The 52933-nt window shown below is 65.0% G+C and carries 65 protein-coding genes (1 of these 65 only partly in view); 18 read left to right on the top strand and 47 right to left on the bottom strand.

Going from position 1 to position 52933, the window contains the following annotated elements:
• Window positions 1-524: the 3' portion of an adenine phosphoribosyltransferase gene (locus tag ASC68_RS15045; RefSeq protein ID WP_055880773.1), read on the top strand. Its footprint begins 7 nt before the window's first position; the window shows 524 of its 531 coding nt (coding positions 8-531); the start codon falls outside the window, past its left edge; it ends in the stop codon at window positions 522-524.
• A gap of 73 nt (window positions 525-597) precedes the next feature.
• Here ASC68_RS15045 and ASC68_RS15040 read toward each other — a convergent pair whose 3' ends face one another.
• From ASC68_RS15040 to lgt, 18 genes are all read right to left on the bottom strand, one after another.
• On the bottom strand, window positions 598-2502 hold the full coding sequence (locus ASC68_RS15040; protein WP_055880769.1) for a diguanylate cyclase: 1905 nt from the start codon (window positions 2500-2502) through the stop codon (window positions 598-600).
• Between the two features lie 199 nt (window positions 2503-2701).
• Window positions 2702-2872, bottom strand: a complete 171-nt coding sequence (locus ASC68_RS28690; protein WP_156387343.1) for a hypothetical protein — start codon at window positions 2870-2872, stop codon at window positions 2702-2704.
• Between the two features lie 525 nt (window positions 2873-3397).
• Window positions 3398-3760: a hypothetical protein gene (locus tag ASC68_RS15035; RefSeq protein WP_055880766.1), complete on the bottom strand. Its 363-nt coding sequence runs from the start codon at window positions 3758-3760 to the stop codon at window positions 3398-3400.
• Between the two features lie 8 nt (window positions 3761-3768).
• Entirely contained in the window at window positions 3769-4326 is a 558-nt protein-coding gene (locus ASC68_RS15030; RefSeq protein ID WP_055880762.1) for a MaoC family dehydratase, read from the bottom strand.
• Complete coding sequence (locus ASC68_RS15025) at window positions 4323-4937, bottom strand: MaoC family dehydratase (protein ID WP_082528190.1); 615 nt, start codon at window positions 4935-4937, stop codon at window positions 4323-4325. Before ASC68_RS15025 ends, ASC68_RS15030 begins: the two co-directional genes overlap by 4 nt.
• Window positions 4938-5088: 151 nt before the next feature.
• Window positions 5089-5511 carry a hypothetical protein gene (locus ASC68_RS15020; protein WP_055880759.1) on the bottom strand — a complete coding sequence of 141 codons (423 nt, stop codon included), beginning with the start codon at window positions 5509-5511 and terminating at the stop codon, window positions 5089-5091.
• Between the two features lie 122 nt (window positions 5512-5633).
• Complete coding sequence (gene ychF / locus ASC68_RS15015; protein ID WP_055880756.1) at window positions 5634-6734, bottom strand: redox-regulated ATPase YchF; 1101 nt, start codon at window positions 6732-6734, stop codon at window positions 5634-5636.
• A gap of 268 nt (window positions 6735-7002) precedes the next feature.
• Complete coding sequence (pth, locus tag ASC68_RS15010) at window positions 7003-7737, bottom strand: aminoacyl-tRNA hydrolase (protein ID WP_055880754.1); 735 nt, start codon at window positions 7735-7737, stop codon at window positions 7003-7005.
• A 62-nt stretch (window positions 7738-7799) separates the two neighbouring features.
• Window positions 7800-8438 (bottom strand): 50S ribosomal protein L25/general stress protein Ctc, encoded by a 639-nt coding sequence (locus ASC68_RS15005; RefSeq protein ID WP_055880751.1) that lies wholly within the window; start codon window positions 8436-8438, stop codon window positions 7800-7802.
• Window positions 8439-8727: 289 nt separating this feature from the next.
• Window positions 8728-9996, bottom strand: a complete 1269-nt coding sequence (locus ASC68_RS15000; protein ID WP_248310547.1) for a DUF6596 domain-containing protein — start codon at window positions 9994-9996, stop codon at window positions 8728-8730.
• A gap of 18 nt (window positions 9997-10014) precedes the next feature.
• Complete coding sequence (locus tag ASC68_RS14995) at window positions 10015-10395, bottom strand: YciI family protein (RefSeq protein ID WP_055880748.1); 381 nt, start codon at window positions 10393-10395, stop codon at window positions 10015-10017.
• 13 nt (window positions 10396-10408) lie between these two features.
• Window positions 10409-10858, bottom strand: coding sequence for a DUF1801 domain-containing protein (locus ASC68_RS14990; RefSeq protein ID WP_055880746.1), 450 nt, complete (start codon window positions 10856-10858; stop codon window positions 10409-10411).
• A 25-nt stretch (window positions 10859-10883) separates the two neighbouring features.
• Window positions 10884-11273 (bottom strand): VOC family protein, encoded by a 390-nt coding sequence (locus tag ASC68_RS14985; protein WP_055880743.1) that lies wholly within the window; start codon window positions 11271-11273, stop codon window positions 10884-10886.
• A 136-nt stretch (window positions 11274-11409) separates the two neighbouring features.
• Entirely contained in the window at window positions 11410-11817 is a 408-nt protein-coding gene (locus ASC68_RS14980) for a YciI family protein (protein WP_055880740.1), read from the bottom strand.
• A gap of 183 nt (window positions 11818-12000) precedes the next feature.
• Window positions 12001-12936, bottom strand: a complete 936-nt coding sequence (locus ASC68_RS14975; protein ID WP_055880738.1) for a ribose-phosphate pyrophosphokinase — start codon at window positions 12934-12936, stop codon at window positions 12001-12003.
• Between the two features lie 230 nt (window positions 12937-13166).
• Entirely contained in the window at window positions 13167-13937 is a 771-nt protein-coding gene (pgeF, locus tag ASC68_RS14970; RefSeq protein ID WP_055880735.1) for a peptidoglycan editing factor PgeF, read from the bottom strand.
• Between the two features lie 2 nt (window positions 13938-13939).
• Window positions 13940-15019, bottom strand: coding sequence for an SAM-dependent methyltransferase (locus tag ASC68_RS14965; RefSeq protein WP_197421231.1), 1080 nt, complete (start codon window positions 15017-15019; stop codon window positions 13940-13942).
• On the bottom strand, window positions 15012-15824 hold the full coding sequence (lgt, locus tag ASC68_RS14960; protein WP_055880730.1) for a prolipoprotein diacylglyceryl transferase: 813 nt from the start codon (window positions 15822-15824) through the stop codon (window positions 15012-15014). Before lgt ends, ASC68_RS14965 begins: the two co-directional genes overlap by 8 nt.
• 164 nt (window positions 15825-15988) lie before the next feature.
• Between lgt and ASC68_RS14955 the strand changes: the two genes are divergently transcribed.
• The 8 genes from ASC68_RS14955 to ASC68_RS14920 all read left to right on the top strand — a co-directional run bounded on the left by ASC68_RS14955 (window position 15989) and on the right by ASC68_RS14920 (window position 20635).
• Window positions 15989-16228, top strand: a complete 240-nt coding sequence (locus ASC68_RS14955; protein WP_055880728.1) for an accessory factor UbiK family protein — start codon at window positions 15989-15991, stop codon at window positions 16226-16228.
• Window positions 16225-16938: a metallophosphoesterase family protein gene (locus ASC68_RS14950; RefSeq protein ID WP_055880725.1), complete on the top strand. Its 714-nt coding sequence runs from the start codon at window positions 16225-16227 to the stop codon at window positions 16936-16938. Before ASC68_RS14955 ends, ASC68_RS14950 begins: the two co-directional genes overlap by 4 nt.
• Before the next feature lie 50 nt (window positions 16939-16988).
• Window positions 16989-17711, top strand: coding sequence for a metallophosphoesterase family protein (locus tag ASC68_RS14945; protein WP_055880722.1), 723 nt, complete (start codon window positions 16989-16991; stop codon window positions 17709-17711).
• 466 nt (window positions 17712-18177) lie between these two features.
• Window positions 18178-18681, top strand: coding sequence for a YbjN domain-containing protein (locus tag ASC68_RS14940; protein WP_055880720.1), 504 nt, complete (start codon window positions 18178-18180; stop codon window positions 18679-18681).
• The gene (proC, locus tag ASC68_RS14935; RefSeq protein WP_082528189.1) at window positions 18678-19493 is read left to right on the top strand and encodes a pyrroline-5-carboxylate reductase; all 816 of its coding nucleotides are present in this window, start codon (window positions 18678-18680) and stop codon (window positions 19491-19493) included. Before ASC68_RS14940 ends, proC begins: the two co-directional genes overlap by 4 nt.
• A 13-nt stretch (window positions 19494-19506) precedes the next feature.
• Window positions 19507-19848 carry a tRNA-binding protein gene (locus ASC68_RS14930; RefSeq protein WP_156387342.1) on the top strand — a complete coding sequence of 114 codons (342 nt, stop codon included), beginning with the start codon at window positions 19507-19509 and terminating at the stop codon, window positions 19846-19848.
• A 72-nt stretch (window positions 19849-19920) separates the two neighbouring features.
• Complete coding sequence (locus ASC68_RS14925; protein WP_162247970.1) at window positions 19921-20187, top strand: YARHG domain-containing protein; 267 nt, start codon at window positions 19921-19923, stop codon at window positions 20185-20187.
• Window positions 20188-20308: 121 nt separating this feature from the next.
• The gene (locus tag ASC68_RS14920; RefSeq protein ID WP_055880711.1) at window positions 20309-20635 is read left to right on the top strand and encodes a GYD domain-containing protein; all 327 of its coding nucleotides are present in this window, start codon (window positions 20309-20311) and stop codon (window positions 20633-20635) included.
• 18 nt (window positions 20636-20653) lie between these two features.
• Here ASC68_RS14920 and ASC68_RS14915 read toward each other — a convergent pair whose 3' ends face one another.
• Entirely contained in the window at window positions 20654-21106 is a 453-nt protein-coding gene (locus ASC68_RS14915) for a MarR family transcriptional regulator (protein ID WP_055881282.1), read from the bottom strand.
• 203 nt (window positions 21107-21309) lie between these two features.
• Between ASC68_RS14915 and ASC68_RS14910 the strand changes: the two genes are divergently transcribed.
• A complete protein-coding gene (locus ASC68_RS14910) occupies window positions 21310-22200 on the top strand; it encodes a branched-chain amino acid aminotransferase (protein WP_055880708.1) in 891 nt (296 codons plus the stop codon).
• A 239-nt stretch (window positions 22201-22439) separates the two neighbouring features.
• Here the strand turns inward: ASC68_RS14910 and ASC68_RS14905 are convergent, their stop codons facing one another.
• Both ASC68_RS14905 and ASC68_RS14900 read right to left on the bottom strand, forming a co-directional pair.
• Window positions 22440-23474 (bottom strand): aldo/keto reductase, encoded by a 1035-nt coding sequence (locus tag ASC68_RS14905; RefSeq protein WP_055880705.1) that lies wholly within the window; start codon window positions 23472-23474, stop codon window positions 22440-22442.
• 11 nt (window positions 23475-23485) lie between these two features.
• Entirely contained in the window at window positions 23486-24652 is a 1167-nt protein-coding gene (locus ASC68_RS14900; protein ID WP_055880702.1) for an MFS transporter, read from the bottom strand.
• Window positions 24653-24747: 95 nt separating this feature from the next.
• Between ASC68_RS14900 and ASC68_RS14895 the strand changes: the two genes are divergently transcribed.
• Window positions 24748-25653, top strand: coding sequence for a LysR substrate-binding domain-containing protein (locus ASC68_RS14895; RefSeq protein WP_055880699.1), 906 nt, complete (start codon window positions 24748-24750; stop codon window positions 25651-25653).
• Window positions 25654-25827: 174 nt separating this feature from the next.
• Here the strand turns inward: ASC68_RS14895 and ASC68_RS14890 are convergent, their stop codons facing one another.
• The 8 genes from ASC68_RS14890 to ASC68_RS14855 form a co-directional block, all read right to left on the bottom strand.
• Window positions 25828-26313: a nucleoside deaminase gene (locus ASC68_RS14890; protein ID WP_055880696.1), complete on the bottom strand. Its 486-nt coding sequence runs from the start codon at window positions 26311-26313 to the stop codon at window positions 25828-25830.
• 2 nt (window positions 26314-26315) lie between these two features.
• Complete coding sequence (locus tag ASC68_RS14885; protein WP_055880694.1) at window positions 26316-27236, bottom strand: aminoglycoside phosphotransferase family protein; 921 nt, start codon at window positions 27234-27236, stop codon at window positions 26316-26318.
• The gene (locus ASC68_RS14880; RefSeq protein ID WP_055880691.1) at window positions 27233-27667 is read right to left on the bottom strand and encodes a VOC family protein; all 435 of its coding nucleotides are present in this window, start codon (window positions 27665-27667) and stop codon (window positions 27233-27235) included. The genes ASC68_RS14885 and ASC68_RS14880 overlap by 4 nt, the downstream gene beginning before the upstream one ends.
• Window positions 27667-28116 carry a molybdenum cofactor biosynthesis protein MoaE gene (locus tag ASC68_RS14875; protein ID WP_055880689.1) on the bottom strand — a complete coding sequence of 150 codons (450 nt, stop codon included), beginning with the start codon at window positions 28114-28116 and terminating at the stop codon, window positions 27667-27669. The genes ASC68_RS14880 and ASC68_RS14875 overlap by 1 nt, the downstream gene beginning before the upstream one ends.
• A gap of 3 nt (window positions 28117-28119) precedes the next feature.
• Window positions 28120-28371, bottom strand: coding sequence for a MoaD/ThiS family protein (locus ASC68_RS14870; protein ID WP_055880686.1), 252 nt, complete (start codon window positions 28369-28371; stop codon window positions 28120-28122).
• Window positions 28368-28916 (bottom strand): CDP-diacylglycerol--glycerol-3-phosphate 3-phosphatidyltransferase, encoded by a 549-nt coding sequence (pgsA, locus tag ASC68_RS14865; protein WP_055881279.1) that lies wholly within the window; start codon window positions 28914-28916, stop codon window positions 28368-28370. Before pgsA ends, ASC68_RS14870 begins: the two co-directional genes overlap by 4 nt.
• A gap of 257 nt (window positions 28917-29173) precedes the next feature.
• Entirely contained in the window at window positions 29174-30250 is a 1077-nt protein-coding gene (locus ASC68_RS14860) for a 3-deoxy-7-phosphoheptulonate synthase (RefSeq protein ID WP_055880683.1), read from the bottom strand.
• A gap of 232 nt (window positions 30251-30482) precedes the next feature.
• Window positions 30483-30914, bottom strand: a complete 432-nt coding sequence (locus ASC68_RS14855; RefSeq protein ID WP_244488506.1) for a MarR family transcriptional regulator — start codon at window positions 30912-30914, stop codon at window positions 30483-30485.
• 376 nt (window positions 30915-31290) lie between these two features.
• Here ASC68_RS14855 and ASC68_RS14850 point away from each other — a divergent pair, with 376 nt between their 5' ends.
• The 3 genes from ASC68_RS14850 (at window position 31291) to ASC68_RS28345 (ending at window position 33312) form a co-directional block, all read left to right on the top strand.
• A complete protein-coding gene (locus ASC68_RS14850) occupies window positions 31291-32142 on the top strand; it encodes a sugar ABC transporter permease (RefSeq protein ID WP_055881276.1) in 852 nt (283 codons plus the stop codon).
• Window positions 32142-32936 carry a carbohydrate ABC transporter permease gene (locus ASC68_RS14845; protein ID WP_197421244.1) on the top strand — a complete coding sequence of 265 codons (795 nt, stop codon included), beginning with the start codon at window positions 32142-32144 and terminating at the stop codon, window positions 32934-32936. Before ASC68_RS14850 ends, ASC68_RS14845 begins: the two co-directional genes overlap by 1 nt.
• Before the next feature lie 232 nt (window positions 32937-33168).
• A complete protein-coding gene (locus ASC68_RS28345) occupies window positions 33169-33312 on the top strand; it encodes a DUF1127 domain-containing protein (RefSeq protein ID WP_082434123.1) in 144 nt (47 codons plus the stop codon).
• A 123-nt stretch (window positions 33313-33435) separates the two neighbouring features.
• Here the strand turns inward: ASC68_RS28345 and ASC68_RS14840 are convergent, their stop codons facing one another.
• Genes ASC68_RS14840 through ASC68_RS14830 form a run of 3 tightly spaced genes read right to left on the bottom strand, consistent with a single transcriptional unit; the run spans window position 33436 to window position 36891 of the window.
• Window positions 33436-34173 (bottom strand): carbon-nitrogen hydrolase family protein, encoded by a 738-nt coding sequence (locus tag ASC68_RS14840; protein ID WP_055880675.1) that lies wholly within the window; start codon window positions 34171-34173, stop codon window positions 33436-33438.
• Between the two features lie 7 nt (window positions 34174-34180).
• Complete coding sequence (gene uvrC, locus ASC68_RS14835; RefSeq protein ID WP_055881274.1) at window positions 34181-36088, bottom strand: excinuclease ABC subunit UvrC; 1908 nt, start codon at window positions 36086-36088, stop codon at window positions 34181-34183.
• On the bottom strand, window positions 36085-36891 hold the full coding sequence (locus ASC68_RS14830; RefSeq protein WP_055880672.1) for an SDR family oxidoreductase: 807 nt from the start codon (window positions 36889-36891) through the stop codon (window positions 36085-36087). Before ASC68_RS14830 ends, uvrC begins: the two co-directional genes overlap by 4 nt.
• A 271-nt stretch (window positions 36892-37162) precedes the next feature.
• On the opposite strand from ASC68_RS14830, the gene ASC68_RS14825 reads away from it, so the two are divergent.
• From ASC68_RS14825 to ASC68_RS14815, 3 genes are all read left to right on the top strand, one after another.
• Window positions 37163-37486, top strand: a complete 324-nt coding sequence (locus ASC68_RS14825; protein ID WP_055880671.1) for a hypothetical protein — start codon at window positions 37163-37165, stop codon at window positions 37484-37486.
• 70 nt (window positions 37487-37556) lie between these two features.
• Window positions 37557-38504 (top strand): DMT family transporter, encoded by a 948-nt coding sequence (locus tag ASC68_RS14820; protein WP_055880669.1) that lies wholly within the window; start codon window positions 37557-37559, stop codon window positions 38502-38504.
• Between the two features lie 282 nt (window positions 38505-38786).
• A complete protein-coding gene (locus ASC68_RS14815) occupies window positions 38787-39227 on the top strand; it encodes a hypothetical protein (protein ID WP_055880666.1) in 441 nt (146 codons plus the stop codon).
• 129 nt (window positions 39228-39356) lie between these two features.
• On the opposite strand, the gene ASC68_RS14810 is transcribed toward ASC68_RS14815, so the two are convergent.
• The 10 genes from ASC68_RS14810 to ASC68_RS14765 all read right to left on the bottom strand — a co-directional run bounded on the left by ASC68_RS14810 (window position 39357) and on the right by ASC68_RS14765 (window position 44563).
• On the bottom strand, window positions 39357-39578 hold the full coding sequence (locus ASC68_RS14810; protein WP_055880664.1) for a hypothetical protein: 222 nt from the start codon (window positions 39576-39578) through the stop codon (window positions 39357-39359).
• 62 nt (window positions 39579-39640) lie between these two features.
• On the bottom strand, window positions 39641-40063 hold the full coding sequence (locus ASC68_RS14805; RefSeq protein WP_055880662.1) for an SH3 domain-containing protein: 423 nt from the start codon (window positions 40061-40063) through the stop codon (window positions 39641-39643).
• A gap of 108 nt (window positions 40064-40171) precedes the next feature.
• Complete coding sequence (locus ASC68_RS14800) at window positions 40172-40630, bottom strand: SH3 domain-containing protein (RefSeq protein ID WP_055880659.1); 459 nt, start codon at window positions 40628-40630, stop codon at window positions 40172-40174.
• A gap of 231 nt (window positions 40631-40861) precedes the next feature.
• Window positions 40862-41233, bottom strand: coding sequence for an SH3 domain-containing protein (locus tag ASC68_RS14795; RefSeq protein WP_055880656.1), 372 nt, complete (start codon window positions 41231-41233; stop codon window positions 40862-40864).
• 196 nt (window positions 41234-41429) lie between these two features.
• Window positions 41430-41783, bottom strand: coding sequence for an SH3 domain-containing protein (locus ASC68_RS14790; protein ID WP_055880654.1), 354 nt, complete (start codon window positions 41781-41783; stop codon window positions 41430-41432).
• Between the two features lie 167 nt (window positions 41784-41950).
• The gene (locus tag ASC68_RS14785) at window positions 41951-42319 is read right to left on the bottom strand and encodes an SH3 domain-containing protein (protein WP_156387341.1); all 369 of its coding nucleotides are present in this window, start codon (window positions 42317-42319) and stop codon (window positions 41951-41953) included.
• Window positions 42320-42672: 353 nt separating this feature from the next.
• Complete coding sequence (locus ASC68_RS14780; RefSeq protein WP_055880649.1) at window positions 42673-43212, bottom strand: pyridoxamine 5'-phosphate oxidase family protein; 540 nt, start codon at window positions 43210-43212, stop codon at window positions 42673-42675.
• A gap of 75 nt (window positions 43213-43287) precedes the next feature.
• Window positions 43288-43632, bottom strand: coding sequence for a hypothetical protein (locus ASC68_RS14775; RefSeq protein WP_248310546.1), 345 nt, complete (start codon window positions 43630-43632; stop codon window positions 43288-43290).
• Between the two features lie 75 nt (window positions 43633-43707).
• The gene (locus ASC68_RS14770; RefSeq protein ID WP_055880647.1) at window positions 43708-44151 is read right to left on the bottom strand and encodes a cyclic nucleotide-binding domain-containing protein; all 444 of its coding nucleotides are present in this window, start codon (window positions 44149-44151) and stop codon (window positions 43708-43710) included.
• Between the two features lie 79 nt (window positions 44152-44230).
• Window positions 44231-44563, bottom strand: a complete 333-nt coding sequence (locus ASC68_RS14765; RefSeq protein WP_055880643.1) for a cupredoxin family copper-binding protein — start codon at window positions 44561-44563, stop codon at window positions 44231-44233.
• A 425-nt stretch (window positions 44564-44988) separates the two neighbouring features.
• On the opposite strand from ASC68_RS14765, the gene ASC68_RS14760 reads away from it, so the two are divergent.
• Window positions 44989-45186, top strand: coding sequence for a hypothetical protein (locus ASC68_RS14760; RefSeq protein WP_055880640.1), 198 nt, complete (start codon window positions 44989-44991; stop codon window positions 45184-45186).
• Between the two features lie 5 nt (window positions 45187-45191).
• On the opposite strand, the gene ASC68_RS14755 is transcribed toward ASC68_RS14760, so the two are convergent.
• From ASC68_RS14755 to uvrB, 5 genes are all read right to left on the bottom strand, one after another.
• Window positions 45192-45470, bottom strand: coding sequence for a DUF1905 domain-containing protein (locus ASC68_RS14755; RefSeq protein ID WP_055880637.1), 279 nt, complete (start codon window positions 45468-45470; stop codon window positions 45192-45194).
• Window positions 45471-45760: 290 nt separating this feature from the next.
• Window positions 45761-46111: a hypothetical protein gene (locus ASC68_RS14750; RefSeq protein WP_156387340.1), complete on the bottom strand. Its 351-nt coding sequence runs from the start codon at window positions 46109-46111 to the stop codon at window positions 45761-45763.
• Between the two features lie 389 nt (window positions 46112-46500).
• Window positions 46501-46791: a hypothetical protein gene (locus ASC68_RS14745; RefSeq protein WP_055880632.1), complete on the bottom strand. Its 291-nt coding sequence runs from the start codon at window positions 46789-46791 to the stop codon at window positions 46501-46503.
• Between the two features lie 299 nt (window positions 46792-47090).
• A complete protein-coding gene (locus ASC68_RS14740; RefSeq protein WP_055880629.1) occupies window positions 47091-49853 on the bottom strand; it encodes a hypothetical protein in 2763 nt (920 codons plus the stop codon).
• 170 nt (window positions 49854-50023) lie between these two features.
• Window positions 50024-52405, bottom strand: a complete 2382-nt coding sequence (gene uvrB / locus ASC68_RS14735) for an excinuclease ABC subunit UvrB (protein ID WP_082528216.1) — start codon at window positions 52403-52405, stop codon at window positions 50024-50026.
• Between the last annotated feature and the right edge of the window lie 528 nt (window positions 52406-52933).

Raw genomic sequence — 52933 nt, 5'->3', positions numbered from 1 at the left:
ACCTCAAGTCGCTCGTCCGCACGATCCCCGACTACCCCAAAAAGGGCATCCTGTTCCGTGACATCACCACGCTGATCGAGGATCCCGCCGGGTTTCGCGAAAGCGTCGACCGGCTGGCCGGATTGCATCGTGACCTGGGGATCACACACGTGGCGGGCATCGAGGCACGGGGCTTCATCTTCGGCGCCGGCGTCGCCATTGCGCTCGGCGTCGGGTTCATCCCGGTGCGGAAGAAAGGCAAGCTCCCCGGCGAGACGATCGGCCAGAATTACGCGCTCGAATACGGTGTCGACACGATCGAGATCCATGCCGATGTGATCGGGGCAGACGACAAGGTGCTGCTGGTCGACGACCTGATCGCCACCGGCGGTACGGCAGTGGCGGCAGTATCGCTGCTGCGGCGGACCGGCGCGGAAGTGTCGCATTCCGGCTTCGTCATCGACCTGTTCGACCTGGGCGGGGCGGAGAAGCTCCGGGCCGCCGGGGTGAAGGTCGAGGCGCTGATCCCGTTCGAGGGGCATTGAGGGGCAGCAGGCGCTGAGGCCTGCAGTCGGCGCACCCTCCCCCGCAAGCGGGGTACCCGACTGCCAGTATCTGCTAATGCACGACGCGCAAACTGCGGGGCAGCACGTCGAAGCGGCGGCGCCAGCCGCTGACCTGGTCGCGGCCGCCGCTTTTGGCGGCATAGAGCGCCTCGTCGGCGCGGCCGACGAGGTCGGCGGCGTTGCGGTCGGTCTGGCCCGGGGCATAGGCTGCGATGCCGAGGCTGACGGTGACGCGGCCGAACTCGCTGGCCTGGTGCGGTAGCGCCAGCGCCGCCAGCAGCTCGCGATAGTCGTTGGCCAGGCGGTAGGCGGCTTCGGCATCCGCCTCGGGCAGCACTACGAGGAACTCCTCGCCGCCATAGCGGGCGATGAGATCGGCCGGGCGGCGGAACACCTGGCTCAGGCACTGGCTCACCGCCTTCAGGCAGGCGTCGCCGGCGAGGTGACCGTAGCTGTCGTTGTAGGCCTTGAAGTGATCGATATCGAGCAGGATGACGCTCAGCGCCGTGTCGGAGCGGAGGCTGCGGGCAATCTCGATCTCGAGCCGCTGGTCGAGCGCCCGACGGTTGACGAGGCCGGTCAGCGCGTCGGTCGTCGCTTCCTCGCGCAGACGTTCGGCGACATCGAGCAGTTCGAGCTCGGTGCGCTTGAGCCGGGTGATGTCGGAGACCACCACCATCGAGACGCCGTCGGGCGAGGGGCGAGTGGAGACGCGCAACCAGGTGCCGTCGTACAGGTGCACCTCTTCCTCGGCGTCGTGGTGCAGCGACTCGGTGATCTCGTCGATCCACTCGGCGACATCGGCAGGCGACGAGCCGACCTGCTGCTCGCGCCGTTCGGCCGCGGCTGCGAGAATGTCGCGGATGTTGGCGCCAGGGACGCGGACGTCCGAGGTCAGCGGGAAAAGCTTCTGGTAACGGGCGTTGCAGAACAGCAGCTTGCCGGCGTGGTCGAACATGGCGACGCCATCGGTCATCTGCGCCATGGCGAAGGCGAGGACGCGCTGGCGCTCGTCGAGCTCCAGCTCCAGGTGCTTCTGGTCGGTAATGTCGCGGTTGTGGGTGATGAGCCCCATGGCGCGGCCGCTTGGGTCATTGAGTTGTACCTCGAGCGTCTGCAGCCAGCTGGTGCCACCGTCCGGGCGCTCTACCGGCTGCTGGAAACTCCAATGCGTCTCGCGGGTATGGGGTGGCGAGGCAGGGCGAGCGACGCCGAGCTCGTCGCCGGGGCGTCCGATCAGTGCTTTCGACGAGCTCACCCCGAGTAACGTCGCGGTCGCCGGATTGGCGATGACGAAACGGCCCTCGGTATCCCTCACACTGATGCTGTCGGGCAGCTCGTCGATCACCTGGCGATAGATCTGGTTCTCGCGCCGTGCCGTGCGCAACTCCTCGTCATGGGTGAGCGCGAGGCCCGAGAGCATCACCGCGAGGAACAGCAGGGCGGTGCGCGCGGCAAGCAGCGGCACCCAATCGCTCATGCCGGGATCGATCGGAACGAAGGCGATGGTCAACAGGCCGATGGCGCAGGTGGCGAGCGCCAGCGCCGGCGAGTGCCAGCGGGCGATCGACAATCCGCGGCGGCGCAGCAGCAGGTGGCCGAACGAGGCAGCAAGGGTGACCAGGGTCATCGACACCATGCCAGCGGGCGCCCCGACGCCACCGACCCAGAGGCGATAGGTGATGGCCGGGATAAGCGCCGCCAGCGCCGCCAGCGGGCCGCCGAAAAAGGCGGCAAGGGCGAGGAGGCAGGTGCGCAGGTCGAAGAAGACGCCAGGCGCGAACTGCACAGGGAACAGCATGGCAGCGATGGCGCCGAGCCCCATCATCGCACCGAACCCGGTCTCTACCGCCCGCGGCCCGAAGCGCTCGAACACGTCGCGCAGCTGGGTCCAGACGGTGACGACGAACGCGACGACCGAGACGTTGGTCATCAGGCTGTACCAAGGCGACTCCATGACCGGGGGACCTCGTGGCGCGGGTAGGCAATAGTGTCGTCGCATGATTGTGCGCCGGTGCGCATAACGAAGCGCTAAATCGTTGAATAGAAAGCATTCGGGTCGGTAAGTGTTTGTTGGCGCTACTGGCCGCCCCCTGCTCGGGGGCGGGTTTTCCCCGTGATTGGGCGCCCCGGCGGTGTTGCCGGGGCGCCTTGGCTCATCGCGATTTAGGCCCACCTAGCAATGGTGGCAGGGCCAGCTTCTGCGGCTCGGGCACGGGGTGCCCGGCCGTCCGGCGCACCGGCTGATAGGGGTTGGCGCCAGGGCGGCCGCTCCAGCTTTGCTTGTTGACCGGGGTAGGGCGCTGGTAGGTCATGAATTTGGGCATAAGCAATCTCCTTGCCCGCCGCGGCGCAGTAACGCCAGAAACGAGCTCAAGTAGCGGCGCGACGCAAAGCAGTGCTGTGCGCGAGCCGCGGTTGGCGATGAAGTGCAGGGGGAGATTGGACGCCCGAGGCGCCGGACAGAGTCAGCCCGTCATCTGGAGCATTGCTGTGGTCGGCATCCGCGCATCAGCTGCCACTCGCAAGGCGAGGGAAGCAATGGCTCGGGCGTCCGCAACAGTGCTCAGATCATTTTCGGGCGATACTCCTCTGGAAGGCGCGTTGTTTAGCGCTGGAGGGCGGGGAGGTCAAGATGGATGTGGCGCAGTATCGACACATCCCGAGGTTGTCGACGGACTTCCCACGCCCACCGGATGTCATCCCAGCGAAAGCTGGGACCCAATTATCGGCTGGTGCGGGCGGCGAAATGGGTCCCAGCTTTCGCTGGGATGACATCGAGTTTGGGGATAGCTGCGGTGGTTCACTGACACATCGGTTGCCCTGTTGCAGCGCCCCTAGGCCCGCAATGCCTACCCCCGCGGGGTGCAGGTGAGGACGTTCTTTTCTGCGGTGTAGAGCTGCAGCACGTCGCGGCCGGCATCGTCGAAGCCGAGGATGGCGTTGGTGATGCCGGCCCCGGCGACGAGGTTGCCATCGAGGAAGGTGACGCCGTTGGAGGCCATCTCGACGGTGCCGCTGCCCGATGCGGTGCTGCCGAAATTGGCCGAGGCGTAGCCGTAGGAGCCGGCATAGATGGTGAGGAGCCCGGCGCGGGCGCCGTCGACATTGGCGCGGCAGCCCCAGTTGCCCTCGACGCCGACGCCGGTGAGCGACTGCGCAGTGGCGGGCGCGGCTGCCAGCAGCAGGGCAGCGAAAGCAAGGGCAAGGCGCATGGCGTGACTCAACTCCGTTGGGTCAGCAACTTCCCTAATCCGGGGATTTTGGTCAACGCCTCAAGAACCCGTAAGTGCGGTGGCATCCGATAGTCGCGCAGCTTCGAGAAGCCGACCAGTTCGGCATGGTAGACTTTTTCGCCGTGCTGGTTCACCGCATCGAGGCTGTTGAACAACAGGCCCCAGCCGGGAATCGAGTTGGACGGGCGCTTGCCGGTGACGGTGAGCGTATAGGTGACGGTGTCGCCGGGCCGCACCGGCGCCTTGAATTCCATCTTGTTGACGCCGGGGGAGGGGCCGGAAACGCCTGGCTCCTGGCCGAGGTCGCGCAGCCGCACTTCCTCGGCGTCGAGCGCGTCGACCATCTTCCTATGCCCCATCAGCACGGTGTGCCAGCCCGAGGCAATAACGCCGCCGAAGTGGCTTTGGGCCGCCGCAGCGGGGTCGAGATGGAAATATTGCGGGTCGTATTCCCGGCCGAACGCGAGAATCTCTTGTTCGCTGAAGGTGTGGCTGCCGAGCGGGAACGGCTCGTCGATGGCGATGTCCTCGAACCAGCGGGTCATGCGGCACCGCCCTGTTCGACGTCATAGGGCTGCTCGGGCTGCGCCTGCATGCCGGCTTCGGGCTCGCGGCTCTCAACCAGGTTGGCGAGCCGCATGCTCATCACCGGCTGGCCCTTCTGGTTCTTCACGTCGAGATCGATGCTGACAATGCCCCATTGAGGATGGTGGCGAGAGCGACGCAACTCGGCAATGGTGGCGGTGGCCCAGATGGTGTCGCCCTTCATCACCGGCTTCTTCCACTTCAAGTCGGAAAAGCCGAGCCCACCGGCCGAAGCGATCTTCGACAGGAAGCTATCGCCGAGCAGGCGCAAGGTCAGCGCCGCGGTCTGCCAGCCGGAGGAGGCAAGCCCGCCGAGCAGCGAGCGCTTGGCGGCGGTTTCATCGAGGTGGAAGGGCAGGGGATCGAACTCGCGGGCAAAGGAGAGGATCATCTCCTTGGTCACGAGGGTCGAGCCGAGGTTGACGGTCTCGCCGACGACGAGATCCTCGAAATGGCGGTTGACGTATACGTCAACGGGGAGGGGGGAGGCAAGGTGGTGGGTGGGTCCTGCGCTATGCGGAGCGGGACCTTCCAGACTTACCTGGATGTTGCCCCACCCACCGGCGGTCATCCCAGCGAAAGCTGGGACCCATCTATCGGCTGGTGCGGGAGGTGAGCGGACGAGGGCAAGAGCCCTCGCCGCGGGGTCCCAGCTTTCGCTGGGATGACATCGAGGTTGGGGAAGCGCTGGTGCCCTCCGGAGCAGAGGGTCCACCTTCGGACTACGCCAATCCCCAGATGATCGCGATGCTGCGAGCGGTGCAGTAGACGACGAAGTTCACCGCGAACAGGCCGAGCAGCCAGACCGGCAGGCGGCGGGCGGCGTCGCCGGAGATGATACCGGTCCAGAGCAACAGGCCCACCGCCCCGATGACCAGCGCGAACATCACCACGAACCAGCCGCCGAGGATATTGCCGATGGCGAGGATCACCGGGGTAAGCGCCGCGGCGACGATCGGACCGATCACCCATAGCGCCTGCTTCTCGCGCCACAGGATGGCGGCGAGGATGCCGAGCAGCAGCAGGGCGAAGCCCACCGTCGGAATGACGGTAAAGGGGGTTACGGTGCCCCCGATCAGCGCCGGTGGTCCGGCGAGGTAGGACGATATCGTCGGCCACCAGGAGCCGAAGAGCTGGTCGAGCATGACGGGGCTCAGGGGTTATGAGTTAGGAGGTCAAAAACGTATTTGGTTTGTTGCGCTTTCGAACCGGAAAAGTCTGCAATCCCCGCCTTCGCGGGGACAGGTTTTTTCCTGAAAACGCTCCCTTAGGTATTGAACTTGAACAACATCACGTCGCCGTCCTTGACGACGTATTCCTTGCCTTCGTCGCGGGCCTTGCCGGCTTCCTTGGCGGGGACTTCGCCGCCCAGGGTGACGAAATCGTCGTAGCCGATGGTCTGGGCGCGGATGAAGCCGCGCTCGAAATCGGTGTGGATCACGCCGGCCGCCTGCGGGGCGCGGTCACCCTTGTGGATGGTCCAGGCGCGGGTCTCCTTGGGGCCGACGGTGAAATAGGTCTGCAGGCCCAGCAACTGGTAGGCCTCGCGGATCAGGCGGTTGAGGCCCGGCTCATGCAGTCCGAGGCTTTCGAGATACTCGGCCTGCTCCTCGTCGGGCAGTTGCGCCAACTGGCTCTCGATCTCGGCGGAGATGACGATCACCGCGGCGTTGTGCTGCTTGGCATACTCCTCGACCTGCTTGGTCATGGCGTTGCCCGACGCGGCCGAGGCCTCGTCGACGTTGCAGACATAGAGCGCCGGCTTCGAGGTCAAGAGCTGCAGCTCGACAAAGGCCTTTTCTTCCTCGGCCGAGCGCTGCACCAGGCGCGCCGACTTGCCATCGCGCAGCAGCAGCAGCGAGCGATCGATCAGCTCGAGGGTCAGCTTGGCTTCCTTATCGCCACCGGTCTTGGCCTTCTTCTCGACGCCGTTGCGGCGCTTCTCGAGGCTTTCGAGGTCGGCGAGCATCAGCTCGGTCTCGACCACTTCGGCATCGGCAAGCGGATCGACCTTGTTGGCGACGTGGATGATGTTGCCGTCTTCGAAGCAGCGCAGCACATAGGCGATGGCGTCGCATTCGCGGATATTGGCAAGGAACTGGTTGCCGAGGCCTTCGCCCTTCGACGCGCCTTTCACGAGGCCCGCGATATCGACGAAGCTCATCTTGGCCGGCAGGATCTGTGCCGATTTGCCGATAGTGGCGAGCTTATCGAGGCGCGCATCGGGGACGGCGACTTCGCCGGTATTGGGCTCGATCGTGCAGAACGGGAAGTTGGCGGCCTGCGCGTTGGCAGTGCGGGTCAGCGCATTGAAAAGCGTCGACTTGCCCACGTTGGGCAGGCCGACGATGCCCATCTTGAAACCCATGACAGTCTCCGGAAATCGTCGTTGGCGGCGCGAAGAAAGCCGCGCCAATCGTTGCGCTTCACATCGGGTGATCGGGCGCGGAAGTCAATTGGTTTGGTGAGGGATCGCGCGGCCGGTGCGACGCCTCCAACAAGCTCGATTGTCATCCCAGCGAAGGCTGGGACCCAACTCACAGTCTGCGCAGGGGGAGGCTTGGGTCCCAGCTTTCGCTGGGATGACAGCCGGTGGTTGAGGGAGCGTCGAGCACACCGCAGCCACAGGCCCACGCTCAGTCCTTCTTGAACAGCTTCTTCAGCATGTCCGCCATCGGACCGGTCTCAGGCAGTTTGGCCTGCGGCGCAGTTGGCCGAGCGGCGCGGATGTGACTTTGCGCTGGGGCCTTCTTGCGGGTCGGGTCGGCGGTTTCCGGGCGCTGGCTGCGCTCGGCGCCGTCACCCTGCACGGCGATGGCGAGCTTGTTCATCAACCCGTTATCGTCGCCCTTGACGATCATCACCGCATTGTCGGCGATAGCATCGAGCAGCGGGATCAGCCAGGCCTGCTGTTCGGCCTTCGAAAAATCGCCGAGCACATGCGGCATCACCAGGTCTTTGTGACCGGGGTGGCCGACGCCGAGGCGGACGCGGCGATAGCCAAGCCCGATCTGCGGATCGATGGAGCGCAGCCCATTGTGCCCGCCATTGCCGCCGCCGACCTTGACCCGGGTCTTGCCCGGGGCGAGGTCGATCTCGTCATAGAGGACGGAAACGTCGGCGGGGCCGAGCTTGTAGAACGTCGTGACCTTCTGGACGCTGTCGCCGGAGGAATTCATGTAGGTCTGCGGCTTCAGCAGCAGCACCTTTTCGCCGTCGATGCTGCCTTCGGCGATCAGCCCCTGGAACTTCTCGCGGAACGCGGGAAAGTTGTGGCGGCGCGCGATGGCGTCGACGGCGAGGAAGCCGATATTGTGGCGATTGTTGCGGTATTTGTCCCCGGGATTGCCGAGGCCGACGATGAGATGCATCGGCTAACTTCCAGGCAGGGGAGGGTGGGAGCGGACCCGAGGCCCGCTCCCGTATAGACAGCTTATTCCTTGGGGGCGTCGGCAGCCGGAGCGGCCTCGGCAGCGCCTTCCTCGGCTTCTTCGGCGCGCAGGCCCGACGGAGCAACGATGGTGGCGATGGTGAGGTCAGCTTCGTGGCTGTGGTCGGACGCGCCGGCCGGCAGCTTGATCGACGAGATGTGGACGCTGTCGCCAACATCGAGACCGGTGAGATCGACGACGACCTCCTCGGGGATGTGGTCGGCATCGACGGTCAGGTCGAGCGTGTGGTGGACGATGTTCAGCACACCGCCGCGCTTGATGCCCGGGGAAGCGTCATCGTTGATGAACTTCACGTGCACCTGGACATTGAGCTTGGTGCCCTTGCCGACGCGCAGGAAGTCGACGTGCAGCGCCTTGTCCTTGACGGGATCGAGCTGGTAGTCGCGCGGAATGACGCGGTGCTTTTCGCCATCAACGTCAACAGTGACGATGTGGGAGAGGAAACCACCGGCGTAGATCGACTTCATCGCCTCGTTGTACGAGATCGAGATCGGCAGGGGAGCCTTCTTGTCACCATAGATGACGGCAGGAATGAGCCCCTCACGACGCAGTGCACGAGCGGCCCCCTTGCCCACCCCGCTCCGCGCCTGAGCCTTGAGCTCTTTAGCAGCAGTAGCCATTGAATGATCCATTCATGGGTTGGTGTGAACTCTGACACATCAAAGCTCACGCACCCGTCCTCCAGGGGTGACGGGCGCTTCATGGCGTGGGGCTATAGTGGAAGATGCCCCGGCGAGCAAGGGGAGTCGATGGTGCCTCGGCTAACCGCCGGCGGCTGTGGACCCCCACCCCTGTCCCCTCCCCGCAAGGGGGAGGGAGACCCTCACACCACTATCTCAGTCTGCGTCTCCCTCCCCCTTGCGGGGAGGGATCAAGGGTGGGGGGCGGCTCGCGCCGGCCCCGGTGGCGTCATCCATCCGCCAGCGCCGCGATCTGGCTGCGCAGATAGTGCCGCACCGCCGCGTCGGTGGCGAGGCCGCTGGCGAGGGTGAGGGCTTCGTGTGCCTCGCCCTTCAACCCGGCCCGCGCCATCAGGTGCCCGCGCGCCGCCCAATAGGGCTGGTAGTCGGCCATGCGCCGGTCGTCGCCGAGCGGCGCGATGGCGGCGAGCGCCGCCTCGGGACCCTCGAGTTCGGCCAATGCCATGGCGCGGTTCAGCGCGACGACCGGCGAGGCGCTGAGCGCCAGGAGGTGATCGTAGAGGGCGAGGATCGCCGGCCAGGTGTTGGCGCCGAGCGTACGGCGGGCGACATGGGCGGACTGGATCGCCGCCTCGATCTGGTAGCGGCCGGAGGGACCAGCGGCGTTGGCGGCTTTCAGCAGCGCCTCGGCGAGGCCGATCTGCGAGTCGTCCCAGAGGCTTGTATCCTGCTGTTCGAGCGGCACATACGCCCCGTCAGCCGAGCGGCGGGCAGCGCGGCGCGCTTCGGTATAGAGCATCAGCGCCAGCATGCCCTTGGCCTCTGGCTCATCGGGCAGGAGGCCGACGACGAGACGGCCGAGCCAGATGGCTTCCTCAGCCAGTTCGATCGAGGCGGCATCGCCGATCTCGGCCCAGCCCTTGGTGTAGGCAGCGTAGATCGCCTCGAGTACGGCATCGAGCCGCTCGGGCAGCAGCTCCTTGTCAGGGATGCCGAACGGAATGCCGGCATCCTTGATGCGGCCCTTGGCGCGCACCAGGCGCTGGCCCATGGTCGCCGGCGGGATCAGGAAGGCTGCGGCGATATCGATGGCGGTGAGCCCGAGAATGGTCTGCAGGATCAGCGGCGCGCGCATGCCGCGCTCGATCGCCGGGTGGGCGCAGGCGAACATCAGCGCCAGGCGCCGGTCGGGGATTTCCTCGGGGGCGTCGGCCGCGGCTTCGATTTCATCGGCGATCATTTTGAGATGCTCCTCGCCCGCCTGCCTAGTGGTGCGGCGGCGCAGCGCGTCGGTCTGCCGCCGGCGGGCGACCGTCAGCAGCCAGGCATCGGGATTGTGCGGCACGCCCTCGCTCGGCCAGCTGTGGAGAGCCGCCGCAAAGGCTTCGGCCAATGCATCCTCGGCGCCAGCGACATCGCGGGTGCGGGCGGCGAGGAAGGCAACGAGGCGGCCATAGCTTTCGCGCGCCACGCGCTCGGCGACGCCAGAGGCGCGCTCGGCGGCCCGGGCGGCCTCGTTGCCTTCGCTTTGCATCATAAGCCGTAGCTCCGCATGTCAGGAGTCTTTGCGCCTGAGGCTGAGGTCGGGCCGGGGGTAGTTCTCGGCCAAGGGACGGATCTCGATCGAGCCGTAGCGCGAGCTCGGGCAGCGCTTGGCCCAGGCGATCGCCTCGTCGAGATTATCGACCTCGATCATGAAGTAGCCCGCGAGCTGCTCCCTGGTATCGGCGTAGGGGCCGTCGAGCACCTCGGTTCGACTGTCGCCGAAGCGAACAGTGGTCGCCGCCGAGGCCGGCTGCAGGCGTTCGCCCGCCGCCATGCCGCCGCCCGCTTTGGCTAGTGCCTCGTTGAACGCGGCGTAATCGGCCCAGAGCTCCTTCTGCGGCGCATTGGCAAGGGCGACTTCGTCGTGATGGATCAGCATCATGTAGCGCATGGTGGAGCGATCCTCAGCGGGTGGCTTGCTTGACGAGCTCGGTGATGCGCTTCTCGTCAGCGGGGGTGAGCTTGAGCAGGGCGAAGCTCGACGGCCACATGTTGCCATCGTCGAGCCGTGCCGCTTCGTTGAAGCCGAAGGTGGCGTAGCGCGCCTTGAACTTCGCCGCATCCTGGAAAAAGCAGATGCTCTTGCCGTCCTTGTAATAGGCCGGCATGCCGTACCAGAGCTTGCTGGTCAGCTCGGGCGCCGCAGCCTTGACGAGGGTGTGGATGCGCTCGGCAAGGCGGCGGTCGGCCTCCGGCATGGCGGCGATCTTGTCGAGCACGGCCTGCTCTTCCTCGGCGGCGCTGGCGTTGCGCTTCAGCTCCTTGGCGCGCTCCTTCATCGCGGCCTTTTCTTCGGCGGTGAAACTATCTGCGGCAGCGTCGGTGCGCTTCGCGGTGCTTTTTGCGGTGGCCATTTTCGGTTCTCCTTTTGCTCTGCGCTTACCAGTTCAGCTGCACGAACTGAATGATGTTGCCGCAGGTATCGTCCACCTGGGCGATGATCGAGGCGGTGACGTCGGTCGGCGGCATGATGAACGCGCCGCCTTTGGCCTTGATCCGCTCATAGTCGGCCTTCACGTCCTTGGTGTGGAGCAGCAGCGCGGGCTGGCCCTCGGCGAACATCGCCTGCTGGTAAGCCTTGGCGGCCGGGTTGCTGTTCAGCTCGAGCTGCAGCTCGGCGCCATCCGGATCGTCGGGCGAGGTGACGGTCAGCCAGCGATAGCCGTGATTGCCGAAGTCGGCCTTCTTCTGGAGGCCCAGCACCTCGGTATAGAATTTCAGCGCCTTGTCGTGCTCGTCGACATACACCTTGGTCAGCTTGATCTGCATCGGTCTTTTCCCTGTCATTGGGCTGGCGGCGATGGCCGCGTCAGCGTCAGGACACCGTGCCCTGATACGACAATGACGGGGGTGCTCAGACCATTTCGACTCCCGGGCAAAAAAACTTCAGAAAAATCTGTGGCGCTCAGAATCCGGAGATCAGGGCGCGGACTTCCACCGGTCCCCACTGCGCCGCGGGGCACTTTTTCGCCCAGGCAAGCGCCTCGTCCATGTCGGCCGCTTCGATGATGTAGAAGCCGCCGAACTGCTCGCGGGTCTCGGCATAGGGGCCGTCATGCACCTTGAGCTCGCCGGCATCGTTGACGAAGGCAGCACCGCCCTTGTTGTCTTCGCGATAGCTGGCGTCGCCGCCTTCCATGACCAGGGTCTTGGCGTCATGGGTGCGGGCGAGGGGGGCGGTCATCACGAAGGCGCCGGCCTTGGTCAGCGCCTCCTGGTAGGCATAGAGCGCTTCCATCGCCTTCTGCATCTGGTCGGGCGGGATCTGGGCTCCGGCTTTCTCGTCGGCATAGAGCATCAGCATAAAGCGCATCGGTGTCTCCTCTCCTGGGCACGATAGCCCCTCAGGGCAATGTCGGGCGAGAGGAGGCGATTTCGACAGGGGGATGAGGATTTTGGTGTCCTCGAGGATTCGCCGCCGGTGGGCGGGATGGCGATGGGTGCGTAAGGTGACGGCCGGTGAGTGGGGTGACCGGCAGGCCCCCACGAGGCTACCTCAGTCCAGCAAACTCGAGACGCTCTGTTCGCTGGCGGTGCGGGCGATGGCTTCGCCCATCAGCGGGGCGATCGAGATGATGCGGATGTTCTTAGCGGCCTTGGCGGCATCGGTGGCGATGATCGAGTCGGTGATCACCAGTTCCTTCAGCTTCGATGCAGCGATGCGCTCGGCTGCGCCCTCGGAGAGCACGCCGTGAGTGATGTAGGCCGAGACTTCGGTGGCCCCGGCCTTGAGCAGGGCTTCGGCGGCGTTGACCAGCGTCCCGCCGGAATCGACGATGTCATCGATCAGGATGCAGGCGTGGCCGGAGACGTCGCCGATGATGTTCATCACTTCGGAGACACCGGCCTTGGGGCGGCGCTTGTCGACGATGGCGAGGTCGGCGCCGATGCGCTGCGCGGTGGCGCGGGCGCGGGCCACACCGCCGACGTCGGGCGAGACGATCATGACGTTGCCGTTGGGCGAGTAGTGCTCCTGGATATCGCGAACCATCACCGGCGCGCCATAGAGGTTGTCGGTCGGGATATCGAAGAAGCCCTGGATCTGCGCGGCGTGGAGATCCAGCGTCACCACGCGGTTGACGCCGGCCTCGGTGATCAGGTTGGCGACGAGCTTGGCTGAAATCGGGGTGCGCGAGGCCGACTTACGATCCTGCCGGGCATAGCCGAAATAGGGAATCACCGCGGTGATGCGACGGGCCGAGGAGCGGCGCAGCGCATCGGACAGGATCAGCAGCTCCATCAGGTTGTCATTGGCCGGATAGGAGGTCGACTGCAGGATGAACACATCCTCGCCGCGGACGTTCTCGTGGATTTCGACGAAGATTTCTTTGTCGTTGAAGCGCTTGACCGTGCAGTCGGTCAGCGGGACTTCGAGGTAGCTCGCGACGGCTTCGGCGAGCGCGCGGTTGGAATTGCCGGTGACAAGTTTCACGAGCGCGCTCCGCTATCGGGCCGGTCCGGGGAGTTGCCGGCTCCTGATGGGCGGGTCTTTAGCTTGGGGCGCAGCGGGGCGCAATGCGCCTTGTGACGGATCGGTGAAGGAATCTGGGCGGTGTGACCGCAATCCATCCGGTGACCGCAATCATGGGGGCAGGTACGGAGTCATTCCCGCGAAAGCGGGGACCCTGTTTTCTGAGTGTGCCGCGAACTCCGGGCGAGGAACTACAACCCACCCAACCCGATCACGCTCAGTTGCCGACCGGTGGTGATCGCCTTGTGCGTGGCATAGCGGTGCGAGAAGTACTTCTTGGGCTCGGCATAGGTGCAGATGCCCAGGTCGTCGACGAGGCCGACGCCGGCAGCGATCAGGTGGTCGAACACGAAGCCGGGCAAGTCGAAATGCTCGCGCCCACCATTCGGCTTGGTGATGCGGTTCTCGGCGTCGCGGTGCTCGCGGATCAGGTCGGCGGCGAAGTCGGGGCCGACTTCATAGTTCGGGCCGGAAATGGTCGGGCCGATGGCGGCGACGATGCGGTCGGGGCGAGCGCCGAGATCGACCATGGCGGCGACGGTTGCCTCCGCAATGCCGCCGGTGGCGCCTTTCCAGCCGGCATGCGCCGCGCCGATGACCCGGGCCTCGGGGTCGGCGAAGAGGATCGGGGTGCAGTCGGCGGTGAGGATGCCCAGCGCCAGGCCGTGGACGCGGGTGACGAAAGCATCGGCCTCGGGGATATCATCGGGGTCGGGCTGGCGCGTGACCTCGAGCACGGTGACCGAGTGCACCTGCTTCAGCGTCACCAGCTGGTTGAGCGAAAAGCCAAGGATACCAGCGATCTGCGCGCGGTTCTCGATGACATGATTCAGCTTGTCGCCAGCCGACAGCGAGACATTGAGCGAGGAGAACTCGCCGGTCGAGACGCCGCCGCGCCGGCCGAAAAAGCCGTGCCGGATGCCGGGGAGGCGCTCGAGGGCGCGGCTCACTTCGAAAGGCATGCTCATTTCGGGAAACCGATCGGCTCGATGTTGCCGGAATGGGCGCAGAACACCTTGAACAGGGTGCCCATTTCGGTGCTGTCGACGAGGCGCTTCAGCGCCGCGGCGATAGTGTCGATCTGGCCCGGATTGGCCTTGGCCAGCTGCGTGGCGCGCTCGACAATGCCGAGCCCGCCGAGGAAATCGCGCTGCGTCGAGAGCTTTTCGACGGTGAGGCCGAGTTCGGTTGCGACCTTGCCGAGGCCGCCGAAATCGACATGCGCGCTCAAATCGATCTCGCCGGGGGCATCGAGCGGGTCGGCGAAGGCATGGTTGCGCACCGCCTGCAGGGTTTCGCCGGTCTGGGTGGTGGCGTAGCCATAGTCGATGGCGAGGATGGCCCCCTTGTTCGCGGCGATACGGCGCCCGAGCTTTTCCATGATATCGGCCGAGGCGAGGCTGACCTCGTAGATTTCGCCAGGCTCGGCGTTCGCCAGCTCGATCGGCATGGCGGCCGCGGGGATCGGCGTCGGGTTGAGGCCGAAGGCGCGCTTGCCATCACGGAGGCCGATCTGGCGTTCGTGCCAACCGTCGGTCGCCTTGACGAACTGGCGGATCGGCAGGGCATCGAAGAACTCGTTGGCGACGACGAGCAGCGGATCGTCGGCAACCGCGTCGACGTCGCTGGCCCAATAGGGATTGTACTTGCCGAGCCGCTCGGCCTGCTGCTCCCGCAGCGCCGGATTGGTCTCGAACAGCTGCAGGTGGCAGGCATCGAGAAAACCCTCGGCCTTGGCGGCGACGCGCAGCGCATCCTGCATCAGAGTGCCGCGGCCGGGGCCGAGCTCGAGCAGGGTGAAGCTCTTGGGCTGATCGAGCTGCTGCCACAGGTTGACGATGAAGAAGCCGACCAGTTCGCCGAACATCTGGCTGATCTCGGGGGCGGTGATGAAATCGCCCTTGGCCCCGAGCGGATCGGTGCCGGTGTAATAACCGGAACGCGGGTGGGTGAGCGCCAGGCTCATATAGGTGGCAAGCGACATCGGGCCGGTCTGGCTCAGCTGCATGTCGATGATATCGCCGAGGGAGCGGGTATCAGCCACGGGCAGGCCTCATGGCGTAAACGATGAGGCCGATGCCGGCGACGAGAATGGGGAGGCTCAGCACCATGCCCATGGTGAGCCAGCCACCATAGAGATAGCCGAGCTGCGCATCGGGCAGGCGGAAGAACTCGACGAAGATACGGCTGAGCGCATAGCCGATGCCGAAAATGCCGGCGACGAGGCCGGGCTTTTTCAGCGCCCCGAGCTGGTTGGTGGCAATGCGGATGACGATGAACAGCAGCACGCCCTCCAGCAGCGCTTCGTATAGCTGGCTCGGGTGGCGCGGCAGCTGTTCGGGATCGGTGGGGAAGACCACGGCCCAGGGCAGGGTGGTCGGCGCGCCGTAGAGTTCGGCATTGATGAAGTTGGCGACGCGGCCGAGGAACAGCCCGATGGTGCCGATGGCGCCGAGCAGGTCCATGCCGGAAAGGATGTTGCCGCCCTTCGAGCGCACGAACAGCGCCATGGCCAGCATGATGCCGACGAGGCCGCCATGGAAGCTCATGCCGCCATCCCACAGCGCGATGATCTCGCCCGGGTTCGCCGCGTAGTAGCCGAAATTGTAGAACAGCACATAGCCGATGCGGCCGCCGATGATGATGCCGACCACGGCCCAGAAGGCGAAATCCCAGATCGCCGAGGGCTCGAAGGGCGGGCGGTTGTCCTTCCACAGCCCATGCCGGCGCAGCAGCGTGGTGGCGTAGGCCGCGCCGCCCAGCACACCGATGAGATAGGCCAGCGCATACCAGCGGACGACGAGCGGCCCGATGGCAAAGGCGATGGGATCGATATTGGGGAAGGGCACGAAACGCGCTCCGGGTCGAGAAAATCCACTCCCATGCGCATTGCCCGCCGGGGTGGGCGAGATTGCGACGAGGAGGCTGAGACCTTTTAGCCACCGCTATGGTCTGGTCAAGGCACCGGCGGCAGCCTAGATATCGAGCACAATTGTGAAGGCGAGGACGGACGATGACCCAGGGTGGCAAGATATTCGACGAGCTGGGCAAGCTGATGAACAACGCCGCCGGCGTCGCCGATGGCGTGCGCCGCGAGATCGAGACGGCGGTGAAATCGCAGCTCGAGCGGCTGGTCGCCGACATGGACCTGGTCAAACGCGAGGATTACGACGCGCTGCGCGAGCTGGTGCAGGCGCAGAGCGCCGAGCTCAAGGAGCTGAAGGCGCAGGTCGAGGGCCTTAAGTCCAAGTGAGGATCGCGGTTCTTTCCGACGTCCACGGCAACCTCGAAGCGCTGGATGCCGTGCTGGACGATATTGCCCTCGAGAAGGTCGAGGCGACGGTGGCGCTCGGCGATTTCCTGAGCGGGCCAAGCAATCCGTTGGGCGTGGCCGATCGCTTCATCGAGCTCGGGCTGGCTGCCGTGCGCGGCAACCACGATCGCTACATCACCGATGGGCGCGACAAGGACTGGCACATCGATGCGCTGGTGCGCGGCATGCTCGATGCGCGCCAGCAGCAGTGGCTGGCCTCGGTGCCGGCGACGCTGCTGCTCGAAGAGGACGTGTTCCTCTGTCACGGCACGCCGCGTGACGACAACACCTCCTTCATGGACACCATGGTCGGCACAATCGCGACCATGCATGCGCGCGACCATATCGAGGCGGAAGCGGTGGGGTTCGATCACGACGTGCTGCTCTGCGGCCATACGCATGTGCCGCGCAGCCTGAGGCTCGCCGATGGGCGGCTGGTGGTAAACCCGGGCAGCGTCGGGCTGCCGTTCGAGATCGGCTCGCCCGATGCGCGCTACGCCATCATCGAGAAGCGCCGGGCCGGGTGGAATACGGAGTTGCGCGCGGTTGCCTATGACCACGCTGCCGCGGCAAAGCAGGCGCTGGAGCGCGGCTATCCGGCCTGGGCAGAAGCGCTAACCTCAGGTTGGGCCAGCCCCAAGGGGCTGTAGGGACGTTCAGAAGACTTTTGGTCGCCGCATTTGCTGGGAACGGTGCAGCCATGAGAATCGCGGTTATTTCCGACGTCCACGGCAACCGGCTGGCGCTGGAGGCGGTCGAGGCCAGTATCGCCATGGTCGGGGTCGATGCCACGATCAACCTGGGCGACCTGTTCGCCGGACCCCTCGATCCGGTGGGCACGGCTGACCTCTTGATCGAGCGCAACTACCCCACCGTCATCGGCAACCACGACCGCTACATCGCCAACGGCCTGCCGGCATCGAAACAACCGGTCGACAGGTTCGTCAGTGAGCGGCTGCGGCCGGTGCATTACGACTATCTGAGGAGCCTGCCGGCGACCCGCGATATCGAGGGCGAAGTGTTCCTCTGCCACGGCACCCCGACCAGCGACGAAGAGCCGTGGCTCGACGCCTGGTGGACCGACCGCACGGTGACCATGCCGGGCGAAGCGAGCGTGACGGCGAAGGCGGATGGGCTGGATTTCCCGGTGCTGCTCTGCGGCCATACCCATGTGTCGCGCATTGTGCGGCTGCGCGACGGGCGGCTGGTGGTCAACCCGGGCTCGGTGGGGCTGCAGTTCAACTACGGGGCGCCCGATGCACGCTATGCGGTGCTGGAGCGGCATGGCGGGCAATGGTCGGCCAGCATTCGCGCCGTGCCCTATGACTTCGAGGCCGCGGCGCAGCAGGTGATCGCCAATGGCTTTCCACAATGGGCCGAGGCGATCCGCACGGGCTGGGCCAGCGCGATCGGGTTGTTTTGAGGCTTCGAACCAATCGACCCACCAACTCGGTGTCATCCCTGTGAAAGCAGGGACCCAACTCACAGCTTTGGCGCGAGCGGATGAATGGGTCCCAGCTTTTGCTGGGATGACGATCGAGGATGGAGGAGAACTTGGGCGCCCACTGAAGCATCGTCTGTGACAGCTTCGTCATGCAGCGCCGCGCATTGTATGCCGAGTCGGGCCTTTGGCGATGTGCCAAAATCGCGCAAATCGGGTGGGGACAGACTCGGGTAGTTAAGACCCTGTTAACCCTTCGAGCCGGATCATCCACAGAAGAAAGCCTTGGATGGCTCTGGCGGCACAATCCCCGGAATCGGGGCGTCAGTGTAGCGTTCCTCCATAGGGACGATTCGTAGGCTTCCTGCGTGCGAGTTCTTGCAAGTAACGCGTAGGACCGGGGAACCGGCCGGCCTTCAAACGTTTCGCCCAATGGGACGCTCAGCCAATGGCACACCTTCTGGAACTGGAACCGGACCGCACGGTGCATCCGGTCGACATTATCGAGCATATCGCTTCGATCAACGACTGGAACTTCGAGCGGCAGGACGCCGACGAAATCTCCATTTCGGTGCGCGGGAACTGGGCCGATTACCACGTGTCCTTCAACTGGATGGAAGACTTGGAGTCGCTGCACATCGCGGCGGCGTTCGACCTGAAGGTGCCGGACACCCGCCGCACCGAAGTGAAGCAGCTGATTTCGCTGATCAACGAGCAGCTGTGGATCGGCCATTTCGACATGTGGAACCATGAAGGCGTGGTGCTGTTCCGCAACTCGCACCTGCTCACCGGTGGCGCCGAAGTGAGCCCGCAGCAATGCGAGGCACTGCTGCGCTCGGCCACCGACAGCTGCGATCTCTACTACCAGGCGTTCCAGTTCGTGATATGGGCTGGAAAGGGCGCCTCGGAGGCGCTCAGCCAGGTGATGTTCGAAACGGTAGGCGAAGCTTGAATTTATCAGATATCGGCCCCGTCGTTCTGGTCGGGGCCGGCAAGATGGGCCTCGCGCTGGCCCGCGGCTGGATCGCCGGCGGTCTGCCGGCGGACCGGCTGGTGCTGTGCGACCCGCAGCCCTCGGAGTTCGCGACGCAGTTTGCCGCCGAGCACGGCATTCGCCTGCAGGCGAGCCCGCTTGGCGTGTTGACTCACGTGCTGGTGCTCGCGGTGAAACCGCAGGTGATCTACGAGGTGATGGCCGAGATCCAGCCGATCGTTGGCAGCTATACGCTGGTGCTGTCGATCGCCGCCGGTATCTCGCTGGTCGGCTTGTCCGAGGGGCTGCAGACCGAGCGCGTCATCCGCACCATGCCCAATACGCCGGCGCAGGTCGGCCGTGGCATTACCGGGGCCGTGGGGCTGTCGATCACCGAGGAAGACCGCGAAACCGCCAACGCGCTGCTCAGCGCCGCCGGCCAGGTGATGTGGTTCGACGACGAGACCAAGATCGACGGGGTGACCGCGGTTTCGGGCTCCGGCCCGGCCTACGTGTTCTACATGGTCGAGGCGCTGGCTGCCGCGGCGCGGCGCCAGGGGTTCGACGAAGAGCAGGCGATGCAGCTGGCGCGGGCGACGGTCACCGGCGCTGCGGCGCTGATGGATGCCGATCCGTCGCCGGCCGGCACGCTGCGCGAGAACGTCACCTCGCCCAAGGGCACGACCTACGCAGCGCTGCAGGTGCTGATGGCGCCCGACGGGCTCGAGCCGCTGCTCGACCGGGCGGTGCGCGCGGCGCGGCAGCGCTCGGAAGAACTCGGGCGGGCCTGAAGGTCGGTGCTGGCTGATGGCTGAGATCACCTATGCCGAGTTCGAGCAGGTCGATATCCGCGTCGGCACGATCGTCGAAGCCCGGGTGTTTCCCGAGGCGCGGAAGCCCGCCTATATCCTGCTGATCGATTTCGGGCAGGAGCTCGGGATCAGGAAGAGCTCGGCGCAGATCACCGTGCACTACACGCCGGAAACGCTGGTTGGCCGCCAGGTGATGGCGGTGGTCAATTTTCCGCCCCGCCAGATCGGCCCGGTGCGCAGCGAGGTGCTGACGCTGGGCTACGAGGACGCAGGTGGTGCTATCGTCCTCGCCGCCGTCGAGCGTGGCGTGCCCAACGGCAAGAAGCTGATGTAGGATGATCCTCTCCCGCTTGGGGATCGCTGAGATGCCGGTCCGCCCAAGGGAAAGATGAAGGAGGGGATTGAGATGAAACGCATTCTCCCAGCCGTGCTGGCCTTCGGCCTGCTGGGCGCGATGACTGGCCAGACCCTGGCCGAGTCGTGCTTCGACCTCTGGATGGCGCGCAACACCATCTACGACGACAATGGCTACTGCTTCTCGACCGAGCTCGCCCAGGAATATTTCGACAACGACGATTGCTGGACCAGGAAGCCCAAATTCTCCAAGGCCGAGCGGCGCGAGATCGAAGCGATCAAACAAGAAGAAGACGATCGCGGCTGCAAGGTGAACTGACGGCGCCGGTGGTCGCCACGCGGCTGACAGCGCTACCATCCACCCCTGAGTTCGTCCATACCCTCGGCGTGCCAAGGGTTGTAGGGTTGAGTGTTTTGGGAAAGAGCAGAGGAGCTCAGCCATGGCACTCTATCTGACACGCTTCAGCTACACGCCGGAGACTTGGGCGCGACTGACGAAGAATCCGGAAGACCGCCGCGAGGCTGCACGCAAGTACATCGAATCCGTAGGCGGCAAGCTGCACGGCTTCTGGTACGCGTTCGGGGCGCATGATGGGTACAACCTGTGGGAGGCGCCCAATAATATTGCCATGGCCGCCGTGGCTATTGCCATCGGAGGCGGAGGCGCGGTGGCCGAATTCGAGACGACGCCCCTGCTGACGGTGGAGGAGACCCTGGCCGCACTGAGCCGTGCGCAAACTGTCGGCTATCGGCAACCGGGAGCCTAGCAGCGGCGGCTTGCTGGCTTACAGCTCTTCGGTCAGCTTCAGCCGATCCAGCAGCCCGCGATCTTCCGGCTCCACCATGCCGACGAAGAACCGCAGCACGGTGCGCTTGCCTTCGGGGGGCAGGGCGGCGATGGCGGCTTCGATGCGGCTGGTCTGGGTGGCCGAGAGGGTCTCGAACAGGCCGCGGCCTTTCTCGGTGGCATAGAGCAGGCGCTGGCGGCGGTCCGTCTCGCCGGTTTTCTGCTCGACATAGCCATTGTCGACCAGCTGGCGCAGCACGCGGGCGAGGCTCTGCTTGGTGATCTTCAGGATATCGAGCAGGTCGGCAACGGGCATGCCGGGCCTGAGGTTGACGAAATAAAGCACCCGGTGGTGGGCGCGGCCGAAGCCCTGCCGTTCAAGCAGTGCATCAGCATCGCCGACGAAGTCCCGGTAAGCGAAGAAGAACAAGCCCATGACGTCGAGCGGCATGGCAGGCTCGCCGGCCTGCGCCAAATTTATGTCAGCCTTGTTGACATTTATTTTGCCCGATGCCATCATCACCCCATCGAAAACACAGCTCTTTGCCTTATCCCAAAGCCGTTCCGGTTTGCCAATAGCAAGCCGGTGGGGCAGGATCACAGGCAACAACACGGCGGACCCGAAGGGCCGCACCAGACGAGTGGGAGATTGAGATGGCAGGCTTGCCAATGGACCAGCGTGAAGGCTGGATCTGGTTCGATGGTCAGATGGTTCCCTGGAAGGACGCCAAGATCCACGTGCTGACGCACGGGCTGCACTATGCGAGCTCGGTGTTCGAGGGTGAGCGCGCCTATGGCGGCGAGATCTTCAAGTCGCGCCAGCACAGCGAGCGCCTGATCCAGAGCGGCAAGACGCTGGATTTCACTATCCCATATTCGGTCGATGAGATCGAAGCGGCCAAGCGCCTGGTGCTCGAAAAGAACGGCCTCGTCGACGCCTATGTCCGCCCGGTCGCCTGGCGCGGCTCGGAGGAACTGTCGGTTCCCGGCCGCAACAATAAGGTGCACCTCGCCATCGCCGCTTGGGTGTGGCCAAGCTATTTCTCGGTCGAGGAAAAGCTGAAAGGCATCCGCCTCGAATGGAGCCGCTGGAAGCGCCCGAGCCCGGAGACCATCCCGTCCTCGGCCAAGGCCGCCGGCCTCTACATGATCTGTACGCTCAGCAAAGACGCGGCGATGGCCAATGGCTATGCCGATGCGCTGATGCTCGACTATCGCGGGCTGGTTGCTGAAGCCACCGGCGCCAACGTGTTCTTCGTCAAAGGCGACGAAATCCACACGCCGACCCCGGATTGCTTCCTCAACGGCATCACCCGGCAGACGCTGATCCAGTTGGCGCGCGAGAACGGCTACAAGGTGGTCGAACGCCACATCAAGCCGGAAGAGCTGGCGGATTTCGAGGAATGCTTCCTCACCGGCACGGCGGCGGAAGTGACGCCGGTCAGCGAGATCGGCGAGTACAAGTTCAAGCCAGCCAAGGCCTGCACCACGCTGATCAACGCTTACGCGGAAGCCGTGACCCCGAAGAAGGTCGCAGCCGAGTAAGTTTTGGCGCATCGAAATTGGGAAGGCCCGCTGTTATTGCAGCGGGCCTTTCGTTTTTGAGCTTGGTGCCCTCCAACCCCTCACCCGTCTCGCGCTACGCGCGATCCACCCTCTCCCCGACGGGGAGAGGAACAAGTGGTGAGTCTCCACACTCTCCGAATTCTTCTCCCCGTCGGGGAGAAGGTGGCGCGTAGCGCCGGATGAGGGGAAAGCCACGGTGGTCGCGAGATGGGTGAAAATCACACCGCCGGCGGGTCCAGCCGAGCGAAGCCGGCCTGCCGGTAGTACGGAAAGCGCGGATAGGATGGCGTGACCGCACTCGCCGCGTCGAGCCGGGCGATCTGGCCGGCATCGAGCGACCAGCCGATGGCGCCAAGGTTCTGGCGCAACTGCTCCTCGTTGCGGGCGCCAATGATCACCGAGGAGACCGTCGGGCGCTGCAGCAGCCAGTTGAGGGCGATCTGCGGGATGGTCCTGCCGGTCTCCGCAGCGATCTCGTCCAGCACGTCGACGATGGCATAGAGCTTTTCGTCGTCGACCGGCGGGCCGAACTCGGCGGTGTTGTGCAGTCGGCTGCCTTCGGGCAGGGGCTGGCCGCGGCGCAGCTTTCCGGTGAGCCGGCCCCAGCCGAGCGGGCTCCAGACCAGCGCGCCGACGCCCTGGTCGAGCCCGAGCGGCATCAGCTCCCATTCGTAATCGCGGCCGAGCAGCGAGTAGTAGACCTGGTGGGCCACGTAGCGAGACCAGCCGTGGCGGTGCGAGAGATCGAGCGATTTCATCAGCTGCCAGCCGGCGAAGTTGGAAACGCCGATATAGCGGAGCTTGCCGGCGCGGACGAGGTCATCGAGCGTGCCAAGGGTTTCCGCCACCGGCGTCGCGGCGTCGAAGGCGTGCAGCTGCAACAGATCGATATAGTCGGTGCCGAGGCGGGTGAGGGCAGCGTCGACGCTCTGGATCAGCCGGGCGCGAGAGGTGCCGGCTTCGGTCGGGCCATCGCCCATCGGCAGGCCGGTCTTGGTGGAGATCAGCGCCTGGTGCCGGCGGCCCTTGAGGGCGGCGCCCAGCACCCGTTCGGAAGCACCGTCGGAATAGACGTCGGCGGTGTCGAACAGGGTGACGCCGGCCTCGAGGCAGATATCGACGAGGCGCCGGGCTTCGGCTTCGTCGGAGGTGCCCCAGTGGCTGAACAGCGGGCCGGAGCCGCCAAAGGTGCCGGCGCCGAAGCTGAGGGCGGGGACCGTTAAGCCGGAGGCCCCGAGAGTACGGTAATCCATGATGTCGACTTTCAGTTGGTGGCGAGTGGGGCGTGGCGGCGGAGCAGCAGGCTGACCAGCAGCAGCACGAGCGCGAGCAGCGGCAGCACGGCGCCGACCAGTGGCAGGGCGGTGAGCCCAAGCCCCTGTTCGAGGGCGACACCGCCGAGCCAGGCGCCGAGCGCATTGCCGAGGTTGAAGGCGGCGATGTTGAGCGAGGAGGCGAGGCTGGTGCCGGCGCCGCCGGCCTTTTCCAGCACCCAGAGCTGCAGCGGCGCCACGGTGGCGAAGCCGGCCGCACCGAGGAGACCTATCGCGATGACCGCGGTGATGGGATTGGGCAGGGCAAAACTCATTGCGAGCATGACGATGCCGAGGGCGGCGAGGGTGCAGAGGACGCTCCAGAGCAGGTTCTGGTCGGCGAGCTTGCCACCGAGCAGATTGCCGACGACGAGGCCGCCGCCGAACACCAGGAGGATCGGCGAGACCATGGCTTCGGGGAAACCGCTGACCTCGGTGAGGGCGGGCGCGATATAGGTGAAGACGGTGAACACGCCGCCAAAGCCGAGCACGGTGAGGAGGAGCCCGAACAGCACCGGCCCGCGCAGCATGGCGCGAAGGTCGGCCCGCCAGTCGGCGGCCTCGGGCGCGGCCTGATCCCTGGGGACGAGGGCGGTGATCACCAGCATGGCGACGATGCCGATGGCGGCGACGACCCAGAAGGTGGTGCGCCACGAGGTCAGCTGGCCGAGCCAGGTGCCGAACGGCACGCCGAGGATGTTGGCGACGGTGAGGCCCGTGAACATCACCGCGATGGCCGAGGCCCGGCGATCCGGCGCGACGAGGCTGGTGGCGACCACCGAGCCGACGCCGAAGAAGGTGCCGTGGGCGAGCGAAGTCAGGACACGCGCCGCCATCAGCGTCTCGTAGCTCGGCGCGATGGCGCAGGCGATGTTGCCGAGGGTGAAGATCGCCATCAGCACCAGCAAAGTGGTCTTCTTGGGCCAGCGGGCGGTGAGCGAGGTGAGGAGCGGGGCGCCGACGACGACGCCGAGGGCATAGCCGGAGATCAACAGGCCCGCCATGGCGACGCTGACGCCGAGATCGGCGCCGACGTCGAGCAGCAGGCCCATGATGACGAATTCGGTGACGCCGATGCCGAAGGCACCGGCGGTGAGCGCATAGAGAGCGAGTGGCATGATGCACCTGAAAACTGGTCAGGGCGCAGAAATGGACCTCGCGGGCTCGATGAACTAGACTGCCTCAGGGAACAGCTTTTGTGAGTTGAGTTCACATGTCGCGCAATGAGGTGAACCGCTTCGGCGAGATGGACGTGTTCGTGCGAGTGGTCGATATGGGCGGCTTCTCGGCGGCGGCGCGGACGCTGCGGATGACGCCCTCGGCGGTGAGCAAGCTGATGGCACGGCTCGAGACGCGGCTCGGCACGCGGCTGCTCAGCCGCTCGACCCGCACGCTGCAGCTGACGCCGGAGGGCACGGCGTTCTACGAGTCGAGCCTCAGGATTCTCGCCGATCTCGAGGAGGCGGAGCGCGGCGCCGGGGCGACCGAGCAGCCGGCCGGGCGGATCCGGCTCAACACCAGCGCCTCATACGGCACCCATATCCTGACGCCGCTGCTGCCGGAGTTCCTGGCACTTTACCCCGGTATCAGCCTCAACGTGGTGCAGACCGATGCGATCGTCGATCTCTACGCCGAGCGCACCGATGTGGCGGTGCGGGCCGGGCCGCTGAAGAACTCGAGCCTCTTGGCGCGAAAGCTCGGCGCGACGCGCATGGTGATCGTCGCGGCGCCGGCCTATCTCGAACGCCATGGCACGCCGGCGAGCGCCGCCGAGCTCGAAGCGCATAACCGGCTGAACTTCTGCTACCGGCGGACGGTCGAGGGCTGGCCGCTCAAGGAGGGCAACAAGCTGGTTTCGGTGCCGGTGGCGGGGAACCTGCAGGCGAGCGATGGCGAGGCGTTGCGGCAGCTGGCGGTGGCCGGCGTCGGCATCACCCGGCTCGCCGCCTTCACGGTGCGCGACGACCTCGCCGCCGGGCGGCTGGTGCCGGTGCTGGAGGCGCAGAACCCCGGCGATCTCGAGGATTTCCACGCCGTGTTCAGCGGGCAGGGCGGGTACCTGCCGGCCCGCGTGCGGGTGCTGCTGGATTTCTTGGCGGAGCGGGGGCGGGTGGGGTGAGGGCGGGCGCGCTCTTGGTGTGTCCAAACGGCGCCGTGCGGGCTGACCCCCACCCCTGTCCCCTCCCCGCAAGGGGGAGGGAGACCCTCACACCAACATCTCAATCTGCGTCTCCCTCCCCCTTGCGGGGAGGGATCAAGGGTGGGGGTCCACAGCCACCAGCGCCGACGGCCATTACCCCCGCGACCGCATCTCGTGCCGACGCCGATGCAGCTCATGCATCCGGTCCTGCAGCGCCGGATCCGGGCCGTCGATCGGCAACCCCGGCGCGATGGCCGAGATCGGCAGTCCGTTGACCGGCGAGGGGCCATCGCCCATGGCGGTCCGCCACTCGGTCAGTTGCGCCGACGAGACGGCGTAGACGATGCGGCCGAGCCCAACCCAGGCATGGGCTGCGGCGCACATCGGGCAGTGCTCGCCGGAGGTGTAGACGGTGGCGACGGCGCGCTCGGCGGCGCTCATGTTGGCCGCTGCCCATTTGGCGATATCGATCTCGGGATGCCGCGTCGCATCGCCGGTGGACTCCCAGTTGTGCTCCTCGAACAGCACTTCGCCGGAGGCCGAGACGAGGATTGAGCCGAACGGATCATTGTTGGTGCTGAGCGCGGTTTCCGCCAGCTCAGCGCAGCGCAGCAGATGCTTGTGGTCGGTCTCGTTCATCGTCAGCTCCAGGTGGCGAGGCGGGCGGTTTCGAAGGTCAGTGCATCAAGCAGGACGGCCCGGGCTTCCGGCGTCGAGGGCTGCTCATTGCCGTTGAAGACGTGGCCATGCTCGCTCATCAGGTCGAGCAGGAAGAGCGCCACATAGAGGCTGAAGATGTGGTCGTTGCGGTGGCCTGCCGCGTCCATCCAGTAGTCGACATAGTGTTTGGGGCCCCGCATCGAGGTGAGTGCTGCAAGGGTGAGCGCCGGGGCGTAGCGCGGGTCGCCGAAGCAGAGATCATCGACATCGACGATGCCGGAGAAGCCGCCTTCGGGGCTGATGATGACGTTGCGGGTGGTGGTATCGTGGAGGAACGGCGTTGCCGGAATCGTATCGAGTTCGGCCCGATGCCGCTCGATCGCCGCGCCGACCGGGGCGAGCACCGCCGGGTCGAACAAGGCCGCGGCGGTGAGGCGCTGCACCGACCCGCGGTCGTGGGGCGCGGTTTCGGGCGTCGCTGCATAGCCGTAGCGATTGCCAGGAGGGGACTTTGCCGCGGCGGTTTGCGCGGCGGCGACGTTCTCGGCAATGGCGCGCAGTTGCGGGTCGGTGAGCTCGGTCACGACATTGCCGAGATCGGTGCCCGGCAGCCGCTCGATCAGCATGTAGGGAAAGCCATCGATGCTGCCATGGGCGATAACCCCGGGCAGCGGTACGCCGAGCGCGTGGAGCTCTGCCATCAGGCGGGCGCCCTCGGCGAGACCCGCGGCGCGATAGGGGTGGCCGAGGCGCGCCACCACCGATTCACGCCCGGGAGACGAGACGTCGAAGACGTAATGCGCGGCGCCGGTGGCGAAGCGCTCGACGTGCTCAGGCGACCAGCCGAGCCGCTCGTTGACGATGCGAGCCGCGAGGGCGGCGAAATCCGGTTCGGCGCTCATTGCCCATCCGGATAGACGGCCGGCCCTTTGAGTTCGAGTTTGTTGCCCCAGGGATCGAGCACATAGAACGAGTTGCCCATGCCGCGGGCCCCGCCATGCAGGGCCTCGCGCTCGATGCGGACACCGTGCGCGGCAAGGTGGGCGCGCATGGCGCCTTCATCGAAGGGCGAGAGCGCAATGCAGACATGGTCGACATTGCGGCCGCCCTTGACCGGCGGGATGGCGGAAGCCGCGCCCGGATGGGTGATGTCCCAGAGGACGATCAGCGCGGCGCCGCACCAGACCTGCTCCATGCCGAGCGCCGGATACGAATAGCCGGGCTGGCAGCCGAGCACGGCGGCGTACCACCTGGTGGCTTTGGTGAGATCGTCGACGAGGAAGACGACGTGGTCGATGCCCACGAGCGAGAAGGGTGGGCGGGTGTCGGTCATCATTTGTTCCATTTGGCGCGGGCGTCGTCGTCTTCGGGCTTGGCCTCGACCCAGCGCTCGCCTTCGGGCGTCGCTTCCTTCTTCCAGAACGGGGCGTCGGTCTTCAGATAATCCATCAGGAAGGAGGCGCCGTCGAAGGCGGCCTGCCGGTGCGGGGCCAGCGTCATCACCTGGACGATGGGCTCGCCCACAGCGAGCTGGCCATAGCGGTGGATGACCGATGCCTTGATGAGGCCGAAGCGCACCACCGCCTCGGCGATGGCCTTGCCGATCTGGGCTTCCGCCAGTTCGGGGTAGCTCTCGAGCGTCAGCGTGCTGACCGGATCATCGGGGCGCGAGCGGACGAGGCCGGTAAAGGTGACCGCAGCGCCGGCGCCGGCCGAGGCGGCAAGGAAGGCATTGGCCTCGGCGCCCGGATCGAAGGGCGCCTGCTGCAGGCGGACCGACACGGGTCAGCCGCCGGTCATCGGCGGAAACAGGGCGATGACCTTGGCATTGCCGATCGGGGTCGAGTGCGGCACGATTTCGGTATCGAGCGCCGCCTTGATCAGGCTGGGCTTTTGCATCGCCAGATCAGCGGCTTCGTCGCGATCCCTCAGCCACTGAATCAGGTCGCCGACGGTGATCACCTCGGCCGGCGGGGTAACGTCTTCCTCACCGCGGTTGAGGCGCTCGCGCAGCCAAGCGAAATAGCGGATCTTCATAGTTCAGGTCCCGACAGATGCGGCCAAGTGGAGCGCAGGTATTCCCAGCCGGTCCAGACGGTGAGCCCGCCGGCGATCCACAGGACCACGTGGCTGATGAAGCCGAGGCCGAGCAGCATCGGGGCGGCGATGATCAGGCCGAGCGCGACGAGTTGGGCAGTGGTCTTCCACTTGGCGAGGAAGGTGACGGGCACGCTGATCGAGCGGTTGCCGAGATACTCGCGGAGGCCCGAAACGAAGATCTCGCGCAGCATGATCGCAATGGCCGGGATCAGGTCCCAGCCGTTGAGATCGCGGGTCCAGGCAAAGGTGATGAGCAGCGCGCCGACCAAGAGCTTATCGGCAATCGGATCGAGCATCTTGCCGAGCGCCGAGTTGAGGTTCATCCGGCGGGCGAGGAAACCGTCGAGCCAGTCGGAAACGGCGGCGGCGATGTAGAGCAGCAGCGCGATCCAGCGCAGCCACTCCCAGCCGGCAACGAGGAACAGGCAGATCACCGGAATCGCGAGGATGCGGCCGATGGTCAGCTGGTTGGGAAGCGTCATCAGTTGCGGCGGAATTTGCATGCCGCGAGAAGACGCTATCGCCGTGGCGCGGTCAAGGCAGGGCAGGGCGGCAGGGTTGCGGGAAGGTTGAACTCGGGACCCGCAGTCGGCGACCCTCTCCCGTTTACGGGGGAGGGGGGACCACGCGAAAGCGTGGTGGGAGGAGGGTGCCCCACCCCTCCCACCAGCCTTTCGGCTGGTCCCCCCTCCCCCGCAAGCGGGAGAGGGGCGCCGACTGCCGGCTTCGGTGGCGTCTGCTACGCCACCAACTGCCCCGTCACCCGGCGCCGCTCTTCCACGGCCTCGGCCAGCTTTTCCAGCACCTCGACGGTCGAGTCCCAGTCGATGCAGCCGTCGGTGATCGACTGGCCGTAGACCAGCTCCTTGCCCGGTACGAGGTCCTGGCGGCCGGCGACGAGGTTGGATTCGGCCATGACGCCGACGATCCGCTTGTCGCCGGCGGCGATCTGCGCGCCGACTTCGGCCAGCACCATGGGCTGGTTTTCCGGCTTCTTCGACGAATTGGCGTGGCTGGCGTCGATCATCACCGCCGGGCGGATGCCGGACTTTTCGGCTTCCTTGCAGGCGGCATCGACGCTGAGCGCATCGTAGTTGGTCGCCTTGCTGCCGCCGCGCAGGATGATGTGGCAGTCGTCATTGCCGGTCGTGGCCGCGATGGCGGAGTGGCCGGACTTGGTCACGGCCAGGAAATGGTGCGGCTGGCTGGCGGATTTCACCGCGTCCAGCGCGATGCGGACATTGCCGTCGGTGCCGTTCTTGAAGCCGACCGGGCAGCTCAGCCCCGAGGCGAGCTCGCGGTGCACCTGGCTCTCGGTGGTGCGCGCGCCGATCGCGCCCCACGAGATCAGATCTGCAAAAAACTGCGGGGTGGTCATGTCGAGGAATTCGGAGCCGGCGGGCAGGCCGAGATTGTTGATCTCGAGCAGCAGCGAACGGGCGAGCCGCAGCCCGTTATCGATATCGAAGCTGCCATCGAGATTGGGGTCGTTGATCAGGCCCTTCCAGCCGACGGTGGTGCGGGGCTTTTCGAAATAGACTCGCATGACGATCTCGAGGCTGCCGCCCAGGCGCTCACGGAGCGGGGCGAGGCGGCGGGCATAGTCGAGCGCCGCCTTGGGATCGTGGATCGAGCAGGGACCGACGACGACGGCGAGCCGATCGTCCGTGCCATGGAGGATGTTGTGCAGCGCGTGGCGTGAGCTGATCACTGTGCGGGTCGCCGCGTCGGTGCGCGGGAACTCGCGGATCACCTCTTCGGGGGTTCGGAGTTCGCGGATCTGTTTGATACGCAGGTCGTCGGTGGATTTCAGCATGTCGTCGGCTCCTCGGGGTTCTCGGCACCGGCGACAAAAAAGCCGCCAGGTGATCTGGCGGCTTTTTGGGAAATCTCGGTTTGGTGTTTTACGTCAAACGCGCCCCTTCGGCTGCCAGCGGCTTCCGGTGGTAAAATACCAATACGAATAGGCGGCGCGAAGGTTCATGGGCGGGTTTGTAGCCGAGCTTTACTGACTTGTCACGGGGCTCAGTTCATCCGTTCGTCGAATACTACTGCTCGCCGCCATCCCTGGCGGCCGCCGTCTTGATGGCGGCGAAGACGCGCAGCGCCGCCTCGAAATCGGCGGGGTCGAGCGCGCCGAGCACCTGGCGGCGGAGCGCCATCACGTCTTCGTTGACCTCGGCGACGACCTCGCGTCCTCGGTCGGTGAGGGAGACGGCGTTGGCGCGGCGGTCGGTGGGGTCGGGCTCGCGGGTGACGAGGCCGGAAGCCTGCAGCTCATCGATCAGCCGGACCAGCGAGGCGCCTTCGATGCCGATGGCGTCGGCGAGGGCGTTCTGGCGCACATTCTCGCCGAGACGGTCGATCCAGATCAGCGGCGCCGAGGCAGCCTCGGACACGCCATGCTTGGCAGCGACGGCCCGCGCCATCTTGCGCCACAGCCGCCCGGTGAGCAGCAGGTCCCGGGTGAGATCGCGCATCAGGTGTGCTGGATCGCTTGTTACCATTAGCTAGTATCCTAATTATGCGGAGCTAAATTGGATAGCTCCGATATCGGCATCCGCCTTGCGGGCGTTCGCAAGCGAACAACCACAAATGGGTGGTGGTGGGCAACACCAGGCTGGGGATGCTGGGTACGATCAATGCTTCGATCGGGCTTGGCCCGGCGCTTTAGCACCCAGCGAAAGCTGGAACCCATTTCGCAGCCCGCGCCAGGGGAGAGTTGGGTCCCAGCTTTCGCTGGGATGACATCGAGTTTGGGGTAACTACAGTGCGTCAGCTTGATGAATGGCGGCGCTTATCAAGCGGCCGATGGCCGTTGATCTCCCAAGTCACAACCCGCATAAGCCGCGGACGATGACCACCCCCGTCAGGAAGAAACCGGACAACCGCGCGGCGCTGCCTTTGGTGGCGCCGTTCGTCATCGTCTATGCAGCCTTGTTCCTCTACCCGACGCTGCAGATGCTGGCGATGAGCCTGACCGATGGGCAGCTGATCCTGCCCGGCGAATGGGTGGGGCTCAGCAACTACCTGAAGCTGTTCAGCGACTGGCGCTTCGGCAACTCGGTCGCCAACACCGCCTATTTCGTGGCGCTGACGGTGGTGCCGGGAACGCTGCTGGGGCTCGGCTTCGCCATGCTGGTGGTGCGGCTCAAGGGGGTCTGGCAGGCAGTGGTGCTGGCGGTGTTCTTCCTGCCCTACATTCTGCCGGTCACCACGGTGACCTCGATCTGGACCTGGTTCGTCTATGGGCCGGGGCAGCTGGTGCTGCCGGATCGGGTCCTCGGCCGGCCGCCATTCGTCTTGCCGATCGCCGCGACCATCACCGTGTGGTGGACGGTCGGCTTCAACGTGCTGCTGTTCATGGCGGGGCTGAAGAACATTCCGGCTGAGCTCTATGAGGCAGCCAAGCTCGATGGGGCAGGGCGGTGGATGCAGTTCCGCAGTATCACCTGGCCGCTGATCTGGCCGGTGACGGCTTTGGTGCTGACCATCCAGCTGATCATGCAGATCAAGGTATTCGACCAGGTGTACCTGCTGGTGCAGGGTGGCCGGGTCGATGCTTCGATGGTGCTGGTGCAGTACATCTACACGCTGGCTTTTCAGCGCAACCAGGGCGGCTATGCCGCGACCGTGGCCGTGGCGCTGTTCGTCATCGTCGCCGCGGTGTCGGTGCTGCAGTTCCAACTGCTGCGAGCGCGTAAATGATCCGCCGGTTGAACCTTGCCGGGTTGGTGCTGGCGCTGCTGACGGTTGCTGCAGCGGTGGCGTGGGCGTTTCCGCTGGTCTGGGCGATCCTGACGACGGTGGCGCCAGAGGTGGATGGGGCGCCGCTCGATGGGCTGGTGGTCTATGCCAAGGCGCTGTTCGGCACGCCGATCGGGCTCTGGTACCTCAACTCGCTGGTGACCTCCGGCACGGTGACCGTGGTGGTGATCGCCATCAGCGCCGCCGCCGGCTACGCCATCTCGCAGCTCGAGTTCTGGGGCCGCAAGGCGCTGTGGTACCTGATCCTCGCGAGCTTCATGATCCCGGTACAGGCGCTGATCGTGAACCACTTCCTGCTGATGAACAGCTGGAAGCTGATCAACACCTGGGCCGGGGTGATCCTGCCGCAGCTGATCGCGCCCATCGCGGTGATCGTCTACAAGCAGTTCTTCGACAGCGTTCCCAAAGAACTGAGCGAGGCGGCCAAGGTCGACGGCGCCAGCCATGCGCGCGTGCTGTGGAGCATCTACCTGCCGGTCAACTGGGGGGTGACGGCGGCGCTGGCGATCATCGTGTTCATCGGCGCCTGGAACGCCTTCCTGTGGCCGTTCCTGGTGGTGACGAAAGAGCCGCTGATGAATGTCACGGTGGCGATCGGCCTGGTCGAGCAATATCTCGATGTCGGCGGGCTGGCCGCGGCGCTGCTGGCCGGCTTGCCGGTGGCCTTGGTCTACCTGGTGTTCCAGAAGAAGGTGACCGAGGCGATCATGCTGTCGAGCGGCATCAAGGGCTAGCCACGGATCTGCCACAGGGTTGCCGCCGGGCTGCTCGTCATATGAATGCATTATGAACGAAAACGCATGGCTTGGCGGTCGCGCTCCCCTCAACCCCCTGCAATCCTGAACGCAAACTTAACTCCGGTTCGCACGGCATGCACAGGGTGCATAGCTCGGGTGCGTAATACCCTACTGGTTGGGTCGGGTTGGTGGGCCTATATCAGCATCACCAAACAGAAGGGGAAACCAAATGAACATCCGTCAGAAGCTCTCGCAGTTCGCCGCCTACAACCGCACCGTCCGTGAGCTCTCGCAGCTGAGCAACACCCAGCTTCGCGACCTCGGCATCACCCGCGACGACATCAAGTCGGTCGCCCGTACTGCGGTCAACTAAGCAGCTTTCTCAGCGATGAGATGAACGAAGGCGCCCAGTGGGCGCCTTTTGTTTTTGGGGGCGGTGCCCGGTTACTTGCGCCGTGCCCCAAGGTAATCTTGCTCCCGGTATCGGCGCAGGGCCCTAGCTGAGGGGCAGATCAAAGAACAGCAGGCCCGGTTCATTGAGCGGCAACTGCGCCACGACCTGCCCGTGCGGGTCGAGCACGGCGGTCGGGCCCCAGGCGACGCGGCCATCGCGTTCGCCGGTGACGTCGGACGACATCAGCCACAGGCCGGTCTCGCGGCAGCGCTCGCCGCGGATGGCGTTGTGCTGGTGCTTGAAGGTCTCCGCCGTCTCGCGCCGCAGCATGTTGTTGGCGACGCAGAGCAGCAGCGAAGCGCCGGTATCGGCGACCTTCTGCGCGGCCTCGGGGAAGTTGGTGTCGTAGCAGATGTTGATGCCGAAGCGCAGGCCGTCGACCTCGAAGCTGGGGCTCTCCGTTCCCGCGGTGAAGGCCCGTTCGGCGCCCAGCAGGTGGGCCTTGCGGTAGCGACCGATGAACTGGCCGTGCTGCACCACGATGGCGGTGTTGAACAGCTGCCCGTCATCCAGCTCCAGCATGCCGATGACCAGCATGGGCCCACTACGGGGAAGCTCGGCGAGTAGGGACTGGAAGGCGCTGGAGCCGAGATCGAGCGCCTGGCGCCGCGCTGAGGCTTCGTCGACCAGGTAGCCCTGCAGAAAGCCCTCGGGAAAGCACAGCAGTGCCGCGCCCGCGGCCTCGGCCCGGGCCGCAAGCTTGGCCACACAGCGCAAAGCAGCGCCGATGTCCTCGCGATACTCGACGGTCTGGGCGGCGACGATCCGGACGCTCTGCACGCGCCGCTCAGCCGGGGCCGTTAAAATGGTCGTAGATCTGCTGCGCCAGCTGGGTGGAGACGCCAGGCACGGCGATGAGGTCGGCGAGGGCGGCGCGGCCGACGGCCTTGGCGGAGCCGAAGCGCTGCAGCAGGGCGCGCTTGCGCGTCGGCCCGATGCCTTCGATCTCGTCGAGCGGGTTCCTGATCACGTCCTTCTTGCGCTTGGCGCGATGCGTGCCGATGGCGAAGCGGTGGGCTTCGTCGCGCAGGCGCTGGACGTAATAGAGCACCGGATCGCGGTGCGGCAGCATGAAGGCGTCGCGGCCTTCCATGAAGAATTTTTCGCGGCCGGCATCGCGCTCCTCGCCCTTGGCGATGCCGATGAAGGTCACCTCCTTCTGCAGGTTCAGTTCGGCGATCACCTGGCGCACCGCATTGAGCTGGCCGGCGCCGCCATCGATGAAGACCACGTCCGGCCAATCCGGCATGCCGGTGTTCTCGTCTTCGGCTTCCGGTTCGCTCTCGTTGGCGAGGCGGGTGAAGCGGCGGGTCAGCACTTCGCGCATCATGCCGAAATCGTCGCCCGGGGTGATGTCGGTCGAGCGGATGTTGAAGGTGCGGTAGTACTTCTTGTTCAGCCCCTCTTCGCCGGCGACGATCATGGCGCCGACGGCGTTGGTGCCGGAAATGTGCGAGTTGTCGTAGACCTCGATGCGGCGCGGCGGCTCGTCGAGGCCGAACAGCGTAGCGACGCCCTCGAGCAAAGTCTTCTGCGTCGCGCCTTCGGCCAGCTGGCGGCCGAGCGCCTCGCGGGCATTGTTGAGCGCGTGCTGGACCAGGTCCTTCTTTTCGCCGCGCTGCGGCGTCTGGATCGAGACCTTTGAGCCGGCGCGGGCCGACAAAGCTTCCTCCATCAGCTCCTTCTCGCTGAGCTCATGCGAGAGCAGGATCTGCTTTGGCGGGGTGCGATCCTCGTAGAACTGGCCGATAAAGGCCTCGAGCACTTCGGCATCGGAGAGCGAGGCGTCGGCGCGCGGCCGGAAGGCGTGGTTGCCCCAGTTCTGGTAGGCGCGGAAGAAGAACACCTGGACGCAGAACTGCCCGGCCTCGTGGCCGATGGCGAAGACGTCGGCCTCCTCGACCGATTTCGAGGCGACGTCGCCCTGCGACTGCACCAAAGCAAGCGCCGAGAGGCGATCGCGCAGCAGGGCGGCACGCTCGAAATCGAGGTTCTCGGCGGCGACGTTCATATCGGCGGCGAGGTGATCCTGTACCGACTTGGACTTGCCGGAGAGGAACTGCCGGGCTTCCTCGACCAGCTCGTTATAGTCGGCCATCGAGATTTCGCCGGTGCAGGGGGCCGAGCAGCGCTTGATCTGGTGCAGCATGCAGGGCCGGGTGCGGGCCTTGTAAAAGCTGTCCGAGCAAGTACGGAGCAGGAAGGCGCGCTGCAGCGCGGTGATGGTGCGCTTGACCGCCAAAGCCGAGGCGAAGGGGCCGAAATAGTGGCCCTTGATGCGGCGCGAGCCGCGGTGCTTTTTCAGCTCGGCGGCTTCGTGCTCGGTGGCGATCAGGATGTAGGGGAAGCTCTTGTCGTCGCGCAGCAGCACGTTGAAGCGCGGCTTTAGGCGCTTGATCAGGTTGGCTTCGAGCAGCAGCGCTTCGGCTTCCGTCTCGGTGCGCACGAACTCCATGTTGCGCGTCGCTTCGATCATCCGCCGGATGCGGATATCGAGGCCTTCGGGGCGAGTATAGTTGGTGACGCGCGCCTTGAGGTTGCGCGCCTTGCCGACATAGACGACCTCGCCGGCCTCGTCGAACATCCGGTAGACGCCGGGTGAGGGGGGCAGGGTCTTGACGAAGGTCTTGATGACCTCGGCGCCGGAGATTGGCGGACTTGCTGGCGTAGTTGGCAAGGGAGGCGTCTCGGTCATTTGCGCCTCGGGGTCGGGCCGCGGCGGGCCGGCCATTCGATATGCTCGCCGCCATCGAGGACGATCATCTGGCCGGTCATCGCGTCGAGGCCGAGGATGGCGGCGACGCCATCGGCAATGCCGTCGGGCCCGGCGGCACGGCCGAGCGGCAGCTCGGTAAGGCGACGAAGGTGGGCTTCGGGCGAGACATGCGGCGGCGGCACGGTGGGGCCGGGGCCGATGGCGTTGACCCGGATGCGCGGCGCCAGCGACTGGGCCAGGGTGCGGGTCATGGTCCAGAGCACGGCTTTGCTCAGGGTGTAGCTGAAATAGGCCGGCGACAGGTCGAGGACGCGCTCGTCGATGATGTTGATGATGTTGCCGGTTTTGCCCTCGGGCAGCTGGGCGGCGAAATCGCGCGACAGGAAGGCGGGGGCCTCGGCGTGGACGGCAAAGTGGGCGTCCCACAGGCTCTCATCGAGATCGGCGATGGAGTCGCGCTCGAAGCTCGAAGCGTTGTTGACGAGGAGGGTGAGGGGGCCGAAGGGCTTCGCCGCCTCGGCGATGAGGCGGGCGCGCTGGCCGCGGTCGGCAAGATCGGCGCCGATGGTCGCGGCCTTGCCGCCCCCGGCGCGGATGTCGGCCGCACGGATTTCGGTCGCCACCGCCTCGGCCTTTTCGGCTGACGAACGGTAGTGGATCACCACCGCCCAGCCGTCGCCGGCCAGCCGGCGCGCAATGGCGGCGCCGACGCGGTCGGCGGCTCCGGTGACAAGGGCGACACGGCTGGAATCGGCCGGGATGTGTGCGGGTGCGGATGTCATGAGTCGAGCCGGAAGATAGGGCTTCGCGCGCGCCGCTTCAATTGACGGCTGTGTGGTTGGGGCGCGCCAAGTTGTCGGCCGGCGAGGGGCAGCCGTGAGGCACGTATCGCAAGCAGAACTGGCGGCAACAATTGCCGGTCCACCCGGATTTCCCCCGCTGCTTCAAGTACGTGCAAGCTTGTGACTACCGACTCTCTGCAATCAGGCGTAACGTCGCACTTGCGAGTTGGGGGCCACTCGGCTTCCAAAAGCTGGATCTGAGGAGCGTCCAATGGAAGCAATTATTCCGATTCTCGTTCAACTGATTGGCGGCGGCGTTGGGGGCAACGGTATTGCGGCCGTGCTCAAGCAGGTCAATCTCGGGCCGGTGGGCAATACCATCGCCGGTGCGATCGGCGGCTGGCTCGGCACCTGGCTGGCCGGCATGATCCCGGGGCTTTCCGGCCTGGTCGGCACCGCGGCGGCGGCAGCCGGCACGGGCGGCATGGATATCGGCGCGCTGGCAGGGCAGGGGCTGACCGGCCTGGTCGGCGGCGGCCTGCTGACCACCATTGCTGGGCTGATCAAGAACGCCACGATGAAGAGCAGCAGCTAAGCTCTGGTTTAGTTCCCGTTACTTGCCCCGGGCGACGTGCCCGGGGCGCTCGACTGCATAGAGTAGGTCCATGACTGAGCCCCATGCCGGGCAACCCCGCCGCCGCGCCGACAATATCGCGCTCGGCATCGGCCTCACCCTTCTGGCCATCGTTATCTTCGGTATCCAGGACGCGGTTTCCAAGTCGCTGGTGCAGACGCATTCGCCGTTCCAGCTCGCCATGCTGCGGTTCTGGGCCTTCGCGGCGTTTTCGCTGGTGCTGGTGAGCCGGCAGGGCCCGCTCAGAGAGGCGTTCCGCTCAAAATATCCCTGGCTGCAATGGCTCAGGGCGATCCTCCTGGTGGTCGATATCTGGTTTTTCGCCATGGCGCTGAAGACCGTGCCGCTGGCCGAACTGCAGGCGGTGGTGCTGGTCTATCCGCTGATGGCGACGCTGGTGGCGATCCCGATCCTCGGCGAAAAGGTCGGGCTGTTCCGGCTGGTGGCGGTGTTCATCGGTTTCTGCGGGGCGCTGGTGATCGTTCGACCGGGCGGCTTGCCGATCGATGGCGGGGTGATCTTCGCCATCCTCTCGGCGGCGAGCTATGCCGTCTACATCGCGCTGACCCGCAAGGTGTCGAGCGCCGACACTACGGCGACCAGCATGGTCTATGTCGGCGTGGTCGGACTGCTGCTGACCACCGCGGTGGGCGTGTTCTTCTGGCAGCCGATGGATCTGAGCGCCATGCTGCAGATGGGGCTGGTGATGGTCACGTCCACGGCGGCGCACGGGCTGATGATGGTGGCGCTGTCGCGAGCCCCGGCCAGCACGCTGCAGCCGTTCAACTATTTCGCGCTGCCCTGGGGCATTTTCCTCAGCTACCAGGTGTTCGGACATCTGATCGATCCGGTAGCGCTGATCGGCGGCGGCATTATTGTGGGCGCCGGGTTGGTGGTGATGGCGCGCGAGCGGCATCTGAGCCGGGTCGGGCGGCGGGGTGAGATGACCGCGGCAGAGGAAGAGACACTGCCGCATTGAGGGATCGGCAGTGGTCATCGGATGCAGTTAAGCGCGTGGCCCCACCCCCTCCCATCCTCCCCCATCAAGGGGGAGGTGTCTGCCGGTGCTTGGGGCAAGGGAGTGCCAAAGCTCAGGACCCCACCTCCCCCTTGATGGGGGAGGCAAGCGAAGCTTGGGAGCGTAGCGACCTAGCGCAGCTCGGAGGGGGTGGGGCCACACGCCCCAGCCCTTGAATCCCCACCCCCTCAGGGACATCTGATGCACAACGGGCGTTGACGCCTGGCGGAAGGGGATTGGCCGATGGTTGTGCTGCTGGAAGTCGTGCTGGTGCTGGGGCTGATCGGCGTCGTCGGCAGCTATTTCTTCCGCGGGCGGCGCGATGCCGAGCGGCAGGACGTGATCGAGCGGCGGGTCGAGGCCTATATGCAGACGATCCGGCGCGAAGGCGGCAGCTCGGAGCTGGCGGCGATGGGCGATCTCGAGCTCAGGGACCTGCTGCTGTCGAGCGCCCGCAACCTTCGGGTGCAGGCTGAGCGCAAGTGGTACATCCTGCTCGGCGGCGGGGCGGCCGCGGTGCTGGCGGCGATCGCCATCGGCACCGAAGAGGGGACGCGCGGCTTCGGTATCGTGCTGCTGGTGGCGGCGCTGGCGCTCTACGGCATCAACGAATTCATGGGCCGCCGCATGCGCGAGCCGCTCGTGGCACGCGGCATCGACGTCGAGCGGCTGCGGGTGGAATGAGACGCGGCAGTCGGCTGCAGTAGATCGGCAGTCGGCAATAGGCAGTCGATGTAGAAAGTGAGACCTGCTTCGACTGCCGACTGCCGACTGCCGACTGCCGACTGCCGACTGCCGACTGCCGACTGCCGACTACAGCCGCCGCATCTTGCCGACCATGAAGACCACGGCGCCGGCGATCACCAGTACGATCGGCGCCAGCACCATGATCGACAGGATCGTGCCGTCGATGTGGATGCTGCCGTTCTTCTGCAGTTCCGTCAGCCCGAAGCGTTCGATGAAGAAGATGCCCAGGCCCACGCTGGCGAGGGTGGAGGCGAGCTTCACGTAAGGCTTCATCTGCGGCGTGGACATCGGGCACCGGGCGCTGTGTGGTTCGGACTAAATAGGCCGCGTCACAGCGCCCGGCAAGCGGGTCAGTTGCTGAAGCAGAACGACACGTTGGGCCGGCCGAAGCAGGCCTGGCTGCGATAGAACGGATAGATCGGGCGAGCGCGGTAGCGCGGGCGCTCCAGATAGAAGCCGTCATCGTAGTCGTCGTAATAGTCGTCGTCGTCGTAATAGTCACGATCGCGGTAGCGATCGGCATTGAGGTAGTTGGCGTTCACCCAGCCATCCGGGCCGCGCTGCTCGATGAGGCACCAGGCGCCCTTGCAATAGTCGATCTCGACCCGCTGGCCCGGGCGCAGCACGCCGACGACCGCATAGCCGGTCCCGGCGCCGGCGCGGACGTTGACGGTCGAGGATGCATAGGCGGTGGCGGCGCTGGCCGCGCTGGCGCCGGCGGCGAGCGCGAACAGCGCGCTGGCAAGGCCGATGGCGATGGGACGGAGGGGCATGACGGGTCCTTTCGGGAGGTAACGTGATCTCGATATCCCCAAACGCCGCCAACCTGCTCCGGGTTTCCTGAACCGAAAATGAACAGTTGCGCCCTTGGGTTGCCTCACTCAGTTGCGGGGGCAGACCTGCGCATAGCGGCCGTGGATGCAGATGATGTCGCCGTAGAAATCATACTCACGGTACCGTTGGTGCGGCCGCTCGAGGAACGTGTAGTTGTCATAGTAGCGCTCGCCGCCATAGTAGCCGCCAGCATAGCTGCCGCTGTCGTGCTCGACCTCTGCGACGAAGCCATGCCGGGCGTAATGACGCGGCGTGGTGAGGTAGTTCGCATCGACCCAGCCATCCGGGCCGGATTGGCGGACGAGGCACCACGGACCGCGGCAATGATCGATGCGGACCCGCTCGCCGGGCGCGAGCACGGCGATAACCGGATGGCTGCCACCCGGGCCGGCGCGGACATTGACGACGGCCGACGCCACGGCGCCGCCGGCGCTGGCCGGTGCTATGCCGAGGCCGAGGCCGGCAAGGGTGGCAAGGACTGAGAGGGCGACGCGAACTGGTGACATACGGGACTCCTTTTGGAGGGGAGTAACTTGGAAGGGAGTAACGCGCGAGGGGCCCGAAACGCTGCGTTGCCGGAGTGGAGAGGTGTTAACCGCTGGTAAACGAAAGCGCCCCCGGGGGGAGGTCCCGGGAGCGCTTTGCGGTCGGCTGAGCTGACAGCCGATGGGGTAGGGGTTTCGCCTAGCGGCGAAGCCGCCCGAGGGAGCGTTTCGCCTAACGGCGAAGCCGCCCGGTTAGTAGCTGGTGCCGAGGCAGAACTGGGCGTTCTTGCCGTCGACGCAGAAGCTGCTGCCGAAGCCGTAACCGTAGCCGGGCTTGACCGGGTAGACCGGGCCGTCATCGTAATAGTCGAAATCGAGCACGCCGGCCTTCACCCAGCCATCCGGGCCGGGGATCTGCAGCTTGTACCAGTTCTTCCACTGGCCGATGACCTTCACCTTGTCGCCTTCGTAGACGGTGTTGATCGGCTGCGAGCCGTTCTGGTGGTTCTTGCGGACGTTGGCGTCCTGGTCGACATAGGCCCAGGTGGCGGCCATGGAGGCGCCGGCAGTGGCGAGGACGATGGCGGTGGCCAGAGCCGCGGTCTTGATGCTGGTGATGAACATGATGGGATCCTTGGTTGGAGTCGTTGAAGTCGCTAGTGGCATCGCTGCCTTGTCATGAGGTGTAGCAGGGCCAACCTGAACGCAGCCTGAAACCCCGGCAGTCCAAAACCCCTGGAAAACAAAGCGCCTCCGGGGGGAGGTCCCGGAGGCGCCGTAAAGATCAACCCGAATGGGGTTGAAGCACGCAGGCTGGAGCTCAGTAACCGCCGCTCAGGCAGAACGAGGCGTTCTGGCCGTTGATGCAGAACGAGCCGCCATAGCCATAGCCGTAGCCGGGGAACGGATACTGCTGGGCGAAATCGAGCACGTTGCCCTTCACCCAGCCATCCTGGCCCGGGATCTGCAGCTTGTACCAGTTGTTCCACTGGCCGACGATCTTCACCTTCTGGCCGGCCTGGACCCAGTTGACGTTCTGCGAGGCCTGCTGGTGAAACTTCTTCACCTTGGTGTTGTTCTCGACCCAGGCGTACTGGGCAGCCATCGAAACGCCAGCAGTGGCGATAACGACGAGAGTGGCGAGAGCGGCGGTTTTCAGAGCGCGGAAAGACATCTTCGGTTTCCTTCGTTTCGTGGGTTGGCGTTACTGCCTTGACCGTGAAGTTAGAAGGATGTGCCTGAACCGAAGCTGAAACCCTTGTACATGTAGAATGATTTCGCGCCTTGCGCGGAATCTGTTCATCATTGTGGCGGCAAAGGTGGCGCCTGAGGCGGCGGCGCCTACCAGCAGAAGATGCTGTTGTCGTCGTCGTCGCAGGTATCGATCGGATCGAGCGGATCGAAGCCTTCGAACTTGTAGGGCGTGACCTCGAGCTTGGCGCCGGAACCGACGAGGTAGGAGCCGCGCACCCAGCCGGCCGGCTCGCCATCCTTGCCGAGGAACAGGCACCAGTTGGAGTCCCTGGTGCAGCGCTGCAATTGCACCTGGCTACCCTTGGGCAGCGTGCCGATGGTGCGGTAGCCGGCGCCCGGCCCGCTGCGCACCGGAATATCGGCCGAAGCCCGTGCCGTGCCGCGCGACGCGGCTTCGGCCGGCAGCGCCGCAAGGCTGGCGACTACGAGGCTGAGGGCGAGAAGGGCGATACGCATCGGGAGACTCCGGCTGTTGTTGTTCTTGTTGGCGAGCAGCAACGCCGGAAAGCGGGCGAAATCGGGGCATGCGCGGGGGGGCGCGGTTCTGCGCAGTTGCCAGGGCAAGGGATGCCACGGCTCGGACTTTGAAAGTCCGGAGGGAAATGGGTGGGGCACTATGGCGCCATCAAACTCGGTGTCATCCCAGCGAAGGCTGGGACCTCACGGCGAGGGCTCTGCCCTCGTCCGGCTTTCGCAGCCCGCGCCAGCCGATGGTTGGGTCCCAGCTTTCGCTGGGATGACAGCCGCTGGGGAAGGCGAGAGCGTCTCAAACCGATAGGTGTCGCGCCCCACGCCCTCGGTGGGCCTTGCTACATCCGCACCGCGCCATGGTCGCCCACCGGCGGCTTCGCTCCGGTAATCGCGGCGGTGAGCATGAGGGCGGTGGCGGCCAGCTGGTTGGGGCCTTCCCAGATCTCGGCATTTTCCGGCGTCACCGTGAGCAATCGGATTTCCGGGTCGTCGGCGCTGTCCCACCAGGCTCTCGCGAAGGGCGTCCACAGCTCCTTGATCCGCGCGCGATCATTGCTGACCGCCGCCTGTCCGGTGATGGTGACATAGTCCTGCGCGTCGTGATCGGCGAAGGCGAGGGTGACGGTCGGGTACTTCTCGACCTGCTGTACCAAGGTGAGGGCCGGGGCGCCGGTAGCGTCGGCCAAGGTGGTGCCGCCGCTGACGCCGATGAGGAACTGGATCACGTCGGCATCGCGATCGACCGTGGCCGCAAGCGGGCGGATGCGCTGCTGCTCGCCATCCCAGCTGGTTAGGAGGGCAATGCGGATCTTCTCGGCGAGGTGCCAGGCCTTGTCGGTGAGCTCGGCGGGCGTGAGGCGATGTTCTTCATTGGCCATGATCGGCTCCTGTCGTTGCGATGACGAGGCAAACGGGCCAAGGGCCTGCGGAGTTGCCACCTGATGGCGAAGTGATCAGTAGCGGATCGGGCGGCGTCGCTTGATCTCCGCGATGCGCTCGGCATCGGCGTCGGCGCTGAGGTAGCGGCCGCGCTCGAGAATCTCGAGGGTGTACTCTCGGTAGGTGAGCCCCATCGCCTCGGCGCGGCGGGCCCGCATCACCGCGATATCGTAGGGCACGTCGTTGAAGGCCTTTTCGCTGGCGGCCTTCCACTCGAAATAGTTGCCAATGCCGTTATCGCCCCAGGGGCGCGGCGAGTCGTTCAACGGCGGGCCGCCGTTCGAGAGCGGGGCGGCGGGCGCCTCCGGGTCGTTGCGATCGTCTGTGTCTTGCCCGTCGAGGGTCTGGTGTTTCAGCATGACGCCATGTTCGGGCGGGGCGGCGACAAGATCAATGCAGTCGCGGTTATGGCTGCCATCAACCCTGCCGATGGCTCAGGCGCGGGTTTCGGCCCCGGTGACGGCGCCGAACAGCCGCTCGAGCAAGCCCTGGTCGCGGTGCCCCTCGCTCTCTTTCTTCAGTTGCACCAGCAGCGCGCTGGTGGCATCGAGCCGCTGGCAGGCGAGGGTGGCGACGTGCAGGGCGGCGATCGGGCTCTGTTCGAGCCAGCGCAGCCCATCCTCGATGTGGCGCACTTCGACCGGGGTGAGGGCGGTGACGTTGGCCGAGTGATCGGCGCCGAGCAGGATGCTCATTTCGCCGACCAGGGTGCCGGGCTCGGAGATGCGCGCCACTTCGACGCCGTCGCGCTCGACCACCAGCCGACCGGAGACGAGGATGAACAGCTCGCCGCGCGACTCGCCGGTCTCGATCAGCCGCTCGCCGCGCGCGAGGCTCACAGTCGGATAGGTATTGGTCAGCGCCAGCAGATTGGCCATGGTCGATCCCCCGTTTGACGGCAGGCTAGCGGCCCGGAGCGTGGCCGTCGAGTCGGTGCGACCGGGCGCCGTTGGGCAGCTAGTGGACGGTCACGGTGCCCTTCATCGAGGGGTGGATCTTGCAGATATAGGCATGCGCACCGGCGGCGCTGACGGTGACGGTGGCCCGCTTGCCGGTCGACAACCGGCCGGTATCGAAGGCGCCGTCATTGGCGGTGGCGGTGTGCGGGGCGCTGTCCTGGTTGATGAAGGTGATGGTGTCGCCTGCGGCGACGGTGAGCTTGGCGGGCTTGAACTTGTGTCCCTGGATCGTGACGGTGTGCCCGGCCGCCTCGGCGGGCAGGACGCCGAGGGCGAGCCCGCCGATGACCAGCGGCACCGCCAGGGCAACGGCGAGGAACGAATTGCGCATGCGAGCCTCCTCCGGGATGGCCGATGAAGGCTAGGAGCCGGCAGGCGGTGGCGCAATGCGGGGTCACGGAGTGGTGAAGGCGCGGTGCCGGCTTCGACCTCTTCACCTCTCCTTCGGGGGGCGCGGGAGCCGGGAGCACTTCAAGGATGCTTGAACCATACTCGATGTCATCCCAGCGAAAGCTGGGACCCATCTAACCGCTGGCACGGGCTGCGCGTTGGGTCCCAGCTTTCGCTGGGATGACAGCCGGTGGGTGGTTCGATACCGAGCCAAACCCTCTACGCCGATGCAGTCTCGCGCTCGTGCAGCGCCCCGCCCACCCGTGCCCTCGCCAGAGCGGCAGGGTTGAAATCCCAACGAAGGGAGTGGACTCCGCAAAAACCTCACGCCTAGAACAAAGCCAGAACATACGCCGGAGACGCGCCATGCCCAGACACACCATTCCGCTCAACGGCCGCACCTCGCGGCACACCAAGTTCACCCAGGACGAGGTGGAAGCGCTGCTGCAGAAAGGCTTTCGCTTCGCCATCTACCACCCCGCCGGCGACGAGTTCCGGCTGAGCCTGCCGCTGCAGACCATCGAGGATCGGACGCATGGCACGCTGACCATCGAGCAGGGGTGAGCGGCTCAATTGAGCCGCTCGGTCAGCGTCACGACGATGGCGTCGCCGACGCGCTTGCCCAGCTGGTTACGGAGCTTGGCGGCGACCGGCAGCTTATGGGTGCCGTTGCCGAGCGCCATGAAGCTGGAACGGAACGGCTTGCCATCCATGGTGCCGGCGACCTTCACGAGGCCGCGGGTGCCGAAGAAGGCGACGGACTCGGGCCACACCAGATAGGTCCAGCCGCCCTCGGCGGAACTCTGAACCAAAGTGGCCTCGAAGCTGGTGGGGAGAGTTACTGACATGATCGGCTCCTTTTCGCTTGCCTGACCTAATGTCGCGCGACGGTGGGGGATTTCGACAGGGGGTGCGGAGCGGCATCCGATTGCCCGCCGCGGAGCGCCCTTGCCCGCGGGCTATGTCGCTTGCAGGAGCCGGTGATTGGGCTCAGCTCTCACCCACCACCGGTGTCATGCCAGCGAAAGCTGGGACCCAACTCCCCACCGGTGCGGGCTGCGAAATGGGTCCCAGCTTTCGCTGGGATGACACCGAGTTTGGGGTGATCGCAGTGGGTCAGTTCGTCGGTTGAAACGCCCTAGCGAACCAGCATCACCTGCGACAGCGGCAGGAATTTCGTGCCGCCTTCGGCTGGGGTGAGGACGTAGCCGCCCTGGTCGCAAAGGTTGACCCGGCCGTCGCGCCGGCTCTCGCCGACCCGGGCACTGACCGCGGCGGCGCACTCGCTGCCGGGAACGATGACGGTGAAGGTGACGCGCTTGCCCGCCCCGATCTGTTTGAAGCCGCTGACCTCGCCGCCTTTCACCTTGAAGCCGGTGATCGGCTTGGTCAGGTTGTTGTGCAGGGTAAAGGCGTGCTCGGCAGCAGCTACCGGCAAAGCGGCGCAAACAAGAAGGCCGGCGAGCGCGGTACGAAGCGTAATGTGCATGAAATCCCCCAAGAATTCGCTGCACGTTATCGGCGCTGGACGTGGCCGTCGAGGGACAGGGTGCGCAACACGGATCGGGCCAGCGCGCCGCTGCGGCCGGCCCGATCGATCATTTGGTGGCGACGACGCCGTCCAGCGCCTGAGAGTTGACCCCGCCGGTCAGGCGGCGGCCGGGTTGGCGCAGCGAGCCTCGCGGCTCGGTGCACTCGCGCAGCGTTACCGCTTCGCCCTTGCTGAGCTGGCTGAACGGCCGGTGGCCGGGGTTGCGACAGACCGGCGTGACCCGACCTGCGCCAGGGCGGGGGTGGTGAAAGAGCCGGGCGCGACGAGCGTGGCGATCAAGGCGAGCGCGGCGGCCTGGCGTTTGCTGAGCATGGGGCCGGTCCCCGTCACTGTGTGGACACGGCGCCATCGAGCGCATCGGCCGCGACCCATCCGCTGCGGGGATGCGGCCCGGCGAGCTGCCCGACCCGGCACCAGGTCGGCTTGCCCACGCATTCGTACAGCCTGAGCCGCTCGCCCTTGGCGATGCCGGTGACCCGCCGGCCATCCGGCGGCGGCGCCCGCAGCAGGTCGGTGGCGCGAACTGCAGTGATTTCGGGGAAGGTCTGAGCGAAGGACGGGGCAGTCAAACAGGCGGCCGCAACGGCAAAAGCCGTGACGCTAAGCTTTGGCAGCATTTGATGTTTTACCTCGCGTTGCGGGATGCAACGGGGCGAACATGAAAGTCATATGATGAATTGAGGATGAACCGAGTGTGGGGAGGCGCGGCCGTGCCGCCGGTCACCTCTGCCACGCCAGCGATCCTAGATAGATGCGGCATCGGCGCGCATGATGTCTTACGACAACGGCAACAACTCATCGTCACTTCATCATTGAAGACTAGTTCGCGAACGCGGCAGCCGCAGGCGACCAGCGTATGAGGAACCAGAGCTCATTGGTCGACGGTGAACGTGGATGTGGTTGAGGCTCAGTCCTCCTAGCCCCCGCGACTCAGAACCCTTTCCGACGCCCGCAGCTCAGCCGCTTCTCGCCTTTCGGAAATGAAGTCGTCGATCGATTTCGCCGCCTTGTAGGTTACCGGGCCCAGAACCCTTTTTGCTCTCGATTCTGCGTCGCCCGGATGTCGCAGTTTAGTTAGTTCGTACCATTGAAGTAATGCCAACAGAGAGTGCCCGCGGACCGCGATACGGATGCCGATCACTATCGCCAAAGTTGCAACGCCAAATACAATCGCAACCAAAGTTGGAAAATGCATAAATATCATCACGATAACTGTCAAAATAGCGGCCGGAAGTATCAGCGAGAGCGTGTATCTAGGCAACTTCGGTAGTCTTATGCTGTCGATTGCATCGAATATCTTGTCAGCCCCAACTAGGCGCGCATTGATCTTTGCCCATGCAATCGCGGACGCCGCCAAAATGGTATAGCTCTTCGCCAAATTGACGTTATCGACAGTAAATATGGCGTCGTACCAACGCTGATCGGACATCTCCACGAAGAATTTCCGCGCCTCCGGTTCCCTTAGCAATGGCAGGCATGGATTGGACATAGAAAAATAGGTCCAATATGGGCCTCTGTCTTCTCCGGATAATTTTTGTTGCACTGACCAATAACAAAATAGAGCGATAAAGTACTCATAAAATTGCTTGTGAGGAAAGTAATATCCGGCCGGACCGGATACCACATCTCGAACAACGACGCCAGTTGTTCTGATGTCAGATATGAGTGACTCCTGCGTCTTTCCAGCGCCCTGTTCTCTTTCTTGCGTTAAGTAGTCCTTGGTGTACTGGATCTCCTCGTCGCTTGCGTCTATGTGCGCGACATAGGCCTCAGATACCAACTGCGCGGCTCGAATGGATTTTTCTAGGTCATCGCGGGAAATGGTGTTGGACATTCCCGCGCGCTGCATGTCGCGAGCAATGGCCATCATGTAAAAATTTTTAACACGATGGGGGACGTGCAGATAGTTCTGCTTTTTGGTGAGGCCGCTTTTGATCTGCTCATCCTCGACCTCTCTCTCCTTCCTTCGGTACTCAAATTCGATGTAGTTTTCTATGATCTTCGCGGAGGTCACCTTGCCCGAGTTGACCAAGCTTTCTTTGATTTCGTCCCATGTGATGGCGATCAAGGGCAGCATCGACGGCCGCGAAGCGATGTCGCGGAAACGGGCATCGGTGCGGTAGTGCGCGAGAATGCCGTCCGACGTGGACTGCGGAAATGGACGGAGCGCTTCCTCTATCTTTTGCTCGTCGAAGAATCTGAAAGAGTAAAGAGTTGCGAATGGCTGTCCCGATGCTGCCATAATCTCGTCGATCCGGAGCAGGCGGCGAAGTTCCTTGTCATCAAGAAAGAAGTTTGGACGCCCGGTGAAGGCGATTTTCGATCTGGGAAACGCGAAGCGCCAGAGGGCATCAAACTGGGCGAGCCGCTGAGAGCGGAGCCCGGCGTTGTTCACTTCGTCGAACCCTTCAAAGAACAGAATAGCACGCCCGGCAACGACAAGGTTGAGCAACGCGCGACCGGATAGCCGGTGCTGAGCTCCCCACGCGGCAAGAAAATTCGACCTTGTTAGTGTTGATGGATCCCTTCCTCTCAACGGTATGAGGAGTGGAATGCGACGATTTATTTGTGGGTTGGCGATGTAAGATTTGGCCCAGTCAGCGCAATATTGTAAGATGGCGCTTGACTTGCCTTGACCGAACTCTCCTACGAGGGAGAGCTGCTGTCGCCCTTCTTTTGCAACCCAATCGTCGATGAGGGCAGAGAATGTCGTGGTGGCTCCGTCCTCCTTCTGAACCAACGTTGGCTCAACAAATATGTCGGACAGAGTAAGGGCCGTACCCAAGACACTGTCACGCTCGAACCGGCTAATAAGATCCTCGCAGTAGCCTCTCAGATTTACGCCAAGAGATAGCAGGGAGGCCTTGCTAATTATCCGAACCTTGACACCGTCGTGGTCAAATACCTTATCAAGACGGTCGTCACTGTCGACGCAGACGTATAGATGCCCGTACTGGCCTTTACGGTCGTGAAGTAGCGTGACGGCTTGTTTGGAGGTAAGTTCTTGAGAGACGGGGAGGACGGCAACGGTAGTGGTCTTGCTTGGATCGTGTACTGGTGCGAGGGTGCCAAACCAGCAGTTTAGCTCCGTGCTCCAGGCAGTCTCGGCAACCGAGATCTCGTTAATCGCCTCGAGAATCAGGTCTCGCGCGAAAAGGTCCCAGTGCGGGTTCGGGGGGGCGTCGCTGAGTTCTAGACTCGAATGCAAAGCTCTTTCGTCAATCACGACGTCAGCTTTTCCGGTGGCTCGCATGGCGAGATACTCCCGAGCGATTTGGAAGAGTTCCATCTCGGTACCGCTCGCGATCAACTGGGCGTCCAGCGAGGTTGGAGGGCCGTCCCATGTTTCTATAGTCGATTGTCCGAAGCGATAGAGGGTCCGGATCAAGACTAGGCAAAGAACAATTATTAGAAAGTAGTCCAGCGCCTTCGAGGCGACGCTCCAAGGGCCGATGAGACTTGATCTGCCCATCAGCGTCAGAACATTGGACGTAAGGGATTCGAGAAAATTTAGCTGTCCCACTGCAAATATGGTTGTAGGAACGGCCAGCATTATCGCGCCAACAATTGATGCGGCAAAACGACCCTTTCCAGTGAGAAGTTTCAGCCTGAGATAGGCGGCGTAGACGATCAACAAGACAACAATCGCCGCCAAGGCGAGCGTAATAGCAAGCAGCATGTGAGTCCCCCTCAGGGAGACCAACATAATCAAAGGCTAGGCTAAGCGAAAGTCGGTAGTAGTGAGAGCTACGTTAGCCGAAGAGTCCACGCAACGTCGACAGCTCCGGCGTTCAAGTAGTACGGATAGCAGGCTCCACAGCGCGGCTCGAAGTCTCGAGTTCGATCGCGCTACTCCACCCCACCCTCCAACACATCCAACTCCATCTCCCTTAGCCGCTTCACCTCGTCGCGCAGCCGTGCCGCCTTCTCAAACTCCAAGTTCGTTGCGGCCTCGCGCATCTCGCGTTCCAGGTCCTTGATCACCGCAGCGAGGTTTGCCCCGGCCTGCACCTTTTCCTTGCCGCTCTTGTCTTTGCCGATCGAGACGGTGACGTGGTCCTGTTCGTAGATGCTGTCGACGATTTCCTTGATGTTGGATTTCACCGATTGCGGGGTGATGCCGTTGGCGACGTTGTAGGCGGTCTGCTTTTCGCGGCGGCGGCTGGTTTCGGCCATGGCGCGTTCCATGGAGCCGGTGATGTTGTCGGCGTAGAGGATGACCTTGCCGTCGACGTTACGGGCGGCGCGGCCGATGGTCTGGATCAGTGAGGTTTCGGAGCGCAAAAACCCTTCCTTGTCGGCATCGAGGATGGCGACGAGGGCACATTCGGGGATGTCGAGGCCTTCACGCAGCAGGTTGATGCCGACCAGCACATCGAAGGCGCCGAGGCGGAGATCCCTGATGATTTCGATGCGCTCGATGGTGTCGATATCGCTGTGCATGTAGCGCACGCGAATGCCCTGCTCGTGCATGTATTCGGTGAGATCCTCGGCCATGCGCTTGGTGAGCACGGTGACCAGGGTGCGGTAGCCGGCCTTCGACACCTGGCGGATCTCGTCGACCACGTCGTCGACCTGGGTTTTTGCTGGCCGGATCTCGACCGGCGGATCGATCAGGCCAGTGGGGCGGATGACCTGCTCGGCGAACACGCCGCCGGACTGTTCCATTTCCCAGGCGCCGGGGGTGGCCGAGACGTAGATGGTCTGCGGGCGCATGGCGTTCCACTCCTCGAAGCGGAGCGGGCGGTTATCCATGGCCGAGGGCAGGCGGAAGCCGTATTCGGCGAGGGTGGCCTTGCGGCGCAGGTCGCCGCGATACATGGCGCCGAGCTGGCCGACGGTGACGTGGCTTTCGTCGATGAACACCAGGGCATTGTCGGGCAGGTATTCGAACAGCGTCGGTGGCGGCTCGCCGGGCTTCCGGCCGGAGAAGTAGCGCGAATAGTTCTCGATGCCGGCGCAGGAGCCGGTGGCTTCCATCATTTCGAGATCGAACAGGGTGCGCTGCTCGAGCCGCTGGGCTTCGAGGAAGCGGCCGGCGCCGTTCAGTTCCTGCAGGCGGGCGGCGAGCTCCTTGCGGATCTCCTTGATGGCGCCGGTGAGGGTGGCGCGCGGCGTCACATAGTGGCTGTTGGCGAAGATGCGGACGCTGAGCAGGTCCGACGACTTCTTGCCGGTGAGCGGATCGAACTCGGCGATCGACTCGATCTCGTTGCCGAACAGGGTGATGCGCCAGGCGGCATCCTCATAGTGGGCCGGGAACAGCTCAACCGTGTCGCCGCGCACCCGAAAAGTGCCGCGGACGAAGCCGGTGTCGCCGCGCTTGTATTGCAGCTGGCTGAGCGAGCGCAGCAGCTCCTGGTGGTCGACCTTCTGGCCCTTGCGGAGATCGAAGGTCATGGCGGTGTAGTCTTCCACCGAGCCGATACCGTAGATGCAGGAGACCGAAGCGACGATGATGACGTCGTCGCGTTCGAGCAGGGCGCGCGTCGCTGAGTGGCGCATGCGATCGATCTGCTCGTTGATGGTCGATTCCTTCTCGATATAGGTGTCGGTCCGCGGCACATAGGCCTCGGGCTGGTAGTAGTCGTAGTAGGAAACGAAATACTCGACAGCGTTGTCGGGGAAGAACGACTTCATCTCGCCATAGAGCTGAGCGGCCAGCGTCTTGTTGGGCGCAAGGATCAGCGCCGGCCGCTGAGTGCGCATGATGGTCTGCGCCGCGGTAAAGGTCTTGCCGGAGCCGGTGACGCCGAGCAGCACCTGGTCGGTCTCGCCGTTCTCGACGCCCTCGACCAGGTCGGCGATGGCGGTGGGCTGGTCGCCGCGCGGCTCGTAGCTGGTGACCAGCTTGAACGGCACACCGCCTTCGGATTTGTCGCGCGGGGCAGGGCGGTGCGGCTTCCACTCCTTATTGCCCTCCACCTCCTTGCGGCCGTGCAGGATGATATCCTCGAGCGCCTTCACGGTGGCGGAGATGCCGACGGTCTGCGCGCCGGCCAGCGACTGGCCGGGCATGTTCTTGGCCCTGACCTTCTTCTTCGAGGTCTCGAGCGCTTCGCGCAGCTGCTCCATCACCTCGGGGTCTTTCGCCGCCTGGCGCGAGATATCGCGGGCCGTGACGTGGCCGGAGGGCAGGTGGCCGAAGCCGGCCTGGTCCGACTCACCCATGCCGCCGAAATCCGGACGATCGACCGAGTTGGCCTTCGACTTGGGAGCCTTGAGCTGCATGCCCGTGGCGGCGGAGCGCGCCGTCTTTTTCGGCTTTTCCTGCGCCAGCGGGCCATCGGCCTTCTTGATCAGGGGTTGGGGCGTCAGCGGCTGGATGCCGGTACCGACGGCTTCGGCGGCGCGGCGGGCGGCGTTGTCGAGGGCGCGCTTGTTCTTCAGGCGCTCCTGCGGCAGCCGCTTGTTCAGGCGCTCGTCCTCGGCCTTCTCGATCTCGCCGAGGAAGTCATCGATGGAGAAGTCGGAAACCGGCTTTTTCGGGGGCATGGCGGACTCTCGGCGTTTGGTTCACTTGGCGCCCCGCGATAGGAGCGCGGGCGGTGCGCAGCCAGCACCATAGATAGGTGTGCTGTCAGAATCTGTCAGTGTTGTCGTGGTTCCACGTCAATATAGGGCGTGGCGAACGGAAAGGGAACAGGGGGGCCAAAGGCACGATGCCCACCTCCCCCTTGACGGGGGAGGCAAGCGGAGCTTGGGAGCGACAGCGGAGCTAGCGCAGCTCGGAGGGGGTGTGCGGAGCCTCGTTGCCTG

The organism is Devosia sp. Root105, assembly GCF_001424865.1.
GTDB lineage: Bacteria > Pseudomonadota > Alphaproteobacteria > Rhizobiales > Devosiaceae > Devosia_A.
The sequence above is the reverse complement of the archived record's forward strand: the minus strand, read 5'-3'. Positions and strand labels throughout refer to the sequence as shown.

What these genes read in the sequence shown, in the direction of transcription:
- ASC68_RS14785 (WP_156387341.1), bottom strand. Translation starts at nt 42,319, where the DNA reads ATGCGTATCGCCCTTCTCGCCCTCAGCCTCGTAGTCGCCAGCCTTGCG.
- pgsA (WP_055881279.1), bottom strand. Translation starts at nt 28,916, where the DNA reads ATGACGCTTCCCAACCAGCTGACCATCGGCCGCATCCTCGCGATTCCG.
- ASC68_RS15005 (WP_055880751.1), bottom strand. Translation starts at nt 8,438, where the DNA reads ATGGCTACTGCTGCTAAAGAGCTCAAGGCTCAGGCGCGGAGCGGGGTG.
- ASC68_RS15040 (WP_055880769.1), bottom strand. Translation starts at nt 2,502, where the DNA reads ATGGAGTCGCCTTGGTACAGCCTGATGACCAACGTCTCGGTCGTCGCG.
- uvrB (WP_082528216.1), bottom strand. Translation starts at nt 52,405, where the DNA reads ATGCAGCTCAAGGCTCCCAAGTCGAAGGCCAACTCGGTCGATCGTCCG.
- ASC68_RS14995 (WP_055880748.1), bottom strand. Translation starts at nt 10,395, where the DNA reads ATGCGCTACATGATGCTGATCCATCACGACGAAGTCGCCCTTGCCAAT.
- ASC68_RS15025 (WP_082528190.1), bottom strand. Translation starts at nt 4,937, where the DNA reads ATGACCGCCGGTGGGTGGGGCAACATCCAGGTAAGTCTGGAAGGTCCC.
- ASC68_RS14905 (WP_055880705.1), bottom strand. Translation starts at nt 23,474, where the DNA reads ATGGATTACCGTACTCTCGGGGCCTCCGGCTTAACGGTCCCCGCCCTC.
- ASC68_RS14825 (WP_055880671.1), top strand. Translation starts at nt 37,163, where the DNA reads ATGGAAGCAATTATTCCGATTCTCGTTCAACTGATTGGCGGCGGCGTT.
- ASC68_RS14870 (WP_055880686.1), bottom strand. Translation starts at nt 28,371, where the DNA reads ATGAAGATCCGCTATTTCGCTTGGCTGCGCGAGCGCCTCAACCGCGGT.
- ASC68_RS14900 (WP_055880702.1), bottom strand. Translation starts at nt 24,652, where the DNA reads ATGCCACTCGCTCTCTATGCGCTCACCGCCGGTGCCTTCGGCATCGGC.
- ASC68_RS14955 (WP_055880728.1), top strand. Translation starts at nt 15,989, where the DNA reads ATGACCCAGGGTGGCAAGATATTCGACGAGCTGGGCAAGCTGATGAAC.
- ASC68_RS14800 (WP_055880659.1), bottom strand. Translation starts at nt 40,630, where the DNA reads ATGTCACCAGTTCGCGTCGCCCTCTCAGTCCTTGCCACCCTTGCCGGC.
- ASC68_RS14855 (WP_244488506.1), bottom strand. Translation starts at nt 30,914, where the DNA reads ATGCGCGATCTCACCCGGGACCTGCTGCTCACCGGGCGGCTGTGGCGC.
- ASC68_RS15000 (WP_248310547.1), bottom strand. Translation starts at nt 9,996, where the DNA reads ATGATGCAAAGCGAAGGCAACGAGGCCGCCCGGGCCGCCGAGCGCGCC.
- ASC68_RS14770 (WP_055880647.1), bottom strand. Translation starts at nt 44,151, where the DNA reads ATGGCCAATCTGCTGGCGCTGACCAATACCTATCCGACTGTGAGCCTC.
- ASC68_RS14740 (WP_055880629.1), bottom strand. Translation starts at nt 49,853, where the DNA reads ATGCTGCTTGCTATTACGCTCGCCTTGGCGGCGATTGTTGTCTTGTTG.
- ASC68_RS14945 (WP_055880722.1), top strand. Translation starts at nt 16,989, where the DNA reads ATGAGAATCGCGGTTATTTCCGACGTCCACGGCAACCGGCTGGCGCTG.
- ASC68_RS14810 (WP_055880664.1), bottom strand. Translation starts at nt 39,578, where the DNA reads ATGTCCACGCCGCAGATGAAGCCTTACGTGAAGCTCGCCTCCACCCTC.
- ASC68_RS14880 (WP_055880691.1), bottom strand. Translation starts at nt 27,667, where the DNA reads ATGACCGACACCCGCCCACCCTTCTCGCTCGTGGGCATCGACCACGTC.
- ASC68_RS14775 (WP_248310546.1), bottom strand. Translation starts at nt 43,632, where the DNA reads ATGCTGAAACACCAGACCCTCGACGGGCAAGACACAGACGATCGCAAC.
- ASC68_RS14760 (WP_055880640.1), top strand. Translation starts at nt 44,989, where the DNA reads ATGCCCAGACACACCATTCCGCTCAACGGCCGCACCTCGCGGCACACC.
- pth (WP_055880754.1), bottom strand. Translation starts at nt 7,737, where the DNA reads ATGCATCTCATCGTCGGCCTCGGCAATCCCGGGGACAAATACCGCAAC.
- ASC68_RS14910 (WP_055880708.1), top strand. Translation starts at nt 21,310, where the DNA reads ATGGCAGGCTTGCCAATGGACCAGCGTGAAGGCTGGATCTGGTTCGAT.
- ASC68_RS14890 (WP_055880696.1), bottom strand. Translation starts at nt 26,313, where the DNA reads ATGAACGAGACCGACCACAAGCATCTGCTGCGCTGCGCTGAGCTGGCG.
- ASC68_RS28690 (WP_156387343.1), bottom strand. Translation starts at nt 2,872, where the DNA reads ATGCCCAAATTCATGACCTACCAGCGCCCTACCCCGGTCAACAAGCAA.
- pgeF (WP_055880735.1), bottom strand. Translation starts at nt 13,937, where the DNA reads ATGCCTTTCGAAGTGAGCCGCGCCCTCGAGCGCCTCCCCGGCATCCGG.
- ASC68_RS14940 (WP_055880720.1), top strand. Translation starts at nt 18,178, where the DNA reads ATGGCACACCTTCTGGAACTGGAACCGGACCGCACGGTGCATCCGGTC.
- ASC68_RS14985 (WP_055880743.1), bottom strand. Translation starts at nt 11,273, where the DNA reads ATGCAGATCAAGCTGACCAAGGTGTATGTCGACGAGCACGACAAGGCG.
- uvrC (WP_055881274.1), bottom strand. Translation starts at nt 36,088, where the DNA reads ATGACCGAGACGCCTCCCTTGCCAACTACGCCAGCAAGTCCGCCAATC.
- ASC68_RS14790 (WP_055880654.1), bottom strand. Translation starts at nt 41,783, where the DNA reads ATGTCTTTCCGCGCTCTGAAAACCGCCGCTCTCGCCACTCTCGTCGTT.
- ASC68_RS14830 (WP_055880672.1), bottom strand. Translation starts at nt 36,891, where the DNA reads ATGACATCCGCACCCGCACACATCCCGGCCGATTCCAGCCGTGTCGCC.
- ASC68_RS15020 (WP_055880759.1), bottom strand. Translation starts at nt 5,511, where the DNA reads ATGCTCGACCAGCTCTTCGGCTCCTGGTGGCCGACGATATCGTCCTAC.
- ASC68_RS15035 (WP_055880766.1), bottom strand. Translation starts at nt 3,760, where the DNA reads ATGCGCCTTGCCCTTGCTTTCGCTGCCCTGCTGCTGGCAGCCGCGCCC.
- ASC68_RS14755 (WP_055880637.1), bottom strand. Translation starts at nt 45,470, where the DNA reads ATGTCAGTAACTCTCCCCACCAGCTTCGAGGCCACTTTGGTTCAGAGT.
- ASC68_RS14895 (WP_055880699.1), top strand. Translation starts at nt 24,748, where the DNA reads ATGTCGCGCAATGAGGTGAACCGCTTCGGCGAGATGGACGTGTTCGTG.
- ASC68_RS15030 (WP_055880762.1), bottom strand. Translation starts at nt 4,326, where the DNA reads ATGACCCGCTGGTTCGAGGACATCGCCATCGACGAGCCGTTCCCGCTC.
- ASC68_RS14885 (WP_055880694.1), bottom strand. Translation starts at nt 27,236, where the DNA reads ATGAGCGCCGAACCGGATTTCGCCGCCCTCGCGGCTCGCATCGTCAAC.
- ASC68_RS14990 (WP_055880746.1), bottom strand. Translation starts at nt 10,858, where the DNA reads ATGGCCACCGCAAAAAGCACCGCGAAGCGCACCGACGCTGCCGCAGAT.
- ASC68_RS14850 (WP_055881276.1), top strand. Translation starts at nt 31,291, where the DNA reads ATGACCACCCCCGTCAGGAAGAAACCGGACAACCGCGCGGCGCTGCCT.
- ASC68_RS14745 (WP_055880632.1), bottom strand. Translation starts at nt 46,791, where the DNA reads ATGCTGCCAAAGCTTAGCGTCACGGCTTTTGCCGTTGCGGCCGCCTGT.
- ychF (WP_055880756.1), bottom strand. Translation starts at nt 6,734, where the DNA reads ATGGGTTTCAAGATGGGCATCGTCGGCCTGCCCAACGTGGGCAAGTCG.
- ASC68_RS14750 (WP_156387340.1), bottom strand. Translation starts at nt 46,111, where the DNA reads ATGCACATTACGCTTCGTACCGCGCTCGCCGGCCTTCTTGTTTGCGCC.
- ASC68_RS14980 (WP_055880740.1), bottom strand. Translation starts at nt 11,817, where the DNA reads ATGCGCTTTATGCTGATGCTCTATGCCGACGAGAAAGCCGGAGCCCAG.
- ASC68_RS14805 (WP_055880662.1), bottom strand. Translation starts at nt 40,063, where the DNA reads ATGCCCCTCCGTCCCATCGCCATCGGCCTTGCCAGCGCGCTGTTCGCG.
- ASC68_RS14860 (WP_055880683.1), bottom strand. Translation starts at nt 30,250, where the DNA reads ATGCTGAAATCCACCGACGACCTGCGTATCAAACAGATCCGCGAACTC.
- ASC68_RS14780 (WP_055880649.1), bottom strand. Translation starts at nt 43,212, where the DNA reads ATGGCCAATGAAGAACATCGCCTCACGCCCGCCGAGCTCACCGACAAG.
- ASC68_RS14915 (WP_055881282.1), bottom strand. Translation starts at nt 21,106, where the DNA reads ATGCCGCTCGACGTCATGGGCTTGTTCTTCTTCGCTTACCGGGACTTC.
- ASC68_RS28345 (WP_082434123.1), top strand. Translation starts at nt 33,169, where the DNA reads ATGAACATCCGTCAGAAGCTCTCGCAGTTCGCCGCCTACAACCGCACC.
- ASC68_RS14820 (WP_055880669.1), top strand. Translation starts at nt 37,557, where the DNA reads ATGACTGAGCCCCATGCCGGGCAACCCCGCCGCCGCGCCGACAATATC.
- ASC68_RS14815 (WP_055880666.1), top strand. Translation starts at nt 38,787, where the DNA reads ATGGTTGTGCTGCTGGAAGTCGTGCTGGTGCTGGGGCTGATCGGCGTC.
- ASC68_RS14920 (WP_055880711.1), top strand. Translation starts at nt 20,309, where the DNA reads ATGGCACTCTATCTGACACGCTTCAGCTACACGCCGGAGACTTGGGCG.
- ASC68_RS14765 (WP_055880643.1), bottom strand. Translation starts at nt 44,563, where the DNA reads ATGCGCAATTCGTTCCTCGCCGTTGCCCTGGCGGTGCCGCTGGTCATC.
- ASC68_RS14795 (WP_055880656.1), bottom strand. Translation starts at nt 41,233, where the DNA reads ATGTTCATCACCAGCATCAAGACCGCGGCTCTGGCCACCGCCATCGTC.
- ASC68_RS14925 (WP_162247970.1), top strand. Translation starts at nt 19,921, where the DNA reads ATGAAACGCATTCTCCCAGCCGTGCTGGCCTTCGGCCTGCTGGGCGCG.